The organism is Methanomicrobium mobile BP, assembly GCF_000711215.1.
Taxonomy (GTDB): Archaea; Halobacteriota; Methanomicrobia; order Methanomicrobiales; family Methanomicrobiaceae; genus Methanomicrobium; species Methanomicrobium mobile.
In genome coordinates, this window is the sequence record NZ_JOMF01000007.1 from 1 (window position 1) to 55,621 (window position 55,621).

The following is a 55,621-nucleotide window of genomic DNA, read 5'->3' on the forward strand; positions in this document are numbered from 1 at the left end:
AAGGAGATGAGAAAGATGACAAAAATATTCAATAAAGATGAAGGTTTCACCGGTCTTGAGGCTGCAATTGTCCTGATTGCATTCGTCGTCGTGGCGGCAGTCTTCTCATACGTAGTATTGGGCGCCGGTTTCTTCACAACCCAGAAAGCTCAGGAAGTAGTCTATTCCTCGGTTGATATGGCTTCCTCAAGTATGGAAGTACTTGGAAATGTTTACGGTCACGGAACAATAGTTTTAGCAAATCCTAGTGAGTCTAATATAACCGCATTAAGGTTTGTAGTCGGTTTAACCGCCGGCGGTGCACCTGTTGATCTGGCAAATACCAATCTGGTATTCAGCGGTTCAGGCGGATTAAAAGATTTGATAAGAGATTCAAGCATTAAGGCAACCGAAGAAGACGTTGTTACAGATATTGGCTCTGCAACCGCAGCTGATACCTGGTACATCATTGATATCACAAACGGTGATAAGGGTTCACTGCTTGACAACCAGAAGCAGGTTACCATCTATGCAAACTTACATGAAAAAGCAATCATGCCAAACGATGATTTCTCATTAGAGATTAAGCCGCCTGTCGGAGCAGCATATGCAATCAAGCGTAAGGCACCCGCAGGAATCAAGGAAATAAACATCCTTACATAATTGCTTAACCTTAAACCTCTTTTTTTTAGAAATTTAAAATACCAAAATTGCTTAGTATCACTGTTTTCTTCAGTTGTATAGTTTTCTTGTAAATTGTAACCGCGAGTGAAACTGAATATTAGAGCGATACTCTTATAGTAAAACTGTTCGAATTACTTCAAACAAATATCTCTTCTGAAAACTAACTTGGAAATAATATTTCCACCGCACATGACAATTGTCGAAATCAATCACTTTAAATAAGAATTGACTTATAAATATAAGTATGGCGATTAACCAGTCGCAGGTTGACCATATCATAAGTGCTGCATCTGCCGATGATCCCGAAGTAAAACTGCAAAATCTTCAGGATGAAGTCGATCTCTTAAAAAAATCCGTCAAAAAATTATTGATCGACTTAAGGGAGAGATTGAACGAGACCGAAAATCCGTTCATAGTATCCGCAATGCTTCATAATTCCGCAGATAACGCACCCCAGCTTCCGACAGTGAAGCCCGGAGATGCGAATGCGGCACAAAATTCCGAGACAACGGCGGCGGAACCTGCAAAACAAGAAGATACCAATACCAATACACAATCCGCAACGGCATCAACCGAGGTAGCCGTTCCGGGACAAACCGATTCGCTTCAAAATCCCGACGGTACGGCACAGGGCGGAATGGTGCCTGTCGGCGATAACGGCACGGGTCTGGCAATCTCGGGTGTCGGCGGCGGCAATCTGCCGGCAGATCCGAATCAGGTCATGAATCTCGCGATGCTCAAGAAGCAGATCGCCGATATCGAAAAGAATGCGATGGGTGTGCCCGATTATACCGAGCCGCAGGACAGACCAAAACTTCAGAGACTTCACAGCCTCTTCGAGTGGGTCTCCAGAATGGTGAACAAGTACGGGCATGACAGACTCCTGATAATGATTGACACCTACTGTTACATGCGCTATGTTACGGAAGATGTCAGCAAACAGGTAAAGGAGCTCTCGAAACTCATGCCGGATTCAATCGGCGCCGTTCACGAGATAAGTTCCGAGGAGTTCGTTGCCGAACTTTATGTCCTTAACCGCATTATATCGCCGGAGGACTCGTCGCTGGATCGCGAGATGATTGAGGTATTGATAGATAAGAAAGATCAGAAAGAACCCGGTCTGTTAATCCCGGATATTACCGATCAGCAGTCTGAAGAAGATTGGATTAAGATGCTCGAACGCGTCTGAGAAGATATCGCTTAAAGATATCCTTACAATATCTTCAACAAATCTTGTTTTAATACCGTATTGCTTTAATGAAAGATGGCGAGCGAAACATTCGAGGTAGCAATTTTTATCGTAACGGCAGTCGTTGCCGCCGCCATACTTGTGAGTGCGGTTTTTCCAATAGTAAATGAGGCTACGGGAACGTTTACGCAGACAGCCGCTGATGCCGATTCGAAGGAACGGACTAAGCTTACCATAGTCAATACATACTTGAGCGATTCCGATCTTAAGGTCTGGCTTAAGAATACGGGCACGGGCAGGATATCGGTTGCCGACCTGAACAAAGCGAACTTTTTCGGCGGTTCCGAGATCGTATACACCATATACAGCAGAGTAGATTCTGCGCCGTCGAATAACCAGTGGTCATACAGCATACTCTCGGGTGACACCGCGTATCTTAATCCCGGCGATACTCTTGAGATAACAGCTAAAGGCGGTTTTCCTGAGGCATCGAGCGGCGATTACGCTTACGTGAGCTTTGTTCTGCCAAACGGCGTTCGGGTCTCCGGGACATTTGCGCCTAATGTTTAAATGTCGGAAGTTAGATATTTGAAATTTGTAAATTATTGAATCAGGGAGTGATGCCGGATGTCAAATGAAACGTTCTCAGCCGCAATTTTTATCGTGACATCCATACTGGTCGCTGTCGTACTGGCAAATGCATTATTTCCCGCCGTCGTAAAATCTGTGCAGTCCTCCGAGTTGTCATCGGATTCACTGACGGGTCAGTTGAATACGCAACTGTCTCTGTCCGAGACGGTCTTTTACAACTCCGGCGATGATTCGCATCTGTTCTTCTATCTGAAAAATACGGGCCGGGACGGCATACCCTCGAATGCTTTCAATCTCTCCGAGACCTATATCGGTAATACCGGTGCTATCTTCCCGATAACCGTCAAAGTAGGCGATACGGTATCGGACATTGTCAGTGTATCAACATCCTATTACACAAGTACAGGTTCGAAAACCGGCGACAGACTTGAAAAAGGTGAGATACTGTGCATTCACGTAACGGCTCCGAAGGATCTTGTTAAGGTCAACAGCGGCGATAAGGTCTACTTCTCGATGACGCTTCCAAACCGTTATACCCTCTCGCAGACATTCACGGTGAAGTAAATGTCAAGCGAATCCATTACAACCGCCATCATACTGATAACGGTTCTTATCAGCGCAGGTATCTTTTTCAGTGCGTTTATTCCGGCAATCATGGATTCATCCTCGACTCAGATTGAGTCCGCATCGCTTGAGAGCGAGAGGCTGCTTACCGATATGACCGTTACGATGACGCATGCAAAAGACGGCGAGGGCGTTGCATATATCCGGCTTAAGAACAGCGGCATATTGCGGCTCAGCACTGCATCACTCGAGCAGTCCGATGTCTTTGCGGGCACGGTATCCGATTTCGAGAGGCTTGAATATCAGAAGAGCGGAGAACTCGGTAACGGCAGATGGAGATACGAGATAATATCGCCCGATGCCCCCAACGATTATCTCGACAGAAAAGAGACGCTTCTCATAACGCTGAAGAGCACTAAACTTCCGAATGCCGGCGGCAGCGCATATTTCAGAACGGTGCTCTCAAACGGCTATGAGATAACCAAACTTTTTGAGGTATTGGAAAATGTTTGAGGTACCCTGGAATATTTGAGGGCAGAGAGAGCGGGAGGAGAGAAGAATGGGAAATGCAACTATCGTGGCGGCGGCGTTTGCGCTGATAATCCTTGTAATTATCGCGTATTTCCTTGGCGGCATCATACTCACGACTGGCGAGGTGGTTGATGCGGCAAAGAAGGAGCAGGTCAATTTCATGGAGGAGAAGCAGAGGACGGCCTTAAAGATAACTAATGTAACGCAGGATCTGTTCGGAAGCAGTATTTATGCGATTGTGGAGAATACGGGAGGCATCATTCTCTCGGATTATCCTTATTGGGATGTATATACCCGCGACATTCGTAATAATGCGCCGGTAAGCTACAGATACAATTCATCGGGAGAGCCGCTTGAGAATGAGTGGAGTTATGTATGGATAAAACCCGATATGATCAATCCCGGTCAGCTTAACCCTTCCGAGAGCATGAATATCTCGATACATGTGCCTGCGGGCTCATTCATGCCGAGATGGGTTAAGGTTGTCGTTCCGAACGGAATCGGTGCAGAAACAAACATATAGGCGCTGTAATATTATCTAATATTAAAGATACGGGAGGCTGTAGGGAATGTCAAGTGAAACGATAACGTCCGCAATTTTTCTTATAACGGCAGTGCTTGCGCTTGCAATCCTTGTGAACGCATTCTTTCCCGTAATGCATCAGACCGCTTCCACATTCTCCGATTCCGCGGATTCGGTCGGGGATGCGATAGGCAGCGGGATTAAGGTAACATATGCATATATCTATTCAGCGCAGTCTCAGGGCGAAGCATATGTCTTCATAAAAAATGTCGGGTCGGAGAGGATAAGCAAAAGGTCGCTTGATTCCGCGGAGGTCTTCGTGGAATCTCCCAACGGCGCCGTGAGAGTCCCCCGTGCGGATACGGCATCGTCGAATCAGTGGCAGTATCGTGCATATGACAATTCGGTGATTAATAACTGGCTGTTGCCGGGGGAGACCCTGCGTGTCGTGATTAAATCCGATAATCTTCACGACACCGTCGGAAAGGAGGATACAATCACTTTTGCGCTTCCGAACGGCATAAGCACGAAGATTACCGCATCGGCGGGAGGCTACTGAAATGAGCAGTGCATCGGTTATAGGAACGGCAATATCTCTGGTTCTTCTGACCGTCCTTGCCTATCTCATGATTGGCATAGTCTTTACAACTTCGGAGACGGTCTCGGCAGTGCAGTCCCAGCAGGTTAATGCTCTGGAGGACAGACTCATGACTTCAATAAGTATAGTCAATACATCCCTGTCGCGATACGCCGGAGATTATTCGGAGATATATGCGGAGGTCGAAAATACCGGAAAGACGACGCTTTCGAACTTTAAGGACTGGGATGTGATAGTCAAAGTTGCCTCTCCCATGCTTCAGGTTGAGCCGAAGGTATGTATGTACAATAATAATTCCGCAGCCAACCGCTGGAACTGCGTCATAATACCCGACCTGTTAAGCCCCGGTCAGCTTAATCCCGGGGAGGTCATGAATATGTCCATAAGAATAGAGGATATCGATGCAGACCCGGGTTCGACACGCATGCTTCATATCACGACACCCAACGGAGTCTCGGCATCCGCATATGTCAAAGCACCTTAAATCAAAGTACCTTTCACAAACGTAATTTTTTACGGGTAAAAACGGGTTTTAAATTTTATTTATGATATTTCGCTTTGAAGAGCGCACATTTTTTTTGAAAATCATGCGGGTTAATTTTAACGGCATAACGGTTCCGACCCGACAAAGTATCAAATAACAGTTTTTTTGAGTCGGAAAACCTTAATTTATCGCAGCGTCATATCGTGATGCCGGTTGGTGCAAACTTCTGTAAAGGCGTTATTTTTTGAAAAACACGGTAATACTGCCTTATATGTCGGGGTGTAACCGCCGAAAAACAATCAAATGATAATGTTTTTAAGTCTGCCAAAATAACTATCTGTTGAGGTGAATTTACCTTGAGTTATGGAATAGAATTCGTACCAGGAAATATTTCCGTTAAGGAAGTCGTAAAATACTGTAAACTTGCAGAGAGCAAAGACATTGACTTTGCATGGATTACAAACCACTATAACAACCGCCACTGCTACCCGACACTTGCGGCAATCGCTCAGGCAACTGAGAGCCTCAAGATGGGTCCGGGTATCATGAACACATTCACCGATACACCGGCGGCAATCGCATCATTCATGTGTACACTCAACGAGATTTCGGACGGACGTGCGGCACTCGGTATCGGACCCGGTGACCTTTCAACACTCCCGAAACTCGCAATCAACCCCGTTAAACCCGTTGCCCGCTTAAGAGAAGGTGTCCTCCAGTTCAAGGCACTCACAGCAGGTGAGGAAGTTAAGAAGAACGGCAAGTTCGAGTTCTTCGACTACGACGGCGCAAAACTCACAGGTGTTACACTGCCGGCAAAGAAGAAGCAGATTCCGGTTTACATCGGTGCACAGGGACCCAAGATGCTCGAGCTCGCAGGAGAGATCGGAGAGGGAGCACTTATCAACGCATCCAACCCGAAGGACTACGAGGTCGCAATCCCGACAATCAAAGCGGCATGCGACAAAGTCGACGAGAAGAAGTTCAAGAAGTTCGATGTAGGAGCATACACCGCAACCTCAATCGACCGCGATGAGAAGAAGGCACGCAACGCAGCAAAGATCGTTGCCGCATTCATCGCCGCAGGTTCACCCCCGGCACTTCTCCAGCGCCACGGTCTTGACGAGGCAAACGTTGCAAAGATTAAGGACGCACTTGCACGCTTTGACTTCGGTGCGGTCGGCGGTCTCGTCGGCGACAAAGAGATCGATGCATTCACAATTGCAGGTACACCCGAGATGATCAAAGAGAAGTGCGACAACCTCAAGAAGGCAGGCGTCACTCAGATTATCTTCGGTTCACCACTCGGTCCTGACATGACCAACTCAATCAGACTCCTCGGCAAATACGTCGTATAAGTCTGAAAAATAAAATATTTTTTTCATTTTCTTTTTTCATTCCGGCGCGGACAGCCGTTAGGCAACCGTTATGCTACAGCCGTGCTGTGACTGCGTGATGCGGTCGCTGTTTTCGAAAGCCGTGTCTCCTTTAATGCCGGCAGAGATGCTTACGGAATATTACTTCGGGTAAAATTGATTCGGATATATTTTGATTCGGATAAATGCGGTTATATTGTTAAAAATCAGAAAAGAGGTTATATTATGAATCTGTCTCCGGATTCGTCTTATGAGTAAAGCGTTTCTTATTCGACTGTCATGACTTCGTCTAAAGCATTACTGTTATTATTGATATTATTGGCTGCTTTGATGTCCCTCCCATGTGTGTTTATCGACTCACGACCGGTGCGGCGCGAATGAATTTCATTATATACCGCGTCATATATATCCGAATATTCCATATTATTTTCTTATAACGTATATTTCATAATCTTTCTGGTCGTAGCAACAGACGGGCTCGCGGCTTGATTGTAATTCTATATAAAGTCTACAGTGTGATTAATGATCTGTCGGGGTGATATAAAATGACCTCACCTGAAATCAAAAACAGTGTTGAGAAGTATCTAAAAAAGAATCCGTCGATTAAAAAGGAGATAATTGATAAAATCGAGAAATGTCTCGATGAATATCTGTTCGTAAGTCTGAATACCTGCAATAAACATGAATTAAAAGGGAATTGTAAAGGTTTTTGGCGGTTACATGTTCCGCATGATCATGTTGTGATATATGTTATTGAGGGGCAGCGACCTGACAGATATGCAAGTGTCTTAAAAATAATGACTGAAAAAGAGTATCATAATTGGGTTCAATCATGTTAAAGACCCAATCTTGATTTAACTTCCGGAAGTCTGCTGCCCTTTTCTTTTCGTAACTGTTCCAACTCTTCCCTGATATTGCATTTTTCGACCGGTTTGAGCTCCCTCATTATTGTTTTTGATATTGCCTCACGTCCGATGCGGCGGGAATAGAGTTCGTTATAGACGACATCGGAGACGACTAAAGTTTTCATAGTATCTTCTTATCTTTGAGATCTCATAATCTTTCTGTCCGGAAAAAATCAGAAAAAAATCCGAGACGAAATTCAATACGACAATGCGGCAGGTCTGTCTTATGGAAATGACGGATAATTCGGAAATGCGCTGAAAAACGCCGGAAAAAAAGAAAGTTATAAATTTTATTTATGCCTGCTTGCCCCAGGGCTTGGAGATAAGCTGCTTCTTCTCGACAATTACACCGTCGCCCATGTGAGGCTTTCTGATGACACCGTCGCATCCCTTCTCGATCTCACGTGCTTCATCACAGAGGATCATTGCCGCACGCATCATCTCGTGTGCCGATGCAACGATTGGTGTGTAGTTCTCATGTCCCTTTGTCATGAAACAGCCCTTGACGTTTACGCCGGCAACTGCCTGTGCAATCTCGTATGCTGCACGTGCTTTTGCGTATGCGTAGGGGTTTGTGAACTCTCCCTCAACAGCCTTGTCGGATGTCATGACGATCTTCGGAAGCTCGAGAGCTGCGCCCTTCTTGCCTGCCTTGACCTGGTCGATGACTGCATCGATTGCAAGCTGCATCTTTCTGAATGCACCCGTAACAGTAAGAACTTTTACAAGGTTACCGTTGTAGTCTGCCATCTCAACAGGGTCAAGGAACTCGCGGCGTGCACCGATCATTGAGTCTGCCTTCATGATGATGTATCCGAATGAGGACTCTTTGAGTGCCGCAAAGTCGTCTTTCTTTGTTGTGATATCATCGGTGATTACGATACACGGGATACCTGCAGCCGCAAGTTCCTCGCGTGCACCCTTGGGTCCGGGAAGAACGCCGTTCGGTGAGACAACGATACAGAAGTCGGGTCCCCATGCTTTCATGTTGGAGACAACACGCTCAATATCTTCGGGCTGAAGCTTTGTTCCGCTTGTTGCCATGAATGTCTGCATGTCTTCACGGTCTGCACGCTCATCAAGGAGCAGTTCACCCATAACACCGCTGGCAATGTTACCGAGTTTTGCAATTCCTACTTTAACTACCATATTCTATACCTCTCATTATGAGAACATTTTAAATTCATCCGTGTTACTAATAAACATTTTGAAACTGATTCGAAAGTACGCAATGTCCCGATTACTGTTAAATGAAAATGTTTAAAATTATTCAAAGATATAATACTGTTAATGAAAGAAAACCTCCTGACGGATCGCCAGAAAGAAGTCCTGAGATACCGCAAACAGGGACTTACCCAGCAACAGATAGCCGATCTTATAAATACATCCAAGGCAAACGTCTGCACAATCGAAAAGGCGGCGCAGGAAAACATCAAGAAAGCACGGGATACGCTCGAATTTCTCTATACTCTCGACGCCAATCACCTCTGTACGATAAAGGAGGGGACGGATTTCATAGTCGCCGCAAAGGAAATCTTCAACGAAGCCGAGAAGATGGGGATAAAGGTGCGCTATGATACCATCTCACTCATAAATCGTATGCGCGATTCAAACCCCGAACGTTTCCGCGCACGCTATATCCGCGAGGACATCGAGGTCTACATCAACGGCGACGGCGAGGTATACTTCAACTGATTATTCAAACGTATCTGTATATCTCCTTTTATATCTCCGATTTTTCGTTTTTTTTGTTTTCTATTATGTTTATTTATGTTTTTGCTTCGGCATCTCGGGTATATGCAAAAAGGCGTCAAAGGGTTTTGTTCACTCACCCGCGGCTGAAAACTTCCCATTTTTACGCGGTCAAATATGTATTCTTTATATATGATTAATGCGAATATTTAGAGAACCGTTATAAGAAATACCACTGTCTGCACCTGTAAACGGGACGCATAAGGCGTTCGTTTGACTTGTGTCGGCAGAATTCTTCTTGTAATGTGGTTGCCCGGGATGGCTCGCAACAAAGTTGCGAAGTGCTTTCCGGTGATTGCCGAGATAGTAGGTCACACAAAATTCCGACGGGAATTTACAAGTGTGACGGGCTGACAACGTAGGATCTGATTAATGCGCCCAAGGGTGGACAGATGCGGATGTGCATCGGGCCCTTTCTTAAAGGCACAAGTGTCTTAAAAGAGCGCAAATTACTGGTCAGAATCTGTTTGAGAGACGTGATACAAAGATCGGTCTGCAAAGTTAACATGCAGACGGGTCTTGGGAATATTAATTCCAAGGCAATGCGAGGCAAAGTCAGTTTGGTCTGAATACCAAGTATTGTGCCCTGAAATTACACGGATATTTCAGGTTCGAAAAAAGACCGACGAAGACCGTCTGTTACACCCAAAAATGTCCGAATTATCTTTCGATACCGAAATTCGCATAAATACGGCATGACGCCCTCTGTGATGCGAAAAACAACGGAAAAACGAAACAGGATATTCGGAATCTCGGAAAACGAATCGATGCAAAAGCCCAATGAACGTAAAATCCTTTGAAAAAAGTGATTGTTTAACAAAAACCGTTTACGGCTTATGGCAGAGTAATCGTGAAGAAAATTCATGATTTAATGCAAAAACTATCAGCAAGATTTAGGATTGATTGAAAGATGGTCGAAATAACCAGGCCGCGCAGAGGATCACTTGCATACAGCCCCCGCAAGAGAGCAAAAAGCCAGGTACCTAAGTACAAATCCTGGCCCGAATACGAAGGGGAGCCGAAACTGCAGGGATTTGCCGGATACAAAGCGGGAATGACTCATATCATAATGGTTGATGACAGAAAAACCAGCCCGAGTGTTGGTAAGGACATCACCGTACCGGTAACGGTAATTGAAGTTCCGCCCATGAAGGTAGTTGCAGTGCGTGCATACTGTGCAGACACATACGGAAGCCATGCATTCTCGGAAGTATGGTCAGAAAATGTGGATTCAGCACTTTCTGAGCGCATAACAGCACCCAAGAAGAACAACCCGGAGAGCGTCGAGAAGATTCGTGCAGCAATTGCGGCAGGAACCGTCACCGATATCTTCGCACTTATGTACACACAGCCGGTAATGCTTACGGGCGTACCCAAGAAGGTCCCGGACCTTATGGAAGTGCGCGTTGCAGGCGGCGACATGGCAGCACGCTTTGACTTCGCACTCGGATTATTCGGTGCGGATATCGATATCGAATCAATATCGACACTCGGTCAGTATGTCGACGTTACCGCAGTTACGACTGGTAAAGGAACAAACGGTCCCGTAAAGCTGTGGGGAACGCCGCTGAGAAAGAGCAAGCACTCACGTCAGGGCAAGTTACGTCACATCGGTAACCTCGGTCCGTGGCACCCGCACCATGTCAGGTGGCAGGTTCCGCAGATGGGTCAGATGGGATACCACCAGAGAACCGAGTTCAACAAGCGCATTCTCAAGGTCAGCACATCCCCCGAAGAGATTAACCCCGAAGGCGGTTTCGTAAAATACGGTCTCGTAAGAGGCAAGTACATCGCTATTAAAGGCTCGGTTCCGGGACCCAACAAGCGTCTCATAAGAATCAGACCCGCAATACGCAACAACGAAGCAAACGATCTCGTACCGGTAGTCAGCTACGTCAGTACAAAGAGCAAGCAGGGATGATCTGAGATGAAAGCACAGATTAAATCAGTTGACGGAAAAGTTGCGGGCGAAATTGAACTTCCGGCAGTCTTCAGCGAGACATACCGTCCGGACCTCATTAAGAACGCAGTACTGGCAATTCAGAGCACCCGTTACCAGCCACACGGAACAAACCCGTATGCAGGTATCAGAACATCTGCAAGATCATGGGGTAGCGGTCGCGGCGAAGCCAAAGTCCCAAGAATAGCAAACGGTTCAAGAGCCGCACGCGTACCTCAGGCAGTAGGCGGTCGTGCAGCACATCCTCCCAAAGTAGAGAAGATACTTGTCCGCAAGATGAACAAGAAGGAAATGAGAAAGGCAATCAGGTCGGCAGTAGCCGCGACCACAATGGAAGAGCTTGTTCTCGCACGCGGACACAAATTCGAAGGAACACTTCCGTTCGTCTTCGAAGACAATTTTGAGACACTTACACAGACTAAGGAGATAGTCGCGGCTCTCAAGGCAAACGGTCTTTACGCGGATGTCGAGCGTTCATCCGTATCAAGAAAGATTCGTGCGGGACGCGGAAAGTTACGCGGACGCCGCTACAAGAGCAGAAAGAGTATCCTTATCGTAACCGCGGAAAAGCCGCTTCGTGCAGCCGCAAACCTTGCGGGCGTCGACGTCGTAAGCATCTACGACCTTAACGCAGAGCACCTTGCACCCGGAACACAGGCGGGAAGACTCACAATCTGGACGGTTTCGGCTATCAACAGAATGGAGGAAGTCCAATGATCATAAAATACCCGTATATCTCTGAAAAAGCATCCAGAGGTTTGGAGTTCAACGGCAAACTTCAGTTCATTGTTGACAACAAAGCATCAAAAGCCGAAATTGCCAAGGAAGTCGAGAGAATGTTCGACACAAAAGTCGTCGACGTAAAGACACTCATGACAATGAAGGGCGTCAAGAAGGCAATTGTCTCCTTTAAGGACGAGAAAGCAGGCGAGGAGATCCTCAGCAGACTCGGAGTAATGTAGATCACAGGTGATGAAATATGGGAAAACGAATCATATCACAGAACCGCGGACGCGGCGGACCGACATACCGTGCACCGTCACATCTCTATAAAGCGGAACTTAAACACCCGGGATACGTTACTGAGACTATTCGCGGAAAGATTATCGACATCGAGCACGATCCTGCAAGACACGCGCCTATCGCCAAGGTCGAACTTGAGTCCGGCGAGAAGATTTACATGCTTGTAACCGAAGGCATGGGAGTCGGCGAGGCTGTCGCATGGGGACCCGAGGCCGAGGTCAAGAACGGAAACACCCTTAAAATGAACGATATCCCCATCGGAGCATACGTATGCAATGTCGAGGCAAGACCCAATGACGGCGGAAAATTCATCCGTGCATCGGGTGTTCAGGCACAGATCATAGGCAAGACCGAGGGACGTGTCGGTATCAAGATGCCGAGCGGCAAGAACAAGTGGTTCAGCGGCGACTGTCGTGCAACCGTAGGCATTGTTGCAGGCGGCGGCAGAGGCGAGAAGCCCTTCCTCAAGGCAGGTAAGAAGTACCACAAGATGAAGACCCAGGCAACCAAGTGGCCGAGATCCAAGGCTGTCTGTATGAACGTCATCGACCACCCGTTCGGTGGCGGAGGACACCAGCACTGCGGTCGTCCGAAGACGGTTTCGCGCGGAACATCTCCGGGAAGAAAGGTCGGTTCAATCGCCGCAAGACAGACAGGAAGAAAGTAATAAAGGGGTGCAGGTAAAATGGCAAAAAAACAGCAGAAGAAGTTGCCGAGGCGAAAAGAAGAGTTCACCTATCACGGCTACAAGATTGAAGAACTTCAGCAGATGAATATTACCGAGCTTCTCCCGATCATGCCTTCGAGAGCACGCAGGAAGATTAACCGCGGATTTACGGAAGGACATGAGAAGCTTCTTGCTGAGTTCAGAGCAGGCAATGACCGTATCAGAACCCATCTCCGTGACATGGTAATTCTGCCCGAGATGGTCGGTAAGGAAGTTGAGATCCACAACGGAAAAGAGTTCGTCAAAGTCGAGTTACAGCCCGAGGCTGTATTCATGTACTTCGGCGAGTTCGCACTGACAAGAAAACGCGTCAGCCATGGAAGTGCCGGTATCGGTGCAACCAGGTCCAGTAAATTCGTCCCACTGAAGTGATTTAAATGGCAAGAACAGGTTATTCACTTAAGATGGACGGCGAGAAACTCGCACGTGCAAAGGCAAACGAGCTTCCGTGCTCACCGAAGCATTCCATCGAGATCTGCAGGTTCATCAAAGGCAAGAACACGAAGAAGGCAATCGCTTATCTCGAGGACGTTATTGCTCTTAAGAAGGCAATTCCGTTCAAGAGATTCAACATGGATGTTGCTCACAAGCGCGGTCTCGAAGGCTGGGATGCCGGAAGATATCCGGTAAAGGCATCGGAGTACTTTGTAAAGCTCTTACAGTCCGTTGAGAAGAACGCGGAATACAGCGGTCTTGACACCGAGAAACTCGAGATCGTTGTTGCAAGCGCAAACAGAGGCAGAAGACAGCGCGGTATCTTCCCGCGTGCAATGGGAAGAGCCACTCCGAAATATGCCGAATCGGTAAATGTTGAGATTGTTGTAAGAGAGGCGGATTAAGATGGCAATAGAGAGAAGATTTGTTGAGAACGGCATTCGCAGTGCACGTGTCGAGCAGTATCTTGCAAAGGAACTCAAGAGAGCGGGATACGGCGGCATGGACATGGCACGCACACCTCTCGGAACGCAGGTCACAATCTTTGCGGAGAAGCCGGGTATCGTTATCGGTAAGGGCGGTAAGGTCGTAAGAGACATTACAACGGCTCTTCAGAACGAGTACGGAATCGATGCACCGCAGATTGAGGTTCAGCAGGTTGAGAATCCGGCATTCAACGCACAGATTATGGCGGAGCGCCTTGCAAACTCGCTTGAGCGCGGCTGGTACTTCAGAAAGGCGGGAACGAGCATTCTCCGCCGCGTCATGGAATCCGGCGGTCTCGGATGCGAGGTTATCATCTCGGGTAAACTCACGGGTGCACGTTCGCGTGTTCAGAAGTTCACCGAAGGATACATCAAGCACTCCGGTGAGCCCAGCGAGACCATCGTCGACAGCGGTTATGCAATCGCTATCAAGAAGCTCGGTGTAATCGGCTGTCAGGTCAAGATTGTTCCGCCCGGAGCACAGCTTCCTGACCACTTTGAGATAATCGAGTCTGACAAGAAGGGCGAGAAAGGCGCAAAGCACGCATTTTCCGCAGAAGATCTCTCCGAGGATGCACTCGGCAAGGAGATAGACGCTGAGATGGAAGCGGCAGAGGACGTGCCTGAAGAGGAGGACTTCTGAGATGGCAGTTTTCCGTGCGTCAGAAGTTGCCCAGTTCAGCGATGTTGAACTTAAGGAGCAGCTCGACAAACTCAAGCTCGAACTTATTCAGGATCTCGGCAAGGTCAGCGCCGGCGGTGCGCACGAGAACCCCGGACATATCCGCGAGGTTAAGCGCACAATCGCCCGTATTAAGACCGAGCAGAATAAGAGGAGAAATCAGGCTTGATTACGCCTCGGAATGTATGCAGGCATGAACTGCTGGGGCTGAAGACCTTCGTCTTCTCCTCAACCAATCCTAATCAGGTAGGTATCTGCGGTTTAATCGTCGACGAGACGAAGAACATGCTTGTTATCAGTTCCGAATCAGGTCTTAAGAAAGTGCAGAAGAAGGGCGCGGCATTTGACATCACGCTTCCAGATGAGACTCGGATAAGAGTTGATGGATCAGTGTTGGTTATGCAGCCTGAGAAGAGAATCAGCATGCGAATCAAAAATCTGAGGTAAATATGGCAAGAAACATTGGGTTAAACGTCAAAGTTCCCGAGAAGGAATGCAATGACGTAAACTGTCCATTCCACGGCACTTTACCGGTACGCGGCCAGGTGATTACCGGTAAGGTCGTGAGTGACCGTATGCAGGGATCCGTTGTAGTATCAAGGGATTACCTGCACTACGTGAAGAAATACAAACGTTACGAGAAACGTTCGTCAAAGCTTCACGCACACAACCCCTCATGCATTGGTGCAAAGCTCGGTGACACGGTTAAGATTGCCGAGTGCAGACCAATCTCCAAGACAAAGACATTTGTGGTCATCGAGGTGACTGAGGAATGAAAGCGAAACAGTCACGAACACCGCGAGCATTGCAGACAGGTTCAAGGATGACCTGCGCTGACAACACGGGTGCACGCGTTGTTCAGATTGTGTCGGTCAACATCTATCACGGTGTTCGCCGCCGCCAGCCTAAACTCGGTCTCGGTGACATGGCAATCGTCAGTGTCAAGAAGGGTACTCCCGAGATGCGCCGCAAACTCGAAAAAGCGGTCGTAATCAGGCAGAGAAAAGAAATAAGAAGAATCAGCGGACTCCGTCTTACATTTGAGGACAATGCAATGGTCATTACAAATGAGCGCGGTGAGCCTAAGGGAACAGAGATTAAAGGACCTGTTGCCCGTGAAGTTGCTGAGCGTTTCCCCAAGATCGGCTCAATGGCAACCATCATCGTATGAGGTGTTCTGTAATGGTAAGAATTGCAAGCAGCCAGCCAAGAAAGCAGCGCAAAGCACGCTACAATGCGAGCTTACACGCACGCGGAAAGTTCCTTAACGCACCGCTCTCCAAAGAGCTTCGCGAGAAGTATCACACCCGCCGTGCGGTTCGTGTAGTGGTCGGCGACACGGTAAAAGTCCTTCGCGGCGACAACAGAGGCGACGAGGGTGTCGTTGACGGAGTTAACACGGATAACGGAACACTTCTCGTTCACGGCGTTTCCGTAACAAAGGTGGACGGTTCCGAGGTCCCCAGACCCGTATATGCATCGGCGGTTCAGATTGTGAAACTCAATCTTGACGACAAGCTTCGTGCATCAAGACTGGAGGGTAAGAACTAATGTCAGATCATTTGAAGAGGCTTAATTCACCATCTGGATGGAGAATTGCCAGAAAAACGAAGAAATTTGTTGTTAAGACATCACCCGGACCGCACAACGGCAATGCGATGCCGCTGGGCGTATGGCTGAGAGATCACATGGGTCTTGCTCTTAACTCGAAAGAGGTCAAGAAGATCTTAACCGACCGTTCCGTTATCGTTAACGGTAAGGTCTGCACCAATATGAAACTCGGAATCGGTATCTTCGACATTGTTTCGATTCCGAAGACGGACAAGCACTACCGCATTCTCAGAAACAAGAAGGGCGACTATGTATCCGTCCCGATTTCGGCAGAGGATGCACAGACACAGCTTTGTAAGATCTCCAACAAGACAATCGTCAAGGACGGAAAAGTTCAGCTTAACCTCCGCCACGGAGCCAACATCGTTGTCGATTCACAGGAATACAAGCCTAAAGACTCGATTGTTGTCAAGCTCACCGGCGACGAGCGCTTCAAGATTATCGATCACTTTGCTTTCGCGGAAGGCAACTGTGCAATGGTAACCGGCGGTAAGCACTCGGGTAAGGTAGGACAGATCACAAAGATCGAAGTAATTCCGGCATGCATCGAGAACAGGGTCTTCTTAAAAGACATAAAGAGCGGCGAAGAGTTCGACACGGTCGAGAACTATATCTTCATGGTCGGCAGATCAACGCCTGCGGTAAGCGAGTGGGGAATTGAAGCATGAGCGTAATGCAGCAGGTCTACGTTGACAAGGTTGTCATCCACATGGGTGTCGGCGAAGCAGGTGAGAAGCTTGTAAAAGCCGAGAACATCATGCAGGAGATATCGGGACAGAAACCGGTACGTACGATTGCAAAGAGAACCCAGCCGGCATTCGGTATCAGAAAAGGTCAGCCGATTGGTTGCAAGGTCTCACTCAGAGGCGAGGCTGCAAAGGATTTCGTTGCAACAGCGCTCAACATTCTTGAAAACAAGCTTTTCGCAAGCCAGTTCGACAAGTCAGGAAACGTTGCATTCGGTATCGAGGAACACACCGATTTCCCGGGTCAGAGCTACGATCCTATGATTGGTATCTACGGTATGGATATCAACGTGGTTCTCGAGAAGAAGGGAGTCAGAATCGCAAGAAGAAGCATTCAGACAAAGAAGCTTCCGCTGCATCAGAGAGTTTCCCGTGAAGAAGCCGTCAAATTCATGCAGGATGAGTTTGGCGTGGAGGTACAGTAAATATGGCGCAGAAAAAATCGAAGAACGAGGAAGCACCCGCCAAGATATTCGGCTGCGGTGCAAACAAGTGTCAGATGTGCGGCAGAAAACAGGGTCTTGTACGCAGATACAAGATTATGCTGTGCCGCCAGTGCTTCCGTGACTATGCCTCAAAGATAGGCTTTAAGAAGATGAATTAAGGAGCGTTTCAGAAATGACAAGGTTAAATCCGGTTGCCGATGCAATGTGCACACTCAAAAACGCTTCCGATGTCGGTAAGACAGAATGTATTGTCGAACCTGCGGGAACTCTTCTTGGGGCAATGCTCGGCATTATGAAGGAAGAAGGATATATCGCAAACTTTGAGCTGATTGAAGACGGCAGAGGCAACCAGTACAAGATTTTCCTTAACGGAAACATCAACAAGTGCGGTGCAATTACGCCGCGTTTCTCGGTCAAGGCTGTTGATATTGAGAAATGGGAGAACCAGTATCTCCCGGCGAAGAATTTCGGATTACTTATCGTCAGTACATCGAAGGGTGTAATCTCACACGAGAATGCACGTAAGCTCGGTGTCGGCGGTGAGCTTTTGGGATACGTCTACTAAGGAGTGATTAAGAGATGGTTACAGAGAGAAAGGTAACTGTTCCGGCAGGAGTCACGGCCGAGTTGGACGGTACTGTCCTGAAAGTTTCGGGTAAGAAAGGCAAGCTCGAGAGAGATCTCCACTATCCGGGCATCAATGTCAGGATTGAGGACGGACACCTCATTGTGTCGACCGAATCCACAAGAAAGAAGGTCTATGCAATGACAGGCACGTTCGCTTCGCACGCCGAGAACATGTTCCGCGGCGTTAACGAAGAGTATGTGTATACAATGAAAATTGTCTACAGCCACTTCCCGATTCAGGTAAAGGCTACCCCGCAGCGTCTTGAGATCGCCAACTTCCTCGGCGAGAAACAGACGAGATATGCGGCAATCCCCGAAGGTGTCAAGGTAAAGGTCGCAAACGATCAGGTTACCATTACGGGTATCGACAAGGAGCTTGTCGGTATGACTTCCTCGAGAATTGAGAAAGCAACAAAGGTCCGCGGACGCGATTCACGTGTCTTCCAGGACGGAATATATATTGTTAACAAGGCGTGATTTGAATGGCTGACGATAAGATTAGATTAATCAGGGCAAGAAACGCTCAGCGCGGTTCATTCAAGCGCCAGGGTCTTTCAAGAAAGCTGAGACTCGAAGATACATGGAGAAGACCACGCGGTATTCAGAGCAAGCAGAGAAAGGATTACCGTGCAAAGGGCAGACACCCGCAGTCGGGATTCGGTTCTCCGAAGGCAGTGCGCTACTTCCACCCGTCGGGATTCGAAGAGGTTATGGTCTGCAATGTTGCCGATCTTGAAGGCATCAATGCAGAGACACAGGCAGTCAGAATTTCGGCAAAGGTCGGCGGCAACAAGCGTGCGGCGATTCAGGCAAAGGCCGAGTCACTCAAGATTAAGGTTCTCAATGTAAGAGTTCCCAAGGCAAAGGTCGAGAAGGCCGAGAAGACCGAAAAGGCTACCGAGAAAAAAGAAGAGGTGACCGACGATGAGTGATCTGAGAAATCAGAAACGCCTTGCGGCATCGGTTCTCGGATGCGGAGTCAACCGCGTTCACTTCGACAGCGAGCGCTCTGACGATATCGCAAACGCAATCTCGCGCGAGGATATCAGAGGACTTGTCGAAGAGGGCGTAATTACCGCAAAGCAGGTAAGAGGAAACAGCCGCGGCAGAACACATGCTCTTATGGCGAAGCGTTCATACGGTCACCGCAAGGGTCCGGGACGCAGGAAGGGTGCGGCAGGAGCACGCACACCGTCAAAGGAAGCATGGATTAAGAAGATTCGTGCAATCAGAAGAGAGCTTAAGGCTCTTCGTGAAAACGGCACAATCGATGCGCATGTATACAGAATTATGTACAGGAAAGCAGCAGGCGGTCAGTTCAGAAGTGTTGCACACATGAAGGCACAGCTTGTACAGATTACCGGGAGGATGGAATAATGGCAACAGGACCAAGATACTTCGTCCAGTTCCGCAGGCGCCGTGAGGGTAAAACCGACTACTACAAGCGCTTAAAGCTTATTGTCTCCGACAAACCGAGAATGGTTGTCAGAAAGTCGAACAAGCACATTACATGTCAGCTTGTTGAGGCAAAGCTCGAGGGTGACAATACACTTGTTGCGGCACACTCCAGTGAACTTGCAAAATACGGATATAAAGGCGCAACAGGCAATACACCTGCGGCATATCTTACGGGTATGCTCTTTGCCGTCAAGGCAATCAATGCAGGTTACGGTGACGCTATCTTAGATATCGGTTTACACCGCCCGAGACAGGGTGCAAAGGTATTTGCCGCGCTTAAAGGCGCAGTTGCGGCAGGTCTCGATGTCCCGCACAGCGAGGACATTCTTCCGGCGGACGAGAGAGTAAAGGGCAATGTTATTGCCGAGTATGCACCGGACAGAGCAGGCGACCTTGTTGCAAATGTCGAAGCATGTGAAGATGCAATTATGAAGGAGCTGAAATAATGGCCTTTGAACAGGATGTTTGGATTCCTCTCACCGGTCTCGGAAAAGAGGTTGCCGCAGGTAAAATAAAGAGCATCGACGATGTTCTCGAGAGCGGCAGACCAATCAAAGAGCCGCAGATTGTCGATTACTTCATACCCGACCTTGAGGATGAGGTTCTTGACATTAACATGGTTCAGAGAATGACTGACAGCGGAAGACGTGTTAAGTTCAGATGCGCGGTCGTTGTAGGTAACCGCAACGGATACATCGGATTCGGTCAGGGCAAGGATGCTCAGGTCGGAAATGCCATCAAGAAGGCAATCGACGATGCAAAACTCAATATCATCAAGATTAAGAGAGGTTGCGGCAGTTGGGAATGCGCATGCGGCGAGGCACACTCGATTCCGATGCGTGTTACGGGCAGAGCAGGCAGTGTAAGAGTTACGCTTATCCCCGCACCGCAGGGTATCGGCCTTGTAACCGGTGATATCGGTAAGAAGGTTCTCCAGCTTGCGGGTGTTCACGATGTCTGGACAACTTCCAGCGGAAATACCCGTACGACCATCAACTACGCAAGAGCAACCTACAATGCGCTTCAGCAGGCAAACCTTGTCAGAAAGGGAGGTCAGAACTGATGTATTTCGTTGTTCAGGTCAGAGGTGTTGTAAACACGAGAAGAGAGATTAAGGATACCTTAAAGATGCTTCGTTTACACCACATCAACCACTGTGTATTAATCCCCGAGACTCCGGCATACATGGGTATGATCAGGAAAGTAAAGGATTATGTTGCTTACGGCGTTGCCGAGGCAGATGTTCTGGCAACCGTCCTTGAGTCACGCGGACGTCTGACTGCGGACGAGAAGCTTACCGATGCATACGTGAAAGAGAACTCACAGTATGCCGATATCGAGTCATTCGCAAAGGCTATCTGCGCAGGCGAGGCAGAGATCACCGATTTACCGGGCTTAAAGCCGGTCTTAAGACTCCACCCGCCCAGAAAGGGATACAAGTCAATCAAACGCACATACCAGCAGGGCGGCGCACTCGGAAACTACGGTGCCGAGATTAACGGTCTTGTCTACAGGATGAGGTGAAGAGGGATGCCAGTAAACAAACGCACTAAATACCGCGGGTCACGTACATGCGGCGGCGGTACACACAAGAATCGCCGCGGCGCAGGTAACCGCGGCGGTAGAGGAAGAGCGGGACACCGCGATCACCGCTTAAGCCACTACCTTGTCCGTGGACTCTTCCATGAGGGTAAACACGGATTTGTCAACAAGAACGGCTATAAGGACAAGACTCTCGATGTCGGCGAGCTTGATCAGATTCTTGACAGGCTTGTCGAATGCGGACTTGCATCCGTCGAGGGTGATGTCTTCACGGTCGATGCGGAACAAATAGGAATTAATAAAATACTTGGCAGCGGTAAAGTTACTCATAAGATTAATGTAACTGCCGAGGCATTTTCGGAATCTGCCAAAGCAAAGATTGAAGAGATGGGTGGCCAGGCACTGACCGCCTAACTCATTTTTTGGTGAACTTATGGGAGCAATGCTGGATCGAATGGAACCTCTGTTAGCCGCAATGCCGGCTGTCAGACCTCCTGAAGGGCATGTCCATTTCAAGAACAAACTCTTGTGGACAGTTGCCGTTCTGATATTGTATTTTCTGCTGACTAATGTCCAGGTCTTCGGTCTGAGTGCCGATTCCTCCGACTGGCTCGGAATGTACCGTGCAATTCTTGCAGGTGCAAGCGGATCTATTGTCCACTTGGGTATCGGACCGATCGTTACTGCATCTATCGTTCTCCAGCTCTTAAACGGTGCCGATCTTTTGGGTATCAATACCCGCGAACCCCGTGGACAGGTTATGTACATGGGTCTTCAGAAACTCCTCATACTGGTTATGATCGTTCTTGAGGCAGCTCCGAACGTTATCGGAGGTTTCCTTCAGCCCGACGCAAATATTGCGCTGACGCTTTTCGGCGGCAGTCTGGCGACCGTATCATTCCTGATATTCCTTCAGTTGTGTATCGGAGGTCTTATCATCTTCCTTATGGATGAGGTCGTTACCAAATGGGGTGTGGGCTCGGGTGTCGGTCTTTTCATCGTGGCAGGCGTGTCGCAGGGTCTTATCAACGGTTTCCTTAACTGGGCGGCCGTTCAGGATGCGTATCCTGTGGGTTTCTTCCCGCGTCTGTTTGCAATAATTGCCGACGGCGCCAATTTGATGGAGTATTTCAGTCTGGATATTCTTGCTTTGATTACGACCGTGTTTATCTTCGGTCTTGTCGTTTATGCGGAGTCCACAAGGATTGAGATACCGCTTGCCCATGCGACCGTTCGCGGTGCAAGAGGCAGATTCCCCGTCAAACTCATATATGCAAGTGTCCTTCCGATGATTCTTGTCCGTGTTCTTCAGGCAAACTGGCAGATGTTCGGTCTTTTCCTGAACAATATCGGCATTACCTTCCTCGGTAAGTTCGAGGGACAGACTCCGGTTAACGGAATCATGTATGTTACGGCGCCTATCAATTCGCCCAACGACTGGATGTGGTGGCTCACCGATCTCGGTCATCCCGTATGGGAGGTTCTTCTGAGAATGGGTATCGATCTGATTGTCATGGTCGTGGGCGGTGCTATCTTTGCGCTGTTCTGGGTCAAGACTGCGGGTCTTGATTCGTCGCATGTTGCAAGGCAGATTCAGAGAAGCGGTATGAGTATTCCGGGTTACCGCAGAAACGAGCAGGTTCTCGAGAGATATCTTGATCGTTACATTCCGCGTGTTACCGTCATCGGCGGTGTTGCAGTCGGTGTTTTGTCCGTTCTTGCAAACTACCTCGGTGTTATCGGTGCGGTCGGAGGTACCGGACTTTTACTTACGGTAAGTATTATCTATCGTCTTTACGAAGAGATTGCAAATGAACAGATCATGGAGATGTATCCGTTCATGAGGAGCTTCTTCGGAAAGGAGTGATTTAAATGCCACAGAAATGCAAGAAAGTTGTTATTACTGGTGTTCCGGGTGTCGGAAAGACAACGGTTATCAACGGATCGATGGAGGCTTTGAAGGAGCTTGGTGTTCCTTACACCTCCATCAATTTCGGTACGTGTATGTTTGAGGTTGCTTGCGATCAGAATCTTGTGAGCGACCGCGATGAGATGCGCAAGCTGGATCAGGATGTTCAGAGGAACCTTCAGAAGACGGCTGCGCAGGTCATTGCAAAGATACAGGATAATGTCATTATCGATACTCACTGTACGGTCAGTACGCCTTCGGGTTTCCTTCCGGGTCTGCCGGCATGGGTGCTTGAGGAGCTTAAGCCGGATATCGTTGTTCTTGTCGAGAGCAACGAGGATCAGATCTTAAAGCGCCGTCTGTCGGATACCACGCGTACAAGGGATGTCGAGGGGTATCAGTCGATCAAGGATCATCAGAATTACAACCGCTATATGGCTGCGGCGTATTCGATGCTTACCGGATGTACGGTAAAGAGCATTAAAAATCAGGACTTCTTACTTGAGAATGCCATCAATGAGATGGTTACACTCCTGAAATAAGAGGGTTTATGGTCTCGAAGAGCGCTAAGCCCGCATCGCCTGCGGGCGGAGGGGGTATGTTTACCTTCCTCTTAATTATGCTTCTTGTGATGGTAGTTTACAGTGTGCCTTTCCTCAGGACGGGTATTGCTGATGCCGCCGGAATTGTTTTGAATCCGTTGCACAATGTTCTTGCCGTTTCATGGCCGATTCTTATTCTGGTTCTGTCCGCAATTACGGGCTGTTATTCATCTCTTCTTCAGAAGTATACGATTGATTACGAGAAGATGAAGCGTGTTCAGGAGAAGATGCGTGTTTTTCAGAAGGAGTTCAGAGAGGCTCAGCTTGCCGCCGACGAGAAGAAGATCCGCAAGCTGAACGAGAAACGCGATAAGGTGATGCAGGAGCAGCTTGAGGTTTCTCAGGAGCAGTTTAAGCCGCTCGGCTGGATTATGATTATCACGATTCCGATCTTTCTGTGGCTTTTGCAGATGGCACCCACGATGGGAACGATTTCGTTTCCGTTTATGGGTACGGTTGGCTTAAGCGATCCGACGTTCCTGTTTCTGCCGGCATGGATCATCTGGTATATGCTCTGTTCGATTACGATTTCGCAGGTCATCAGAAAGACTCTTGATATAGGCGGTGTCTGAGATGAGGATTACCGTAAGCGGTCCGCCCGGAAGCGGGACTACTTCTCTTGCGAAGGCGATTGCGGAGAAATACGGAATAAGACTTGTTTCCGCCGGCGATGTCTTCAGACAGAATGCGGCGGAGAGGAATATGGATCTGCTTTCGTTCAGTAAGCTCTGCGAGTCCGATCCGAGTGTCGATAAGAAGATTGATGCGGATCAGAAGAAGATCGGCGAGGAGAACTCCGATATTATCATTGAGGGCAGACTTGCGGGTCACATGGTAAGTAATGCGGATCTGAGGATCTGGGTTTTGGCTTCCGCGGATTGCCGTGCGCACAGGATTTCCGATCGCGAGGAGATCTCTTACGAGATTGCCAGACACGATACGGATATCCGCGAGAAGTCGGAATGTGACCGTTACATGAAGTATTACGGTATCGATATCCGTGATCTTTCCATCTATGATCTTGTCATCAGTTCGGAGAAGTGGGGCAAGGAAGAGCTTGCACAGGTTGTTGATTTTGCCATCGGCAGGATCAACAGGTAATTTTTTTGTTTTTTCAGTTTAGTTTTTCAGCTTGTTTTTCAGTTTTCAGCGTTACCCGTTTCGGCGTGTATGATGATTTAAGGCGCGGTTTTGGCGGTAAAAAAAGTAAATGTATGTGTTTGTTATTCTCTTCGAGTTTGTTCGATATATGTCTGTTCAGTCGAGTTTGGGTTTTTATCTATAATGATTCCTGATCTTTCATGATTGATGCCCCTGTCTCAAGGTGTGAGATAATGAGTTATTTGTCGTGTGATAATATATATTTCACTGTCTTTCAGTCTTGAGAGAATAAAGTTATTTTGCCGTAATTCACAGTTATTATTAGCGTGTTTGTGAACGCGGTCGGGTTGCGGCGCCGCGGCTGCGCCACGGATGCCCCGCAACGGTGCGGCGGACAAAGGTTTTCGGATTGCGGTATTCGCGACTCTGAAGCGACTGTGATCGGATAAGTGCAACTGCGCTGTGCAAAAACAGGTTGTAATACAGGGATAAAACAGGAAATCCAGAGAAATAAGGGGGATAACAGCGTGTATAAACAGTTCATCAATTTTTCAGGCTATTCATTTGATCTTGAGAAGTTCAACGGTGATTGGGGAGAGTTTCGAAAGTTCCTCGCGGTATATGACCTTGACGGTGCGGAGATGCTCCTCGATTTCGGGGCGCTCGACGGCAGCGTTCCGAAGGATGTCGTCGGCGCCGTCCACTTCCCGTCTTTCATGGGCTGGTACAGACTCTGGACGGATAAGGATTTCACGGTGCCGGCGGAGATTGACAGGAGTATGGTGAAGTATTTCTACGGCGGCGAAGACCGCGAAGAACTCATCTCAAACTTCACCGCATGCATAGCGGATAACGCCAAATTAGCGCCGGCATACGGCGTCTTTCATGCGGGTTACATGGAGGCGGAGCATACCTTCATGAAGAAGATGCCGATACCCGACAATGCCGTTCTTGACGCAACTGCAGAGTTCCTCAATACCTGCGCAGGAAACTTCGCCGGCGGCGAGATGCCGTTTCCGATTGCCGTCGAAAACCTCTGGTGGTCGGGGCTGACCTTCCTTGACCCTGCGGCAACGTCGCGGTTTATGAACCGCCTTGAGTTTGAGAACTTCTTCTTCCTTCTGGATACGGGGCATCTCATGAATGCCGGCGGGGTCACATTCTCCGAGTCCGACGGAATCGATTTCGTCCTTGACACCCTAAGCCGCCTTAGCGCCGATGCCGTTGAGAAAATCCGCGCCGTGCACCTCCACTTCAGCGCTTCCGGCGAGTATCAAAAGACCATGAAAGCGCCGGAAAACTTTAACGAACTCGGCTTCAATGATCAGAGCGCCGCCATCATGGCGCATCTCAAGAAGTTCGACGAGCACCGTCCTTTTTCTCTTCCCGAATGCAAAAAGATACTCGATTTTGTCAAACCCGATTATGTGACGCACGAGTTCATGGGCACGAGAGACGAGCTTGAAGCGGCAGTCACAAAGCAGTTGCGGGCGCTGAAGTAATTAAACAAAAGTGATTCCGCAAAAGTAATCAGCAAAAAAGGGAATTACAGAACACATGATTTCAGTGCTCTGCTCATGATTACATGATTAGGGTGACAATGTGCTTATGAATGTCTTTTCCGTTTGTGAAAGTTTTGAATAGGTAACAAGTTTAAAAAAACGGATGGATGAGTATCCGTTTTTTTAATTTCAACTGTTATCAGTTTAGTTTACTGTAACAGTCTGTGATGAAATCTGCTTTCCGCTGTTCTTGTCGAGTACTGTTATTACAACCATGTCGCCTTTATTTGGTTCAAATCCGACAAATTTGTTTCCTTGTTTTGTTGTTAAGAAAACGTCATCCCAATCAATTGATAACATATCGCCTGACTGGAAAGAATCACTACTAATAGATCCACCTGTTCTGAGTAATTTAGCATTTGTAAGATTTACATTGGAAACCATGTCTACATAGGATCCAGATGTAATTTTGGTTTTAACGTCAAGAGATGAGCCTACGATTGAATCACCACCGTGATGTGTTAATACTAATGGGTTTCCAACGGAAAGAGCACCCGTGATACTTGCCTGTGGTGTAGGTGCAGTTGTACTGACAAGTCCTCCGCCGAATGCTGAGACTACTCCTGCGATGATTAAGGTTACAACGAGCATGAGCATGACGCCGACTACGGGCGATACTGCTTCTTTATTTTCAATGAATCTCATATTTTATGCCTCCACTACATAGATGTCTTTGTCAAAGATAATCTGTCCAGTTGGAATATCTATAATTTTGACATTTACTACATCTCTGTCCGTTAACCATTCAGCATTATTAATTACTGAATAATCTTTATATCCATAAACGCTATATGACCACGATTTTGAGGGATCTGGATCTACATAGTTATAGCTACTCAGTGAAGCTTGTGCTTTCATGACATCTCCTGGGCGCAGAATGTAGTTACCGAACCATAAACTTGAATCTGAACTGGGGAATTTTTTAGGAATTACTAAATATGGGTCTTGGAATTTACAGGTAGTCTCGTTAGCGTTAGCTTTTTCTAATGATAAGTTGACATATCCTCCATAATCATTGAATGCCTGTGGCTCTTTACTGGCAGGCAGTGCTGTTGTTTCTCTATAATAGATTTCTTTAGATGTCCTGTTTGTCCATGATGTGACAATCTTTGTGCGGGCTGTATCAATCGGGTCGCCACCGAGGTGGGTAATCGTCATTGTCGGTTCAATGACTGCCCCCATACCCCACGATGGAACTGAGTGAACAATCTTTACATCAAAAGCTGCCTGAGGAGCTTTATCAGCTGTGCCGACAAGACCGCCGGCAAAGGCACTGACCGTTGCCGCGATGATAATCGTTACTACGAGCATCAGCATTACGCCAACCACAGGCGATACTGCGCTCTCGCGCTCTTTTGCTTCGAAAAGAGCATTGTTGAAGATTTTACTCATTAATAATCCTCCAATACAAACACAAACACCTATGCGTTATCGGGTCTCGGATAATAATGAATGTTCATTACTATGCGAAACCAAACTCAACAGTTCAGTAACCACAACTAAACTATTTTTTAGTTAACACATATTTGTTTGATACTCTTTAATTAGCGACATTGAAATATATAAGACTTATTTCGAAATTGTTAATGCCGTTAACAAAAAAAGTGTCAAAAATCGATCATATCGGGTATTTTCGGGTCACGGTATTATGCGCGCAGGGAAAATCGGGTGAGGGAGTTTTTCATGAAGCGGTTTTCATGTGAAAACGGGTTAAAGATCCGATCTGCTTTTGTTTTTGAGGCGGCGCACGGAAATTTCGGGTTTTAGATCGTCCGAAACGTCCCGTGTTTATTGAAACATAAACAATATGTACTATCAAGTATTATCTTATTGAACATAAGTATTACAAATGTGGTGCTTTACGGCAATTTATGGTATTTTCGGGGCATCCGGCAATCGGGGTTGAGAGTTGCATCTCAATGCTCTGATCAAGTGCGGTTGATTTGGACGGCATGATTAACGCAAAAAAATCTGATATAATGAAAGTAATAAATAATTATATAATAAATAAAAATATGTGTATATATTTGTGAGTTTTCCGCGGCATGAACGAAAAATTCGGATTCGACCGTGAAGAAATACAGATACGGCACTGCTGTAATATATATTTATTATCAATCAAGCAAGACATGTAATGAAGAGTGAGTAACACTAAAGAAATTCCTGTAAACCCGCGGCATTAATCATTAACTTCAACGGCGCAGGTATCGGTGTGGTGTGTTCCGGCACTGCCGCCGAATCATTGAAAATCGAAAATATATAAAAAACAAATCGGCAAAAACAAATCGGAATTAAATCGAAGGTTACTCAAAAGTTACTCGTAAAAATAGGGGGACTGAATAATCAGTATTTACGAAAATGGCAGGCGCAAAAACATTTGATACCGATAAACTGGTCAGACTGATGGGGGTGGCAGTCGTAATCGTCATTGTCCTCATCGCCGTGGCTGTCGGAATGGTTGTTCTCAAAGACGTTTCAAATTTCATACCGGGCACGGGATCATCAGCGGTTCCCGATCAGACCGGCAGTCAGAATATCCCGGGCAACCCCGCCGTCGGACAGACTACCGTTCCCGCTAACGATCCGTCATACGATCCCGTAGCCGAGGCACGCGAAGCTTACATAAGGGCATTGCAGGAAGCCGCCGCCAAAGAAAACAAAACCGACAAAAGTGTGGACGATTCGGTAACGGAGATACCCGTTTACGGCTCCGAGAAAGCCAACACACTCTCAGCCAACAGCCCGAAATCGGACGGCAATATCTCAATCGGATACTATCAGGTAATCTTCGAGAAAAAATATGATTACAGGAAAACCCTTGGCAACAGCAGTCTCCTCGTTGACGTCAACCGCGGTCCGCTCATCGTTCACTATGAGATCTCGAACCCGACGGTCACAATCGGAAGCGGAACGGGAAGCACTAAAAACAAAAAATATACCGATGATTCCGGTCGCGAAATCAAGGATCTGCCAACCGAAAACCCCACATACTGCTATGCCGAGATAAACATCATAGACAACAAAACAGGCAAGACAGTAGCCACCGGCGGATTCGGCAGAACGGACTCCTCATCGACGAAGAAAGACATATCGGTCTACAGTGCCGGCGAATACCTGATATACTGCACGGGCACGGGACTCGATATCGACGTAAAGGTAATCACCGGCGCAACCGAAGATAACCCCAACGCAATCGCCGTGGACACCGGCGCAAAAGACGCATTCTCATCACTGACGCGGTCGGGCACAAAGACCGTAAAAACCGGTTCCGGTTCGACGACATCATCCAATAACGTCGACGACGAGAGCATACCCCCGTGGGAAAGGTGGTAATGTTGGATCTGTTAAAGACGCTCGATATCGGCTCAATCGCCAAGAAGGCACATCTCCTTAAGAAGAAGGATGAGGTTGCCCCAGAAAACGGCGACGGTACCGAAATCGGGGACTTTAACGGTACCGCCAACCGCAGCGCGGACGGTGAAATCTTAATCCCCTACGACGATGCGCAGAAAAATCCCGACGAGATCCAGAAGCAACTGAACTCAGAGAAGAACAAACCAGGCGCAATCGAGAAAGGCAGAGAATTTTTTAACTCGATAGTAGACGGCATTATCGGCACCAAACCCGTCGACGAATCGGTATACACCCCCGAACCCCCGGAAACGTCCGCACTGCCGGAAGTCTCCAAGAGCCTCCTCGAAGAAGGGGTAACCATACTTGATACCTACTGGTTGCTTGCACCCTACTCCTATGTCGCAATAGTGGAGGATAAGGAACAGAACAAGAGTTACCGCGTATTCGAACCGCTCATCACCGAGAAAGAAAAACTCATACTCGAGGAGACCGACGCCGAACTCCGCTCGGTAATGCTCTATGACGCCACAAAACTGAATGAAGAGATAAAATTCGACTATGCGACGGTTCATCGTATAATCAGCAAACTCGACCCGTCAATCGACATAAGGCGCACGGGAATCATCTGCTACTATCTCGAGAGAAACTTCCACGGATACGGAAGACTCGATCCGCTGATGCACGACGAAAACATCGAAGATATCACGTGCAACGGTCCCGGTATACCCCTCTTCATATATCACCGCAAATATGCAAACCTGCCCGTAAACATCGTCTTCAACGGCGAAGACCTCAACCGCTACGTCCTTAAAATAGCTCAGAAAGCCGACAAACAGCTCTCGCTCACAAGCCCGCTCGTCGATGCCGCACTCCCCGGCGGCGCACGTGCGCAGATAACCTATACGGACGTAGTCTCCTCGAAAGGCAGTTCGTTTACAATCCGTAAATTCAAATCCGACCCGATGACGCCTATTGACCTCATCGACTACGGCACATACGACGCCGAGATAATGGCATTCCTCTGGCTCTGCGTCGAAAACCGCAAGAGCGCCATCGTCGTCGGCGGAACGGCATCCGGAAAGACATCCATGATGAATGCATTCTCGCTCTTCATCCCGCAGTTTGCAAAGATCGTATCCATCGAAGATACCCGTGAAATTCAGATGCCGCATAAAAACTGGCTCCCCATGAAGACACGTGAGAGCACGGCGGAATCCGGAAAAGGAAACGTCGACATGTTCTCGCTCCTCAAAGCCGCACTCCGTCAGCGCCCCGAATACATCATTGTCGGCGAGGTCAGAGGCAGCGAAGCCCAGACACTCTTCCAGGCAATGAACACAGGACACACCACATACTCCACACTCCATGCCGGAGGAATCGAGCAGGCAATCAACCGCCTCACCACAAACCCCATAAACGTCCCCCCCTCGATGTTCGGCGCACTCAACCTGATGATAATTCAGCAGCTCCAGTACGTGAACAAAAGAATGGCAAGACGCTGCATCTTTATTGCCGAAACCTTCGTCAAGAAGAACTACATCGACTACAACATCCTCTACAAGTGGCAGCCCTCAACAGACACTTTCGAGAAGATCTACAGAGATTCCAGGGTCCTCAAAGAGATTGCCTACAGTCAGGGCTGGACCGACGCACAGGTAAGAGAAGAGATAGACAAGAGGAAAGAGATCCTTATGGGTCTTCTGCAGCACAGAATCAGAGATTCCGATCACATCACCACGGTCTTTGACGAATTCAGCAAGAACGGTCACTATGAATTTGACTAACAACCCCCTCATGAATTCACTCAACAACGATGAATTCAAGAAATCTCTCAAATCGGCGCACATCCCGATAACCTCCGAGGATTATCTCCTTCTGGTTATTTTCGGGACCGTTCTTGTCGGATTGGTCCTGATTCTCCTAATACTCTTAAACTTCCTTCTCAACATCAACCTAAACCCCATACCCTTTCTCGACCCCGTAATCTCAATGGCAATCTTATTTCTTGTCATAGTCGGCACCGTATTCACGCTTGCCTATACCTATCCGCAGATGGAATGTTCGGGACGAAAGACAAGAATCGAGTTTGATCTGCCCTATGCCGTCACCTACATGCAGGCTCTCTCCACAACAATGACGCTCTTCTCCATCTTCAAGAGCGTTGCCGAAAACTACGATCTATACGGCGAAGTCTCGGAAGAATGCGCCATGATAGTAAGAGATGTCGAGTATTTCGGCGATGACCTCATGGTGGCAATGAGGAACGTCCAGAGCATAACGCCGTCGGAAAATTTCAGCGAACTCCTAAACGATCTCGCAATGGTCTTCAAGACCGGCGGCAGCATGACGGACTTCTTCGCTTCAAAGTCCGAACATTACCGCGAGACCGCACTTCAGGAACTTGACAACACCTTAAAGACCATGGAGATCATGGCTGAGATATACGTAACGGCATTCGTTGCGGGACCAATCGCCATAATGATAATGATAGTCGCCCAGAATCTCTCGGGTCAGTCTACGGTCGACTTTCTGGCGCCGCTCATGTATATCGGTCTGCCCATCGGCGCAACCGCTATGGTCTTCCTGCTCTATATCATGATGCCGCCCGACACTCTCACCATCAGCAGAAAAGCCCTGCCTCAGGCGGAATACTCCGATACCAACATCGATCCCGGAAGCATGATGCTGGTCGATGAAAAATTCATGAAAAATTTCGAGAGTCACAGAAATCTCCTGAGAATCCGTGAGATACTCCGAAACCCGATGAAATACTATGTCTCGGACTACCAGTACGGAGCGGTCTTCGGTGTGATTTTAGCCTGTATCGTAGCCCTGCTGTTTTTTAACGGAACGCTTGCGAAGTTAATTCCGACATACACATTGGAAGCATTCATCTCACTCTTTGTGATCATGTTCATGCTGCCTGTCGCGGTTGCCTATGAAGCAAGGAATCACTATCTGAAAAAGTTCGAATCACAGCTTCCCGCCTTCCTCCGCGAGATCTCGGATATGAAAGATATGGGTATGACGCTTCAGAGTGCCATTCACATAATTGCGAACTCCAAGATAGGCGTCCTCACAAGAGAGGTAAAGATAACATCCACCGAGATAAAGATGGGAACAAGCGTATCGCTTGCGCTTTACAAACTTGAAGAGAGAATCGGACTTGTCTCGGTAAAGCGTGCAATATCGCTGGTCATAAAGGCAAGCGAGATAACCGACCATCTCCACGAGATCCTTGCCATAGCCATAGGTGACCTTGAACATTTCCTTAAGATGAAGAACGAGCGTTTCGGAGTTTCGTTTGTCTACGTCGCCATTATTTACCTCTCACTCGGTATCTTCCTCTATTCGGCGTATCAGCTGAACGTGACCTTTATCGAGAGTTTCTCAGAGTTCAATCTCAACTTCAACGTCTCCTCGAATGTCGGTGAGATGTTCCATATCTCTATAATTCTGGCGCTATTCTCGGGTCTGATGGCGGGACAGCTGAGTGCGAACAACATTCTTGCGGGACTCAAGCACAGCATTATCTTTCTTCTGGCGACCGGCGTCCTGTTCATTTATATTATTTGAGGTTGTAATTATGAAAACACGAGATTTCGGGGAGATAATTATGGGGAATAATGTTGGGAAATTTAGTGGAAACATTGTGGGGAAATTTATGAGAAATATTGCGGGAAATACCGGGGGGAATAATACGGGGAATAATACGATGTTGCCGCATGTGATGCCGCAGACGTTGCCGCGGAATTCTTTGGATAACCGTGCCATATCTCCCGTGGTCGGCGAGATGCTCATGCTCACGGTTGTCCTTATACTGGTGGCTCTTTTTGCCGCATCTTCGAGCAGTTTTATTCCGAGTGACCGGGAACCCTCGGTGAATATACTGGTCGGCGACGTTGACCCGTCCAATCATGACGTGACTCTCTGGCATAAGGGCGGAGATGTCGTATCGCTCTCTAACATGAAGGTGATTATCGGAAACGGCAATGAAAGAAATACCTTTACCGAGGATAACTTTGTCATAAACGGCGATGACGAACTGAAGAACTTCAAACCCGGCGATTACATGACCGTACACGCGGGTTATGACATCAGGGGAGAGGACATAACCGTAGTTGTGGGAAGTACGGTAGTAATGTACGGGAGAATCCGCGAATGAGAGCCAAAACCGATAAAAAATCCGATGCGACCGCATTCAATGCGAAAATTACTGTAAAAACCGCCGACCGCGAAAACGCGGTAGCGCCGGTTGTCGCCGTTCTTCTTATACTTGCGGTATTAATGACAATAATCTCGCTCTATTCCGCCATATACGTCCCCGCTCTTAAGGAACAGTCGGAGATAGAGCATCTCGCGGGCGTCGAAGAGGCATTTCTCAGGTTCTCTTCCGACATCGAGAGTGCCATACTCACCAAATCCGAAGGCACGGTAACGCGCAATGTCGAACTCGGCGGCGGCAGTGTCGTATTATCGCCGCTGAAATCCGGCGGCATAATGGAGGTCAAGAATGAGACTCCGACGTGGACTTACAAGATTTATAAGGACGGATATGCCGCACAGGAAAATCTTATCGCACAATCCCTGCTTGTCAACTTCTCTTATGAGGCGGTCGGCAATTTCTGGATGGATAACGGATATCTCTGGGACTACGGAATTGTCTCCTTAAAGACGCCTTATTCGAGCGCAACGCCGATTCAGTATACGACATATGAAGCCGCGGCTGATGACATAAAAGCGAACGGCGGAATATTCAGGTCAATGTTCGATCTGGATTATCTCTCGAATGTCGTTTTCGAGAAGGACGGAGAAGGTAAGCTGACCGGCAATACGTATCTGAACTGCTCGGAGATTATAATTACCGCCGTAACCTTTGAGAAAGGCGCAAGCGACTACACAAGCGGAAGCGGACATGCGACATTAAAGATGGATTCGAAAATGGAGTATCAGACAATATCAACGGGAGATTTGGTAATCACCATGAATCCCGATCTGTTCCCGCCGGTGAATACGGATAATCTTCCCAATTCGGCGGGTGATGTTCTCGAGTATAACATAGGTAAGGAATTGGATAACCTCAGAAATCAGGGATTCGCCAATATCGGAACCTTTACCTATGACCCCGATCACGTATTCCGTGTGCACTTTAATGCCCCCGTTAAAGTAACGGTAAGAAATCTGATACTGACGATAAGCGTATAATTGTACCGGCATACCGGTATGGAGCGGTTTGAAGACAAAATAACCAAAATTAAACAACCATAAGTTAACTTTATTTGTATCTGCTCCCATATTCTTTATGCAAAATCGCACCCTTTTCATTTTTTCGGCTCTGCTTCTCGTAATCTGCGCCTGTATATGCGGATGTACGGGAACCGTAGGCACGAATACCACACCCGTTCCCACCGCCGCGGTTACGGAGACACCTGCGGCAGCAACGGCAACACCGACCGCAACGGCGACAGCAGCCGCAGCAACAAACGCGACCGGTAACGGAATTACAATAGTCGACGATACGGGCACGAGCGTCTATGTCCCCGCAGGCGTCGAGCGCATTGTCTCGCTGGCGCCGAGCATCACCGAACTTTATTTCGCAATGACCGACGACAACTCTACGACGAAGCTTGTCGGCAGAACATCATACGACAACTACCCCGAAGAAGCCCTGCTTGTCGACTCAATCGGCGGAATGACAACCGGCGCAAGCATCGAGTCAATAATCTCAAAGGACCCCGACCTCATAATGTCGACGACAATGGTTGACATGAACATGATAAACCAGCTTCGCGCCAACGGCTATCCCGTCCTCGTCTTTGAGATCGACAAACTGGAAGACATCTTCGAAAATATCAGAGTAATGGGAAAAGTCCTCAACGAAGAGAAGAATGCCGAGTCACTCATAACGAAGATAAACGGCGAAATCTCCGAGATTGAGGCAAGACCGCATGAGACGCCTCTGCCAAAGACAATGTATGCGGTAGCCGCCGATCCCATGTATGTCGCCGGAAGCGAGACCTATCTTGACGAACTGATAACGCTTGCGGGAGGAATCAACTGTTACAGTGATATGTCCGGATACGGCATCGTAACAACCGAATCCATAATCGAGCGTCAGCCCGAGGTCATAATTGTAATTAAGGGACCCATGGACTCTGGACTCAACATGCGTGAACAGATACTGAATAACAAGGAACTTGCGAACGTGCCCGCGGTAAAGACCGGCAGGATTTACACGGTCGACGATGACATAGTATCACGCCCGGGACCCAGAGTAGGACAGGCACTGGAGATCCTCTATTCATGTATCAGCGAAAACGCACAGTAATCATCACCGGAGGTCTCTTCCTCCTCACACTTTTTGTAATGACCGTCTCCGTCGGCATCGGAGAATCGGGGATAGCGCCCCAGAAGGTCTTTGATATACTTACGGCAGGCATCTTCGGTACGACACCCTACTGGAGCGTCGGCGAAGAAACCATAGTACTCGGTATCCGACTGCCGCGTGTGATCCTCGGCGCTCTCGTGGGCGCATCTCTCGCACTTGCGGGTGCGGCACTTCAGAGTCTTTTCAGAAACCCGATGGCGGATCCGTTCATCCTGGGTATATCGAGCGGAGCCGCACTCGGAGCCTCGCTCGTCTTCGTATACGGACTCAGTGTGGCGTTTACAATCTACAGCATCCCCGTAATGGCTTTCATATTCGGACTCGGCACTCTCTTCCTTGTCTACAACGTTGCCCGCGTCGGAAACATGATTCCGATAAACACACTCCTTCTCTCCGGTGTCGCCATATCGGCGCTTTTCAGCGCCTGCAACTCCTTTGTCATGTTCACGGCGGGTCACAACCTCAACGCCATCATGTTCTGGACCATGGGAAGCCTCTCGGGGCGCGGCTGGGACTATGTCTGGGTAATGCTGCCGTTCACGCTCGCGGGCATAATAATCATGATAACCCTGACGCGCCATCTCAACGCCATGATGTTCGGCGAAGAATCGGCGCAGTATCTCGGAATAAATGTCGAGCGCCTAAAGAAGATTCTGCTCATAGTGACCGCCGTCATAACAAGCGCCGCCGTATCGGTAAGCGGAATAATCGGCTTTGTAGGTCTTATCATCCCGCATATAGTGCGGCTTGTAACCGGACCCGATCACAGGGTTGTCGTGCCCGTCTGCGTCTTTACGGGCGCACTCTTCATAGTCCTTGCCGATATGTTTGCGCGTGTCATCATAGCGCCGAGCGAACTTCCTTTGGGCATTCTGACGGCACTGTGCGGTGCGCCCTTCTTCCTTTACCTGCTAAGAAGCAAGAGAGGTGAGCTCTGATGCCGATTGAAGTCAGGAATGTGGCATTCAGCTATAACCATAACCCGTCAAAGCGCGACGCCGATATAGGACTTAAGGAGAACGCCGTCTTAAAGGACATGACCTTCACATGCCGCGACAACCGTGTTACGGGCATTGTCGGACCCAACGGTTGCGGCAAGACAACAATTCTGAAAGTTATCGCAGGATTTTACAAAGCGCAGTCGGGAACAATAAGCTATGACGGGAAGAATACCGGAAACATGCATGCCGCCGAACTTGCAAGACTGCGTGCGGTCGTGGAACAGACGGTATATACGCCGTTTGCCTTCCCCGTCTACGACTATGTGATGCTCGGACGCACCCCCTATCACGGCAACTTCTCCGCCGATACCGAGGAGGACAATGAGATCGTCCTCAATGCGATGAAAGATACGAATGTCCTTCAGTTTAAGGACAGAAAGATAAACGAGCTCTCCGGCGGCGAACTTCAGAGGGTAATGATTGCAAGGTCGCTCGCGCAGGAGCCGAAATATCTGATGCTTGACGAGCCGACATCCCACCTCGATATCAGGCAGCAGCTTGAGGTCATGAAACTTCTGAGGACGATATCGTCGGATACGACCGTCATGTGCATTATCCACGAGATAAATCAGGCGGCGGCATACTGCGACGATGTTGTCATGACCGCGGGCGGCTACGTCGTCGGCGAAGGCAAAGCCGAGGATATCTTAAACTACGACAATCTCAACGAGGTCTTCGGCGTCCTCTCGATACAGACGAATCAGCCCGAGAGCGGCAAGAAACAGTTCCTCTTCTCTCTGCAACCCGATACGCATACCGAGCGGATAAAGCACGTGCATGTGATAAGCGGCGAAGGACGCGGAGGGCGCATACTTCTTACCCTCAAACATGCGGGATTCCGTGTTACCGCGGGCATTCTTAGCAGAAACGACGGTGATTATCTCGTATGCCGTTCGGCAGGCATTGAGACCGTATCCGTGCCCTCGTTCTCGATGTATTCCGACGAAGCGATAATGGAACAGAAGAAACTCTGCGACGAAGCCGATGCCGTGGTGCTTGTCGCCACCGATGTCGGCAGCTGCAATCTCGGAAATCTGGAAACGGCATACTCTTACCTGAATTCGGGAAAGGTGGTCTGTTTCGTGGACCACAATCTGAAGGAGTACAAATACGACAATACCGCGGATAAGCGGGCGACACGTATCTATGATGAAATGCTTAAGGGTGCAAAAGCGTTCTCAAGTGCCGACGAACTCCTCACCGAGCTCATGAACTGACGAATTGTATGAACTGACTAACTGACTAACTGTATGAACTGACGAACTGACGAACTGACGAGTTTATGAACTGACCGAAAGTATGACAAAAGTATAAAAGTATAAGAGTATCCGCGGGCGGTATCGATACGCAACGCTTAAGGGAATGAAACTGTGAGAAAAATAACTATATGAAATGAACTAAACAGAATTAATTAAAAACGGGTAATTGACGGAGTTAAAAATGAGTGAAAAATACGGATATGTTCAGATAAACACGGGAAACGGCAAAGGAAAGACGACGGCGGCGTTCGGAACGTCGCTGAGGATGCTCATCAGAGGAGAGAGTGTATTCTTCGGTCAGTTCATCAAGGGAACCGATACCGCCGAACTTGCAATGCCGAAATACTTCCCGGAATTTACGATAAAGCAGTTCGGAAAGGGCTGTTTTATCATGCGAAAACCCGATGAGGAGGATATTCGCATGGCGCACGAAGGACTGAAGGTTGCCGCGGAAGCGCTCAAATCGGGACGATACGGTCTGGTCGTTCTCGATGAGGTAAACGTCGCCGTATCCGTAGGTCTTCTGACCGCCGCGGAAGTCCTTGACGCCGTTAAAAACCGCGCCGAAGGCACGGAAGTCATAATGACGGGACGCGATGCGCCGTCCGAGTTCATCGAATATGCCGACCTCGTAACCGAGATGAAGAAGGTCAAGCATTACTTTGACGAAGGCATATCCGCAAGAAAAGGCATTGAATATTAAATTTCAATGCGTTTTTCAATGAATTAATATCTTATTTTTGATTAGTTTCCTATTATTTTGCGGCATCCGTGACCGTTCTCAGATCATGCCCGTGATTATTGCCGCTGCCGCGATTGCCGCAACGGCGACAAAGAGAAGCATTACGTAGTCATATACGGAATACTCGCTCTCGGTGAGCGGCGTTCTCTTCATCGTGCGCAGACCGCGCAGATCGATTGTAAGTCCGAGAACGTTTGCCTTTCCGAGAGCGTTTGATACCAGCGGGATTATAATCGGCGTAAGCGACTTCAGTTTGCCGACAAGACCCTCTCCCGGGTAGTATGCCCTTGCCAGCTGTGCCTCCTGAATCCTCTTTCCTTCGAGCTGAAGGGACGGAATGAATCTGATTGCAATCAGAAGCATGAGCGTATAGTCCACGGGCAGGTGCAGTTTCTGAAGAGCGTGCACCATATCGCGCGGCTGTGTGGATATGATCAGAATCTGGAATGCAAAGAGCATTGCAAAGAACCTGAGCGAAAGTATCAGCGCAAAGTTCAGCGCACCCGCGGTAATCGGGATATTGCCGCCGATATACGGTATGAACGACGGAATCAGGTATCCCATGACATCGCCGGACTGCATGGTAAGAACCGTAAGCAGTATCAGACCGATGGAGAGGAAGACAAGCATCGGTATCTGTCTGATAAGTTCGCGCGAGAACCTGCCGACAACCGAGAGCGCGAAGAGGATAATCGCCGTCGCCGCTATGATATCCGGTCTTGTCGAGACGATTGCTATGAGGATAACGACTACGAGGAAGATAATCTTCGTAAGCGCGTTCATCCTGTGGAATATGCCGTCAATCCGTTTATACTGTAAAATTTCCGCCATTTCAGTTCACCTTCACGCGAATATCCTCGACGATTCTGCCGTCCGCCATCTTAATTATCCTCTGTGCGTAATTCCTGACAATCTTCATGTCATGGCTGACCATAATAACGGTATGACCCTGCCTGCTCAGTTTTGTAAGAATGCCCATGATGCGTCTTGCCTCAATCGGATCAAGTCCCGTCGTAGGCTCGTCGAGTATGATGATCTCGGGGCGCATCGCGGTAACGCAGGCGATTGCAAGGCGCTGACGTTCTCCGCGGCTCATCGAACGCGGGAAGACCTTTCTTTTATCCGAAAGACCGACCTCCGCGAGGATGCCGTCGATAATCCCGTTGCATTCCTCCTCTTTCTTTCCGATATTTTTGAGACCGAAGAGAATCTCCTTCTCGACCGTCTCCTCAAAGAGCATGGTATCGGGGTTCTGGAAGACAAGACCGGCATGATTCGCAAGCTCGGTCACGGTGGCTTCTTTTGTGTTCATGCCGGCAACGATTACATCGCCCGATGTCGGTTTCAGAAGTCCGTTGAGATGCTTTGAGAGCGTCGTCTTTCCCGACCCGTTCTCGCCTATGACCGCGACGAGTTCGCCGTGCTTAATCTCCACGGAAACCCCGTCTATACCGCGGTTTTCTCCGTATTTGTGAACCAGATCGGTTATCTTTATCGCCGTTTCCCTGCGGTCGAACTCCGCTTCCTGCGTGCCGTTGCCGTTACCGTCGCCGTCGCTCGCGGAGTCCGAATCTCCGCATTTCAAATCCGCGATGTCTTCATCGTCACGGTAGTTATCGAAGAACTCTCCGGCGCTGACAACGCCCGAGATATGTCCCTTCTCTATCATGACGACGCGGTCGGTAATCTCCGCCATCTCGCGCGGTTTCTGCTCGACGACGATTATTGTCTTCTTCTGCGCTTTCAGTTCCTTGAGTATGGAGATGATGACGCCGGTCGCATGCGTGTCGAGTTCGGCAGTGGCTTCATCGAGTATGATGCAGTCCGTTCCCGACGCAAGTGTCGCGGCAAGGGCAACTCTCTGTTTCTGTCCGCCGGAGAGTGTATGCGGCGGGCGGTAACGTATCTTCCCGATATCGGTAAGTTTCAGGATCTTCTCGAGGCGCTCTTTTACATCGGCGCTGCTTAATCCGCGGTTCTCGAGACCCGAGAGAACTTCTTCTTCTACCGTGGTAAATATCAGCTGTGCATCCGCGTCATCGAAGACAACTCCGATTTTCTTGCCGATATCGCCCATATTTTGATAATCGCGGACGTCTTTGCCGAATATGGTGATTGTTCCCTCGGAACTGCCTTCGTATTCGTGCGTGAGGATACCTGCCGCGGCAAGGCAGAAAGTAGTCTTTCCCGCGCCCGTGGTTCCGTTTACGAGGATACATTCGCCTTTCTTAATGTCGAGGTCAATTCCGGTGAGCGCGGGGTGACTGCCGGACGGATATGTGTATGAGAAGTTCTCGAATTTTATCGCTGAGACATCTGGTTCATCTTCGGCGGCGTCTTTTGTTGCGGCATCGACAGTCACCGCACGGATATCGGCGCTGATATCGGCGGGTTCCCGTGTCTCGGCAGTTTCGGCACCTGTTGCCGTATCCGCATCCGCATCAGCGTTTTCGACCGCGTCTTCAACGACCGCGCCCGCGCCCGACTTCTTCCCGCTTCCCCGCATAAGAATCTTTGAGGACGGTATGAAGAGTATCTGTGTAATTATTGAGTTTGCAAACGCCGTCAGGATAATAATCGGCGAGAGGAGCAGGACGTAAGCGCCGATTGTAAACGTCTCCATAGGTTCGGGGATTACGCCGGCGAGGATGACGACCAGACAGATTGCAAGGAATGTAAATCCGCTTACGAGCGTTGATATAAAGGTCGCAACTCCGGCTGAGAGCGGAATCTTATTTCTGAGTATTGTGTATGCCGCCATACACACGACCGCGCCCAGCGGCTCCGAGATGAGGTTTGCGGGCGGCAGTATTGAGTGACTAATCAGTGCCGATATGATACCTGCGACAATTCCTATGCTGATTACGTCTTTTAATCTCGGCATTATGAGGATGATTGCCAGACAGTATAATGCGATAATCGGATTGGCTACTATTGCCCCGGGCACTATATTCGAGAGATATCTCAGTATGGCGCCGATTGCAAGCAGAATTCCTACTATGGCGATGTCTCGTGATTTCATGATATTTACCTGATCCGTATTTGTTACACTTTGATGTATATAATTATACATTGAAGTATTAAATCGTATCTATGTGACATTGATTTCCGGCATCCTTCTCATCCGTTTTGCATGGCGTAATGTGACGGAGAATGGAGTGATTGATGGATTGAGGCAACTGTGGGAAGTGTGTTGAAATGAGAAAAATTGCTGGAAAATGAAAGGATAGTGAAAGAGGAAGAATGAATGAAAAAAATGTTGGTAGTGGTAATGTTGGTGGTTATTGTTTGTGTCTGTATCGATGGATGTATGATTACGGTTCCGTTATTTCGTCTTCAATGAATTCCGGTGTCTGTGGTTTAATTATGTGAGTTCTTATGTCCTATGAGGTGTTTATGCGGTGATTCTCTTTGCCGGTATGTAAAGTATCTGCGTTACTATACAGTTGAATGCCGCCGTTATTATGACAATCGGCGCAACCGCGGCGAAGAAACCTGCCATGGTTCCGGTCGGCACCGCGATGACGGATGCGAACATGACTGCCATGCAGATGAAGATGAACGAGAAGCCGCTGACGAGGGTCGTGATGAAGGTCGTGATTGCGGGCGCGACAGGTGCCAGCTTTGTGGGTTCGCGGCTCTTGTCCTTGTTTCCGGCAAGCAGTGCGAAGAGGATCACACATACAATTGCGCCGAGCGGCTCCGAGATGAGGTTTGCCGGCGGGAATATCGAATGACTGATAAGCATTGAGACGACCGCGGCTACAAGACCTATGCCTATTGCCTCTTTAAGTGCGGGTCTTACAAGTATCAGCGCCAGACAGTACAACGCGATGACAGGATTTCCTACGATTGCTCCCGGAAACATGTTTGCGACAAAACGAAGTATTGCTCCTGCCGCAAGACAGATTCCGACTATTGCGATATCTTTAGATCTCATTTTGATTCTCCGGTGTTAATCATAATTCAGAGCTTGATTGTTGCTGTGCTCTATTGAACATATTTGTGCATTGATGTATATATAGTTATTTTATTTGTGCGGACGGAAATTATGTGAGGCAGCGCAAAGTATGGGCACGGATTGCAGAACAAATTCGTGGTTAAAGGCAGTTTAAAGCAATATCGGGCACTTTTTTTGGCATCGCATTCCATGATCCGCGAGACCCGCAACCGCAAAAGTGCCTCCTCGGAAATATGGCGCGCATAGAAAGTATGGGGCAGTATGAACGGGAAAGCGCACGCAAAAAGGAAAAAAGATATGGGGTATGTTTCAGTTAATCAGCAGAATCGGAATATCGGTAATCTTTGCAATATCCGCATAGAACGAGCCTACCGAATGATTCGAGCGTTTACCGTATGCACCCATAAGAATAAGCGAATAATTGCCGGATTTCAACTCCTTCTCCGTCTCGAGAAGCCTGTTGCCGTCCACGGTCTTTGACGAGCACTTCACGCCCTCGCAGCACATCTGACGGGAAATATCCTCGAAATCCGCGGTTATCGAGGCTTTCTGATCCTCATACATCTTCTTCTCGTGATCGCTTATCGCATAACACATCCCGCTGTTGCTGCACATGTAGAATGCCGATGAACGAATCTCATCCCTATCCAGCACGGAGAAGAGCACAACCTCGACATCTCCCGCACGGTCTTTCTTTGCAAGAGACATGGCGTGCATCGCCGCCTTGTGACCCCACTTGGAGCCGTCCGATAATGCAAGTATCTTCATTTTATCACCTCAGAACATGATGTAGAGCATTCCCAGACCGATTGCGACCGTCACAAACAGCACAAGCAGACCGATCTTGAGGAAGTCAAAGAAAGTTATCTTAATACCTTCGCGGTCGCTGATACCCAGAACAACGACATTAGCGGACGCCGCTATGGCGGTACCGTTACCGCCGAGACATGCGCCCAGTGAGAGCGCCCACCAGAGCGGATAGATGTTGATTGTCGAGGATTCGGCACCGATATCCTGAATAAGCGGGATAAGCGCGGCGGTAAGCGGAATATTATCGACTATCGCCGACGCAATAGCCGAGAACCATGCGATGATGAACATCGCTTCGCCGGTCGTGTGCACGTAATTCAGAATGAAAAGCGAGATATCGGTAATGACTCCCGTATTGATAAGACCGCCGACGAGCACGAAGAGACCGCCGAAGAAGAACAGCGCAGTCCACTCAATCTTCTCGAATATCTTATCCGGCTGAACCCTCGACCATATAAGGATAAGACCCGCACCTATGAGCGCAACCTCCGCGGGCTCAAGCGTCATCGAGGAATCGATAAACGGCAGGATAACATGCAGATACTCTCCGATATTGCTGTGGATAAAGAAGAGACAGACCACGATAATTAATGTGGCAATCGCCTTATTGAAGAGTTTCCTGTCCTTGACGGCATTATTCTCGTCGAGCTGATCGATGGTCTTTTTGATGTTCGCCTGCTCGGAGGGCTCGACCTTCATGATTTTGCCGTAGATCAAAATGAACATGATCAGAACTACGGCAAGGTCAACCGCGGCAATCGGCGCCATTGTAAACAGGAACTCGTTGAATGTGAGGTTAGCCGCGGATGCGATCATAATGTTTGGGGGATCGCCGATGAGTGTCGCCATGCCGCCGATGTTCGATGCCATAATCTCGGCGATAAGATAGGGAACGGGATTTACCTTCATCACCTTTGCAATGTAAAGGAGCATGGGCGTAAGCAGAAGGACGGTCGTCACATTGTCAAGGAAAGCGCTGGTAACCGCGGTAACGAGCGCGAAGAGTATCAGTACGCGAACGGGGCTTCCGTGCGCCGCTTTTGCCGTTCGTATGGCAAGATACTCGAAAAGACCGCTCTGACTTGCGACATTGACGATAATCATCATGCCCATGAGGAGGAATATCGTGCCGAAATCGATATGCTCAAGCACGCTGTCCCACGGGACGATTCCTACAAAGACAAGCACTCCCGCGCCCGCCATCGCCGCAACGGAACGGTGTATTCTTTCGTCTATAATCAGTGCATAGGTTATCAGAAAGATACCCACCGCAATCATAGTCTCAATTGTAATCATCGGTTATGCCTCTAAATACCTCTAAAACCTGATATTATGATTTAATAAATAAGAGCCGCCGTCTTCATATTGTGAACAAGTCTCTGAGACAGAGGGCTCATCTCGTTCCCGCGGCACCTGCCGCCGCCGTATGACTTCGAGACCGCGATAAGATCGTAATCCTTCGCGATATTTTCGACGGTCTGACTGATGTCGCCGGTAATCATTCTGGCGGCGGCTTTGAGATCTCTCTCGGAAAGTTCATGAGATATCTTATCAAGCAGTTCTCTGCCGTAACTCTCCCTGTTCTCGAGGAAAGAGTTCATGGCACATTCGCCCAGAGTATCCTTAATCTGCCCGGCAATATCGCTGTCCGTGACATATATCAGAGTAATCTCCGCTTTGTACAATTTCAGCAGAGAATACACCTCGTCGGGAACAGACCTGACAAAGTAATCGAGCGGGAAGAGGACGGTTCTTATCTCTCTGACCTCCTCGTCTTCGGCGATAAGAAAGTCGGCGTATTCCTTTTGAATACCCGCATAGCGATCTTCGCCGTAGCCCCTGTATTTCCTGTTCAGTAGTGAAGAAAGGTATCCCATTTTATTCATCCTGCGCTTGAATTTCGCTGTTTTCGGTCGTCATCATCCTTAATGCCTGCCTGTTACCGCGATTACCGCGGTTGCCTGCGGCAGTAATTTCCGTCAGCGGATAATAATCTGCACAAATTACCTGAATAAATAATTGGTATTTGATTCCTTTAATTGTTCTTGAAGTCTTATTGAACCTCTTGAAGTTTTCTGAAGTTCTCATTAAGTTCCAATCTTCGAATCCGAAAAGGGAACAACTAAAAAATCTGCAAAAAAGTATTGATATCGGTTTACGATATCGTAGGTATTATGCTTCTTTATGCTTCTACAACAGGTGCAGTCTCTGCATCTTTTGCCGGCTTCTTGAAGGTCTCTTTCATCACAATCTCTTCGATGCCGTCGATTGTGTCGAAGATCTGGAATGTTGCCATGCCCTTACCCATCATCCAGCGCTGGTCGTAGGTGATTCCGGGCGGCAGCACGATTGTGAGGGTGCCGTTGTTAAGCTCCATCTCGAAGTCTTTTGCCATAAAGAGCTTGAATACTGCCTTTGCCTGCTCGACCTTGTCCTCGACTACGCCCTCAATCGTGTATTTGTAGTTGAGTGCCTTTCCTGCAAGCATGTGGTTGAAATCGATGACTGCGCGCTTGCCGACGATGTTAACGACAACACCTGTGCGGCCGTCTGCCGAAACACGTGTTCCTACGGTCGGCTTCTCCTTGAACTCCTTTGTCGATACCGACTTGTAGAGTGAATTGTCGCGCGGACCGTATGCCTTGTCCTCGGGAATATCGATTGTGTATTCCTTACCGATCTCGTTTCCTTCGAGGGCTTCGTCGAGTCCGGGGATTACCTGTCCGGCGCCGATGCAGATTACGATAGGCTCGTATTTTTTGCCGTCGGCATGTGTTCCGTTCTCTTTTGCCACTGCTTCGCTTGTGGTATCAAAGATGATACCGTCTGCCGATCCTGTATAGTTAAGCTTTATAAAGTCGCCTTTTTTAACAGCCATTAATTACACCTGTCTATATTACTTGGTTAAATCTACCTATATATGTGATCTTTCTTAACGGGCAGGAAGGTATTGAGGTAAGATGCGGGTGAACGGATATGCCCTATTGTGTTAAGATCAGGTGACCGGATATATCGGGATTGAGTTATGAATTGAGGCAGAGGTAAGATGAAGGTGAACGGATATGCTTGAGATTGAGGCAAAGATAAAGATTGATTCGACAGAAGAAGTCGAAAAGCGGCTTAAAAGTGCGGGCGCCGTCTTTCTGGGCACGCAGAAACAGAACGATTCGTACTATAATGCGCCGCACCGTGACTTCGCCGTGACCGACGAGGCACTGCGCATACGTGTGACCGGCGACAAAACCGAACTGACCTACAAGGGCGCAAAAATCAGGGACGGCAGCGCAAAGACGGATGCAAAAGCGCGTGAGGAGTTCAACATCGGCATCGAATCGGCGGAGACCATGGAATCGATTCTCTTAAGGCTCGGATTTCGGAAGAGCAGTGCCGTGTTCAAGACGCGGAGCGAGTATTCTTTTGCGGGCACGACGGTTGCCCTTGACGAAGTCGCGGGTCTTGGCAGTTTCGTCGAGATAGAGGTCATAAGCGAGGATAAAGACAGCGCACTTCGGACAATCGCGGACGTAAAGAAAAGGCTTGAGATCGCCGGCGAACATATTCAGGTATCGTACCTTGAGATGATCCTTGAAAAAGAATCATTAAAAAAATAAGGATTTTGAGTTAATTAAATTCAAACTTTTAAAATCAGACTTTTAAAATCAGACTTTCAGGAGTTCCACTTCGATATCTTTGTATTCGTCGCCGAGTGTGATAAGGGCGCAACAGCCCTGCGAAGCGGGACCCGGATTGACTACTTTTGTGCCGTCAACCTCGATTGACCCGATTGCCTCGTGTATATGACCGCAGCAGACAAGCGAGTATTTCTTCATATGCTCGCGCAGTGTCGTGCTTCCCACATGCACGTTATCGCCGATGACATCCAGCGTCTCGAAAGGCGGCGCATGACAGAGGAGTATATTGTGAACATTTTGGGTTGCATGTGCTTCCGCGGCGGAAAGAACCTTCTCAATCTCTTCTTCTTTAAGTTCGAACGGTGTTTTGAACGGCGTCGGATTCGATCCGCCCACACCCGTAATCGTGACATTGCCGATGGTCATGGACGCACCGTGAAGGCATATCGCATCCGAATCTTCGAGCGTATCCACTATCTCTTTCGGATCGCAGTTGCCCGGGATTGCAAAGCAGGGGACATTAAACTCTTCAAGGAATTCTTTAACGGGTTCGCAGGGTCCCATATCCGTGAGATCGCCGGCAATAAACGCCAGATCGGGTTCCAGTTCAAGGAAGGATCCCAGTTTGCCGTACTGACCGTGAAGATCAGTGAGAAGCAGAATTTTCATCATTATCTATTTGATTGTGCTTGTTTCGTAAAAATCTTAACTCAGCATCCACCCACGCGCCCGTAACGCGCCCCGACAGCGCGAGTTTTCCGAGCGTCTTCCTGACTTCGGGTATCAGTTCCGCGGGTTTTGTCAGATAGAGTTCCGTTCCCGCGAGCGGCAGGAAATAATGTGCGTGCACCTTGCCGAACCGTGACAGCCATTTTATCTGCTCTACGGTCTGCATCTGTTCATCCGCGGTCTCCCCGGGAAGTCCCAGGATATAGTCGACGACGGGTGTCATCCCGTTGTCGCGGCAGAGCTCCGCGGCATTGATCACGTCTCCGGTCGTGTGCCCGCGGTGTATCCGCTTTAAGACATTGTCGCTTCCCGATTGGGCGCCGAAGTGAATCTTCGTATTCGAGCAGTAGGTCTTAATCAGATCGACCGCCTCCTGCGTTATGAACTCGGGGCGGCACTCGCTCGGGAAAGTGCCTAGGTAGAGGTTCTTTGAGCTGTCGAATGCCGTGAGAAGTTTTTCGAGTTTGTCGTAAGCCGGCATTACCCCGTTGGAGCCGTACGAGAGAGCATTAGGCGTCAGAAACCGCAGATCGTTATAGGCTTTGGAGGCTCTGACAAGCGAATCTATGGAACGGTGGCGCATTCTGCCGCCGAACAGCCGCGGAGTCTGGCAGTATGCGCAGCGGAACGGGCAGCCGCGCGAGAGTTCCATATATCCCTTAAACTTTGTAAACGGCTCGAAAGCGTCCAGATAAACGCAGGTATCGCATTCTTTGTAGCCGTATCTTGTGGCAACGCCTTTCGGAGTATTCTCGGGGTCGAGTATAACCGCTTTGCCGTCTGTCTTCTCAAACGGCGACAGACCGCGGCTCTTCCTCTCGATACTCTGCTTCTCGATTGCCTTCAGGAGCCGCGGCAGGGTGAACTCGCCTTCGCCGACTATGGCATAATCCGCGTATTCGAGGACTTCATTGTAGAGTGCCGAAGGGTGAGGTCCGCCGACAACCGTGATGCAGTCGGCATTCTTTATCTCGTCGATATACTGCGGCGCGTTTATGGAATTGAGGCTGTAAAGAGTAACATCCGCCTCGGGTTCGTCGACCGGCTCAAGTATGATGCCGTTCTTTTCGCACGCGGCATATAGCGCCGCGAATGAATTTCGTGAGGCAGTGATATAGCGCCAGTTGACCTGCATTGTTTTTAAATCCGATTTGAAGAATTATTTTTTTATCGGTGCTTCCGTGTTTTCAGAGACTCAAGGATATAAAATTAGGGAATAAATCAAGGAATAATCTCGCAGCCGTTGTATTTGACGTGATCGAACTGCCCGACCGTTATTTTTCCGTCGGCAATAAGGCGTTTTACACGCGGCAACTGAACTTCCATCGCGGTCTTGAGATTTTTGACGGACTCATATACAAGTCTGCGCCCTTCCTTTGACCACGGCATAGTGATGTTCGAATAGAGGCATCTGCCGCCGCAGAAATCGCGGATATCGCATTCGTTGCATTCGCCGCCGATATCTATCTTCCGCAGGTTCTTTGGGTCTGAAGTCGCAATATCGCCGCAGTAGTAATCCTTCATCCCCGCCATGCACGGGCAGGGTGCTATATGTCCGTCCTGGACGATACTGTAGTTCTCAAACCCGCTGCCGCAGCGCAGAGGAGAATGGGTGCGCCCGAGAAGCATGTCCTGCATGGTATCGATAAAGGGATACCACATCATGACAATGCCGTCGGACTCCATCCTGTCTACCCAGTATTTCGCCAGACGGCGAATGCCGGGGTTGTAGTTCTCCGTAACCCATCTGACATAATCGGGTCTGAGTTCGAAATCTTCCCAGAAATTAGAGTCCATCTGCCAGTGTATTGCGCCGAAGGAAAAGTCGTCGTTCTCCGAGAGGTATCTGACCGATTCGTATATGTCGCAGACCTCGGAGACCGTCATTCTGGCTATAAGTTCGCCGCGGTATCCGTTTTTGACCGCGTTTTTCAGGTTTGCGATGACCTTGTCGTAGACGCCTTCGCCGCGGTTGGCATCCGTCGTCTTCCTGTCGCCGTCTATCGAGGCAAAAATCGATTTGAATCTGTTTACATACCGGGGTTCGAGGCGATCAAGAAGCACGGCATTTGTCTGGATGATGTACTCTTTTACCGGCGCATTGTCCATGATCTTCCGGATAAGGTCGTCGCGTATGAGGGGCTCGCCGCCGTAGAAGGTAAGAATGGCATCCTCATCCTGTCTCAGAAAGTTATAGAGCGTCTCCAGCGGCGGCTCAAAATCGCAGGGCAGGTTCTCGTCTATGTTAACGGTGTTAACAGTGCAGGATTCGCAATCCGGATCAGACTCCGGATCACATTTTGAGTCGGATTTCAAATCACATCCCGAATCTGATTCCGATTCCGCTCTGCACACGTATTCGTGATCAATGCAGGAATCTATCGTGAATATCTTTCCGCGGCAGTATTCGCAGCAGAGATTGCATTCATCGGTTAAAAGAATAAAATAGTGCAATTCGAGTCTTCTCCAAAAAAATGAATGATTATGTCGGCGGGTTTATTCGACCGTGACCGTGCCCGAGTCGGCATCGACCGTTACAACGGTGCCGTCGGCAACATCGTCAAGGCTCTGACTCAGTGAATCCACCAGAGGAATATCCCCGATAATGGCTCCCGTGGCAATGATGGTCTCGGCGGTATCGTTTATGATGGCACTCGGCGCCGCATTGTTGCGCCTTAAGGCATACATGATATACGATCCGACAGTCGAGCCTTTACCGTAAGGGAATGCAAGGACTTTTCCGGCGATGCATTGGTTCTCAAGCGGATGACCCTTCTCTATGACCACTCCCGTGTCGGGATTCACTCCCGATAAAAAGGATATAGGTTCGCGGCTTTTCAAAAGCGCACCCGTTCCTGCGCCCTTTGAGATACCTCTGCCCTGAATTGTAAAAGACATACCTAATAAATGTGTAAGATTAGATAATAAAGTAACATGGATGAGATCATATACGATAGTTCGGAAGAGATTCCAAACAGCCCCCCGCCCGTGAATCCCGCGGGCAATCCCAACTTAAAAAACGATCCCCGCATTGAAGAGATCTTCTCGCAGGTCGAGCAGCTCAGCGTTAAGATAGACAATCTCAACCGTGAAAACATTCGACTCAACGGGGAAAAGATGCAGCTGGAATCCGAGGTTGCGCAGTTGCGCAGGGAGAACGCCCAGCTCAAGCGCCCGCCCCTTTTTGTAGCGGCAATAATCGATATTCTCCCCAACGGAGAGGTCTATCTGCGCCAGCAGGGCAACAATCAGGAATATATCACGCTGCCGTCGGACATGGTTGCAGGCACGCTGAAACCCGGCATGAAGGTCGCAGTAAACAATGCGCTCTCAATCGTAAAGACCGTGGACAATACCTTTGATACCCGCGTGCGCGTCATGGAGCTTGAGGAGTCGCCGAATGTCACGTTCACTCAGATCGGCGGTCTTAAAGACGAGATTGAGGAGGTGCGCGAGGCTGTGGAGTATCCGCTCACAAGACCGGAGGTCTTTGCAAAGATAGGTGTCGAACCGCCTAAGGGCATCCTGCTCTACGGACCCCCGGGCACGGGAAAGACCCTTATAGCTAAGGCGGTCGCAAATCAGGCAAAAGCGACGTTCATAAGGATGTCGGGCAGCGAACTGGTTCACAAGTTCATAGGCGAAGGCGCCCAGATGGTAAGGGAACTCTTCGACCTTGCACGCGAGAAGAGTCCATCGATTGTCTTCATCGACGAAATCGACGCCGTGGGAAGCATGAGGACATCGGACGGCACATCCGGCTCCGCCGAGGTTCAGCGCACGCTCATGCAGCTTCTTGCCGAGATGGACGGCTTCGACAACCGCGGCAATGTAAGGATAATGGCGGCAACAAACCGCGTCGACATGCTTGATCATGCCCTCCTGCGCCCCGGCAGATTCGACAGAATTCTGGAGATTCCGCTCCCCGACGCCGACTCGCGCCGCGAGATCCTGAAGATTCACTCGGGCAAGCTCTCTCTTGCCGCGGATCTCGACATGGAGACCGTTCTCGGGATGACCAAAGGCTGCACGGGTGCGGAGATACAGGCAATCTGCCGCGAGGCGGGTATGTTTGCCGTCCGCAAGAGCGCCGAGAGCGTGGAAATGTCCGATTTCCTTGACGCCGTCGCAAAAGTCAAGAAAGAAGGCAAGACCGTAAAGTCCGAAGACATAATGTATTACTGATATCCCGCGGCTGAGATCCCGAGGGTATCGTCGGGAACGTGCCTGCAGGAAAATCTCATCCGAAAACTTATTTTTTCCTGCGGAATATATTCTTTAATCGTAAAATCACCCGTATTCTTTCAGGATCATGAATCTGATACTCATACAGAAGTCCGGAGTTGATCTCTATTCAATTCTGTATACGTCCGAGACAAGCCGCGGTATACTGAAGTTTTACCGCCCCGTTAGGCTTGACTATGGCGTTTTAATCGAAAATATGACGCTCGGAAACTCGCTCTCCCTGATTTCGGAGATAAGCTGGTATGTAAAGCGCTATATGACCGAAGTTCTTCTCGAACTCTCGCCCGACCTCTTCTGCTCGCATGCCTTCTCGACCGATATCTACACCCGCAACAGCAAACTGAAGGAGACATGGGAATATGCGAAACTAATCGGCATAAAAAACGGCGAAGTTCTCGACGAACTCTGGATATCACCGCATTCGTCAATCGAGGACTATCCGAAGTTCTGCGAAGCGATGGATACCGTCCTTGAGGTCTGGTGCAGCGAAAGCGAGTGGAAAGCCGCGGAAAATGACGGTCTTATAGCAATTCCGGATGAGATGAAACCGTCCGAAGCGGAATTCAATGCGGAATTCGATGCGGAATCGGAAGAGAACGTCTCGGAAGACGGAGAATCATCGGGTACAGGATCATCCGATACGGAATTGTCGGATACGGATTAAAAAAAAATAAAATATATTTTTAATTTATTTTCGCTGTTTTCAGACAGATCAGGCAAACATTGCGCCGTCGTTGATCTCTTTCAGGTTCTGCTTGTTCCTGTGCTCGACTCCGACCTTTGCTATTGCCTTGAGGAAATCCGAGTACGTGACCGTGGAACGTTCCTCCCTTATTGCGAACATTCCCGCCTCCGTGCATATCGACGAGAGATCCGCGCCTTTCATACCCTCGGTAAGATTGGCTACATCGCCGAGATTCACGTCCTCCGAAAGATTCATCCTGCGTGTATGAATCTTCAGAATCGACTCTCTGCCGTCTCGGTCGGGCTCGGGAATCTCGATGATTCTGTCGAACCTTCCCGGGCGGAGAAGTGCGGGGTCAAGTATATCAATCCTGTTCGTGGCGCCGATTATCTTGACATCGCCCCTCTCCTTAAAGCCGTCGAGATCGGCTAAGAGCTGCATGAGGGTTCTCTGAACCTCTCTGTCGCCGGAGGTAAGGCTCTCGCTCCTGTGTGCGCCGATGGCGTCAATCTCGTCTATGAAGATTATCGACGGCGCCTCCTTCTTTGCATGCTCGAAGAGCTCACGCACGAGGCGTGCGCCCTCACCGATATATTTCTGGACGAGTTCGGAGCCTACCACTCTCATGAACTTGGCATTGGTCTCGTGAGCCACGGCTCTTGCAAGCAGGGTCTTACCCGTACCCGGCGGACCGTAGAGAAGCACTCCTTTCGGCGGCGAGATGCCGACCTTCTCGAATAACTCCGGCTTCGTAAGCGGAAGCTCGACCGCCTCCTTTATCTCGGTAATCTGCTCGTCGAGACCGCCGATATCGGAGTATGTCTCAACGGGTATATCTTCAACTTCCATACCGTAAATCTGTGAATCATAGGTCTGCGGAAGAACGTCTACTATAGTAAGGGACTGCTGATTGAGTGTGCATCTGGCGCCGGGTTTCAGATCGGCAGCCTCGATAAATCCCGATGCACGAACCATGAATTTAGGTCCGGCGCTGGACTGCACGACGACGCGGTTGTCGCCGGCAACATCGGTAATGGTGCCGATGATGAGCGGAGGACTTCTCAATTTATCGACTTCACTCTTTAGTTTTCGGATCTCTCTTTCGTATCTTACTTTTTGACTCTCGATAAAACGTTTTTCGGATTCGACCTGTCTGATTTCCTCACGCAATTCCAGATTGCGTGTTTCCAAACCCGAGATTCTTTCGAGAAGATATTTGGTTATATCCTCATCGGGATGCGAATCGGGTGTCGTTCTGTGAGCATCGGACATTTTGGTCTCTCAAATAGTTATATAGGTTTTGGTAAATAAATAGATATTTACGATAATATGGCAGAATGTGAAGTTTGCGGAGATGTAATCCGCGGAAAGCCGATACTGGTATCTATAGACGGCACAAAAATGTCCGTTTGCCAGAAATGCTCCAAGCTTGGAGTACCCGTTGAAACCCCGGGAAGTGAGCTGAGAAATCAGCCCGCAGGCAAAATCAGGACGGTTCCCGCAGGCAGAACCGTACAGGCGGCTCCGAAGAAGCGTACGCGCGATGTCTACGATATGATGGAAGGCGAGCTTGTCGAGGATTTCGGCGAGAGGATACGTGCCGCACGTGTGGCAAAAGGACTCTCACAGAAGGATCTGGCTCTTGAGCTTAAAGAGAAGGAAGGTCTTATCAAGAAGATTGAGACCGGTCTGATTCCCGAAGATGCCGTCCGCAAAAAGATCGAGACTTTCCTTGAGATAAGCCTCATAGACGCGATGGAGACGACGGAAAAGGCGGATAAATCGGGAAGCATCACCCCGACTCTCGGCGACGTCATGAAGATAAAGAAGACAAAGTGAAGACGTAAACCTTAGGGACGTAAAAATCGGATAAGGAGTACATCATATGCCGGATGAATTTCCAAAGATAATCATCAATTTCAAGACATATACCGAGGGCTACGGCGGATATGCGCATAATATTGCGGGCGCTGCCGAAGAAGTCTCGGAAGAGAGCGGTGTTTTAATCGGAGTAGCGCCGGGCTACATGGATATGCACCCCATCTCACACCATTATGAGATTCCCGTCTATGCGCAGCATGTCGATGCGATAACTGCCGGCGCACACACGGGACATATTCTTGCCGAGGCAGTCCGTTCCGCAGGTGCGACGGGAACCCTCATAAACCATTCCGAGCGGCGTCTTACGCTGGCGGACGTATCCGGCAGTGTCGCGGCGGCGAAACGTGCGCACCTTCAGACCGTTGTCTGCACAAACGACATCTCCACGAGTGCGGCGGCGGCAACCTTCGCACCCGACTTTGTGGCAATCGAGCCGCCGGAGTTAATCGGCAGCGGCATCTCGGTAGCAACCGCCGACCCCGCCATCATAGAAAACTCCGTGAATGCGGTAAAGAACGTAAATAAAGACGTGAGAGTCCTTGCGGGCGCGGGTATCAGCACCGGCGACTGCGTAAAAAGAGCCCTCGAGCTCGGCGCCGACGGCGTTCTTCTGGCATCCGGTGTCGTAAAAGCGAAGTTTCCCAAGGAAGTTCTGAGGGATCTCGTATCTAAGATCTGAAAAACCTATTTTTTAATATTATTTTAAAATCGTGCCTCTGATATTCATTTTATTGTATCCAATTATTCATATCCTTTGAATCATATCCTTCATGGGACACCTTTTTCCCGAAATCATAAATCATTCCCATTTTTTGCCGCATTTTGCCGATTCGAATAGTATA

The 55,621-nt window shown here is 48.9% G+C and carries 70 protein-coding genes; 53 read left to right on the top strand and 17 right to left on the bottom strand.

Features of this window, described 5'->3' with window-relative positions; genetic code table 11:
* The 10 genes from T502_RS05690 to T502_RS05735 form a co-directional block, all read left to right on the top strand.
* Positions 1–642: archaellin/type IV pilin N-terminal domain-containing protein (locus tag T502_RS05690; protein ID WP_342665749.1), on the top strand; the 642-nt coding region annotated here is incomplete at its 5' end.
* A gap of 265 nt (positions 643–907) precedes the next feature.
* Positions 908–1,852 (top strand): hypothetical protein, encoded by a 945-nt coding sequence (locus T502_RS05695; RefSeq protein WP_042706228.1) that lies wholly within the window; start codon positions 908–910, stop codon positions 1,850–1,852.
* 75 nt (positions 1,853–1,927) lie between these two features.
* Positions 1,928–2,422 (top strand): hypothetical protein, encoded by a 495-nt coding sequence (locus T502_RS05700; protein WP_042706229.1) that lies wholly within the window; start codon positions 1,928–1,930, stop codon positions 2,420–2,422.
* A 57-nt stretch (positions 2,423–2,479) separates the two neighbouring features.
* Complete coding sequence (locus tag T502_RS05705; protein ID WP_042706230.1) at positions 2,480–3,007, top strand: hypothetical protein; 528 nt, start codon at positions 2,480–2,482, stop codon at positions 3,005–3,007.
* Entirely contained in the window at positions 3,008–3,520 is a 513-nt protein-coding gene (locus T502_RS05710) for a hypothetical protein (RefSeq protein WP_052359203.1), read from the top strand.
* Positions 3,521–3,566: 46 nt separating this feature from the next.
* Complete coding sequence (locus T502_RS05715) at positions 3,567–4,061, top strand: hypothetical protein (RefSeq protein WP_042706231.1); 495 nt, start codon at positions 3,567–3,569, stop codon at positions 4,059–4,061.
* 46 nt (positions 4,062–4,107) lie between these two features.
* A complete protein-coding gene (locus T502_RS05720; protein WP_042706232.1) occupies positions 4,108–4,620 on the top strand; it encodes a hypothetical protein in 513 nt (170 codons plus the stop codon).
* Between the two features lies 1 nt (position 4,621).
* On the top strand, positions 4,622–5,143 hold the full coding sequence (locus tag T502_RS08620; RefSeq protein WP_052359204.1) for a hypothetical protein: 522 nt from the start codon (positions 4,622–4,624) through the stop codon (positions 5,141–5,143).
* 356 nt (positions 5,144–5,499) lie between these two features.
* Positions 5,500–6,501, top strand: a complete 1,002-nt coding sequence (locus T502_RS05730; protein WP_042706233.1) for a 5,10-methylenetetrahydromethanopterin reductase — start codon at positions 5,500–5,502, stop codon at positions 6,499–6,501.
* 563 nt (positions 6,502–7,064) lie between these two features.
* Entirely contained in the window at positions 7,065–7,358 is a 294-nt protein-coding gene (locus T502_RS05735) for a type II toxin-antitoxin system RelE family toxin (protein ID WP_042706235.1), read from the top strand.
* On the opposite strand, the gene T502_RS05740 is transcribed toward T502_RS05735, so the two are convergent.
* Positions 7,355–7,549 carry a hypothetical protein gene (locus T502_RS05740; RefSeq protein ID WP_042706236.1) on the bottom strand — a complete coding sequence of 65 codons (195 nt, stop codon included), beginning with the start codon at positions 7,547–7,549 and terminating at the stop codon, positions 7,355–7,357. The two genes, T502_RS05735 and T502_RS05740, sit on opposite strands and share 4 nt — an antisense overlap.
* A gap of 169 nt (positions 7,550–7,718) precedes the next feature.
* Positions 7,719–8,573: a F420-dependent methylenetetrahydromethanopterin dehydrogenase gene (locus tag T502_RS05745; protein WP_042706237.1), complete on the bottom strand. Its 855-nt coding sequence runs from the start codon at positions 8,571–8,573 to the stop codon at positions 7,719–7,721.
* 141 nt (positions 8,574–8,714) lie between these two features.
* Between T502_RS05745 and T502_RS05750 the strand changes: the two genes are divergently transcribed.
* The 29 genes from T502_RS05750 to T502_RS05890 all read left to right on the top strand — a co-directional run bounded on the left by T502_RS05750 (position 8,715) and on the right by T502_RS05890 (position 26,032).
* Entirely contained in the window at positions 8,715–9,119 is a 405-nt protein-coding gene (locus T502_RS05750; RefSeq protein WP_042706238.1) for a Tfx family DNA-binding protein, read from the top strand.
* Between the two features lie 967 nt (positions 9,120–10,086).
* A complete protein-coding gene (locus T502_RS05755) occupies positions 10,087–11,097 on the top strand; it encodes a 50S ribosomal protein L3 (RefSeq protein WP_042706239.1) in 1,011 nt (336 codons plus the stop codon).
* A 6-nt stretch (positions 11,098–11,103) separates the two neighbouring features.
* Entirely contained in the window at positions 11,104–11,853 is a 750-nt protein-coding gene (gene rpl4p / locus T502_RS05760) for a 50S ribosomal protein L4 (protein WP_042706240.1), read from the top strand.
* Entirely contained in the window at positions 11,850–12,098 is a 249-nt protein-coding gene (locus T502_RS05765) for a 50S ribosomal protein L23 (protein ID WP_042706242.1), read from the top strand. Before rpl4p ends, T502_RS05765 begins: the two co-directional genes overlap by 4 nt.
* 17 nt (positions 12,099–12,115) lie before the next feature.
* Positions 12,116–12,826, top strand: coding sequence for a 50S ribosomal protein L2 (locus T502_RS05770; protein WP_042706243.1), 711 nt, complete (start codon positions 12,116–12,118; stop codon positions 12,824–12,826).
* Between the two features lie 18 nt (positions 12,827–12,844).
* Complete coding sequence (locus T502_RS05775) at positions 12,845–13,258, top strand: 30S ribosomal protein S19 (protein WP_042706244.1); 414 nt, start codon at positions 12,845–12,847, stop codon at positions 13,256–13,258.
* A 5-nt stretch (positions 13,259–13,263) separates the two neighbouring features.
* A complete protein-coding gene (locus T502_RS05780) occupies positions 13,264–13,725 on the top strand; it encodes a 50S ribosomal protein L22 (protein WP_042706246.1) in 462 nt (153 codons plus the stop codon).
* Between the two features lies 1 nt (position 13,726).
* Entirely contained in the window at positions 13,727–14,449 is a 723-nt protein-coding gene (locus T502_RS05785; protein ID WP_042706247.1) for a 30S ribosomal protein S3, read from the top strand.
* A gap of 1 nt (position 14,450) precedes the next feature.
* Complete coding sequence (gene rpmC / locus T502_RS05790; RefSeq protein WP_042706248.1) at positions 14,451–14,657, top strand: 50S ribosomal protein L29; 207 nt, start codon at positions 14,451–14,453, stop codon at positions 14,655–14,657.
* Complete coding sequence (locus T502_RS05795; protein ID WP_042706249.1) at positions 14,654–14,935, top strand: ribonuclease P protein component 1; 282 nt, start codon at positions 14,654–14,656, stop codon at positions 14,933–14,935. Before rpmC ends, T502_RS05795 begins: the two co-directional genes overlap by 4 nt.
* Before the next feature lie 2 nt (positions 14,936–14,937).
* Positions 14,938–15,264: a 30S ribosomal protein S17 gene (locus tag T502_RS05800; protein WP_042706250.1), complete on the top strand. Its 327-nt coding sequence runs from the start codon at positions 14,938–14,940 to the stop codon at positions 15,262–15,264.
* A complete protein-coding gene (locus T502_RS05805; RefSeq protein WP_042706251.1) occupies positions 15,261–15,659 on the top strand; it encodes a 50S ribosomal protein L14 in 399 nt (132 codons plus the stop codon). Before T502_RS05800 ends, T502_RS05805 begins: the two co-directional genes overlap by 4 nt.
* 11 nt (positions 15,660–15,670) lie before the next feature.
* A complete protein-coding gene (gene rplX, locus T502_RS05810) occupies positions 15,671–16,039 on the top strand; it encodes a 50S ribosomal protein L24 (protein ID WP_042706252.1) in 369 nt (122 codons plus the stop codon).
* Complete coding sequence (locus tag T502_RS05815; protein WP_042706253.1) at positions 16,039–16,767, top strand: 30S ribosomal protein S4e; 729 nt, start codon at positions 16,039–16,041, stop codon at positions 16,765–16,767. The genes rplX and T502_RS05815 overlap by 1 nt, the downstream gene beginning before the upstream one ends.
* Positions 16,764–17,270: a 50S ribosomal protein L5 gene (locus T502_RS05820; protein WP_042706254.1), complete on the top strand. Its 507-nt coding sequence runs from the start codon at positions 16,764–16,766 to the stop codon at positions 17,268–17,270. The genes T502_RS05815 and T502_RS05820 overlap by 4 nt, the downstream gene beginning before the upstream one ends.
* Before the next feature lie 2 nt (positions 17,271–17,272).
* Complete coding sequence (locus tag T502_RS05825) at positions 17,273–17,449, top strand: 30S ribosomal protein S14 (RefSeq protein ID WP_042706255.1); 177 nt, start codon at positions 17,273–17,275, stop codon at positions 17,447–17,449.
* A gap of 14 nt (positions 17,450–17,463) precedes the next feature.
* Complete coding sequence (locus tag T502_RS05830; protein ID WP_042706256.1) at positions 17,464–17,856, top strand: 30S ribosomal protein S8; 393 nt, start codon at positions 17,464–17,466, stop codon at positions 17,854–17,856.
* A gap of 14 nt (positions 17,857–17,870) precedes the next feature.
* On the top strand, positions 17,871–18,395 hold the full coding sequence (locus tag T502_RS05835; RefSeq protein WP_042706257.1) for a 50S ribosomal protein L6: 525 nt from the start codon (positions 17,871–17,873) through the stop codon (positions 18,393–18,395).
* 5 nt (positions 18,396–18,400) lie between these two features.
* Positions 18,401–18,850 carry a 50S ribosomal protein L32e gene (locus T502_RS05840; protein WP_042706258.1) on the top strand — a complete coding sequence of 150 codons (450 nt, stop codon included), beginning with the start codon at positions 18,401–18,403 and terminating at the stop codon, positions 18,848–18,850.
* Positions 18,843–19,295 (top strand): 50S ribosomal protein L19e, encoded by a 453-nt coding sequence (locus tag T502_RS05845; protein ID WP_042706260.1) that lies wholly within the window; start codon positions 18,843–18,845, stop codon positions 19,293–19,295. The genes T502_RS05840 and T502_RS05845 overlap by 8 nt, the downstream gene beginning before the upstream one ends.
* The gene (locus T502_RS05850; protein WP_042706261.1) at positions 19,295–19,822 is read left to right on the top strand and encodes a 50S ribosomal protein L18; all 528 of its coding nucleotides are present in this window, start codon (positions 19,295–19,297) and stop codon (positions 19,820–19,822) included. The genes T502_RS05845 and T502_RS05850 overlap by 1 nt, the downstream gene beginning before the upstream one ends.
* A complete protein-coding gene (locus tag T502_RS05855) occupies positions 19,822–20,439 on the top strand; it encodes a 30S ribosomal protein S5 (RefSeq protein ID WP_042706262.1) in 618 nt (205 codons plus the stop codon). Before T502_RS05850 ends, T502_RS05855 begins: the two co-directional genes overlap by 1 nt.
* Positions 20,439–20,900, top strand: coding sequence for a 50S ribosomal protein L30 (locus tag T502_RS05860; RefSeq protein WP_042706263.1), 462 nt, complete (start codon positions 20,439–20,441; stop codon positions 20,898–20,900). The genes T502_RS05855 and T502_RS05860 overlap by 1 nt, the downstream gene beginning before the upstream one ends.
* A 6-nt stretch (positions 20,901–20,906) precedes the next feature.
* Complete coding sequence (locus tag T502_RS05865; protein WP_042706264.1) at positions 20,907–21,332, top strand: uL15m family ribosomal protein; 426 nt, start codon at positions 20,907–20,909, stop codon at positions 21,330–21,332.
* Between the two features lie 19 nt (positions 21,333–21,351).
* Positions 21,352–22,785 carry a preprotein translocase subunit SecY gene (gene secY / locus T502_RS05870; RefSeq protein ID WP_042706265.1) on the top strand — a complete coding sequence of 478 codons (1,434 nt, stop codon included), beginning with the start codon at positions 21,352–21,354 and terminating at the stop codon, positions 22,783–22,785.
* Positions 22,786–22,790: 5 nt separating this feature from the next.
* Positions 22,791–23,369 (top strand): adenylate kinase, encoded by a 579-nt coding sequence (locus T502_RS05875; protein WP_042706266.1) that lies wholly within the window; start codon positions 22,791–22,793, stop codon positions 23,367–23,369.
* A gap of 8 nt (positions 23,370–23,377) precedes the next feature.
* Positions 23,378–24,001, top strand: coding sequence for a DUF106 domain-containing protein (locus T502_RS05880; protein WP_084173086.1), 624 nt, complete (start codon positions 23,378–23,380; stop codon positions 23,999–24,001).
* Position 24,002: 1 nt separating this feature from the next.
* A complete protein-coding gene (cmk, locus tag T502_RS05885; protein ID WP_042706267.1) occupies positions 24,003–24,530 on the top strand; it encodes a (d)CMP kinase in 528 nt (175 codons plus the stop codon).
* Between the two features lie 527 nt (positions 24,531–25,057).
* Entirely contained in the window at positions 25,058–26,032 is a 975-nt protein-coding gene (locus tag T502_RS05890) for a TIM barrel protein (protein WP_042706268.1), read from the top strand.
* Positions 26,033–26,236: 204 nt separating this feature from the next.
* On the opposite strand, the gene T502_RS09040 is transcribed toward T502_RS05890, so the two are convergent.
* Both T502_RS09040 and T502_RS05900 read right to left on the bottom strand, forming a co-directional pair.
* Entirely contained in the window at positions 26,237–26,737 is a 501-nt protein-coding gene (locus T502_RS09040) for a type IV pilin N-terminal domain-containing protein (RefSeq protein ID WP_084173088.1), read from the bottom strand.
* A 3-nt stretch (positions 26,738–26,740) separates the two neighbouring features.
* On the bottom strand, positions 26,741–27,484 hold the full coding sequence (locus T502_RS05900; protein ID WP_042706270.1) for a type IV pilin N-terminal domain-containing protein: 744 nt from the start codon (positions 27,482–27,484) through the stop codon (positions 26,741–26,743).
* 966 nt (positions 27,485–28,450) lie between these two features.
* Between T502_RS05900 and T502_RS05905 the strand changes: the two genes are divergently transcribed.
* The 9 genes from T502_RS05905 (at position 28,451) to cobO (ending at position 38,797) form a co-directional block, all read left to right on the top strand.
* A complete protein-coding gene (locus T502_RS05905) occupies positions 28,451–29,425 on the top strand; it encodes a hypothetical protein (RefSeq protein ID WP_042706271.1) in 975 nt (324 codons plus the stop codon).
* Positions 29,425–31,230, top strand: a complete 1,806-nt coding sequence (locus tag T502_RS05910) for a type II/IV secretion system ATPase subunit (RefSeq protein ID WP_052359205.1) — start codon at positions 29,425–29,427, stop codon at positions 31,228–31,230. Before T502_RS05905 ends, T502_RS05910 begins: the two co-directional genes overlap by 1 nt.
* The gene (locus tag T502_RS05915) at positions 31,217–33,022 is read left to right on the top strand and encodes a type II secretion system F family protein (protein ID WP_042706272.1); all 1,806 of its coding nucleotides are present in this window, start codon (positions 31,217–31,219) and stop codon (positions 33,020–33,022) included. The genes T502_RS05910 and T502_RS05915 overlap by 14 nt, the downstream gene beginning before the upstream one ends.
* A 154-nt stretch (positions 33,023–33,176) precedes the next feature.
* Positions 33,177–33,611: a type IV pilin N-terminal domain-containing protein gene (locus T502_RS05920; RefSeq protein WP_052359206.1), complete on the top strand. Its 435-nt coding sequence runs from the start codon at positions 33,177–33,179 to the stop codon at positions 33,609–33,611.
* A complete protein-coding gene (locus tag T502_RS05925; protein WP_052359207.1) occupies positions 33,608–34,651 on the top strand; it encodes a hypothetical protein in 1,044 nt (347 codons plus the stop codon). Before T502_RS05920 ends, T502_RS05925 begins: the two co-directional genes overlap by 4 nt.
* A 97-nt stretch (positions 34,652–34,748) precedes the next feature.
* Positions 34,749–35,774, top strand: a complete 1,026-nt coding sequence (locus T502_RS05930; protein ID WP_042706273.1) for an ABC transporter substrate-binding protein — start codon at positions 34,749–34,751, stop codon at positions 35,772–35,774.
* On the top strand, positions 35,750–36,772 hold the full coding sequence (locus T502_RS05935; RefSeq protein ID WP_052359208.1) for a FecCD family ABC transporter permease: 1,023 nt from the start codon (positions 35,750–35,752) through the stop codon (positions 36,770–36,772). The genes T502_RS05930 and T502_RS05935 overlap by 25 nt, the downstream gene beginning before the upstream one ends.
* Positions 36,772–38,052, top strand: a complete 1,281-nt coding sequence (locus T502_RS05940) for an ABC transporter ATP-binding protein (RefSeq protein WP_042706274.1) — start codon at positions 36,772–36,774, stop codon at positions 38,050–38,052. The genes T502_RS05935 and T502_RS05940 overlap by 1 nt, the downstream gene beginning before the upstream one ends.
* A gap of 223 nt (positions 38,053–38,275) precedes the next feature.
* Positions 38,276–38,797, top strand: a complete 522-nt coding sequence (gene cobO, locus T502_RS05945) for a cob(I)yrinic acid a,c-diamide adenosyltransferase (RefSeq protein WP_042706275.1) — start codon at positions 38,276–38,278, stop codon at positions 38,795–38,797.
* A 78-nt stretch (positions 38,798–38,875) separates the two neighbouring features.
* On the opposite strand, the gene T502_RS05950 is transcribed toward cobO, so the two are convergent.
* From T502_RS05950 to T502_RS05985, 8 genes are all read right to left on the bottom strand, one after another.
* A complete protein-coding gene (locus T502_RS05950) occupies positions 38,876–39,667 on the bottom strand; it encodes an energy-coupling factor transporter transmembrane component T family protein (RefSeq protein ID WP_042706276.1) in 792 nt (263 codons plus the stop codon).
* A 1-nt stretch (position 39,668) separates the two neighbouring features.
* Positions 39,669–41,858, bottom strand: a complete 2,190-nt coding sequence (locus T502_RS05955; RefSeq protein WP_052359209.1) for an energy-coupling factor transporter ATPase — start codon at positions 41,856–41,858, stop codon at positions 39,669–39,671.
* 372 nt (positions 41,859–42,230) lie between these two features.
* Positions 42,231–42,776, bottom strand: a complete 546-nt coding sequence (locus tag T502_RS05960) for a hypothetical protein (protein WP_042706277.1) — start codon at positions 42,774–42,776, stop codon at positions 42,231–42,233.
* A 330-nt stretch (positions 42,777–43,106) separates the two neighbouring features.
* On the bottom strand, positions 43,107–43,565 hold the full coding sequence (locus T502_RS05965; RefSeq protein ID WP_042706278.1) for a universal stress protein: 459 nt from the start codon (positions 43,563–43,565) through the stop codon (positions 43,107–43,109).
* A 9-nt stretch (positions 43,566–43,574) separates the two neighbouring features.
* Complete coding sequence (locus T502_RS05970; RefSeq protein ID WP_042706279.1) at positions 43,575–44,903, bottom strand: ArsB/NhaD family transporter; 1,329 nt, start codon at positions 44,901–44,903, stop codon at positions 43,575–43,577.
* A gap of 41 nt (positions 44,904–44,944) precedes the next feature.
* A complete protein-coding gene (locus T502_RS05975; protein WP_042706280.1) occupies positions 44,945–45,484 on the bottom strand; it encodes a universal stress protein in 540 nt (179 codons plus the stop codon).
* Position 45,485: 1 nt separating this feature from the next.
* A complete protein-coding gene (locus T502_RS05980; protein WP_042706281.1) occupies positions 45,486–45,695 on the bottom strand; it encodes a hypothetical protein in 210 nt (69 codons plus the stop codon).
* Between the two features lie 94 nt (positions 45,696–45,789).
* Positions 45,790–46,485: an FKBP-type peptidyl-prolyl cis-trans isomerase gene (locus T502_RS05985; protein WP_042706282.1), complete on the bottom strand. Its 696-nt coding sequence runs from the start codon at positions 46,483–46,485 to the stop codon at positions 45,790–45,792.
* Positions 46,486–46,669: 184 nt separating this feature from the next.
* Here T502_RS05985 and cyaB point away from each other — a divergent pair, with 184 nt between their 5' ends.
* Positions 46,670–47,218: a class IV adenylate cyclase gene (gene cyaB / locus T502_RS05990; protein ID WP_042706283.1), complete on the top strand. Its 549-nt coding sequence runs from the start codon at positions 46,670–46,672 to the stop codon at positions 47,216–47,218.
* Positions 47,219–47,266: 48 nt separating this feature from the next.
* Here cyaB and T502_RS05995 read toward each other — a convergent pair whose 3' ends face one another.
* The 4 genes from T502_RS05995 to T502_RS06010 form a co-directional block, all read right to left on the bottom strand.
* Positions 47,267–47,911, bottom strand: a complete 645-nt coding sequence (locus T502_RS05995) for a metallophosphoesterase family protein (protein WP_042706284.1) — start codon at positions 47,909–47,911, stop codon at positions 47,267–47,269.
* Positions 47,886–49,103, bottom strand: coding sequence for a TIGR04013 family B12-binding domain/radical SAM domain-containing protein (locus T502_RS06000; RefSeq protein ID WP_052359210.1), 1,218 nt, complete (start codon positions 49,101–49,103; stop codon positions 47,886–47,888). Before T502_RS06000 ends, T502_RS05995 begins: the two co-directional genes overlap by 26 nt.
* Before the next feature lie 86 nt (positions 49,104–49,189).
* Entirely contained in the window at positions 49,190–50,284 is a 1,095-nt protein-coding gene (locus T502_RS06005) for a TIGR04084 family radical SAM/SPASM domain-containing protein (RefSeq protein ID WP_245597773.1), read from the bottom strand.
* Positions 50,285–50,464: 180 nt separating this feature from the next.
* Positions 50,465–50,866 carry a DUF126 domain-containing protein gene (locus tag T502_RS06010; protein ID WP_042706286.1) on the bottom strand — a complete coding sequence of 134 codons (402 nt, stop codon included), beginning with the start codon at positions 50,864–50,866 and terminating at the stop codon, positions 50,465–50,467.
* A 36-nt stretch (positions 50,867–50,902) separates the two neighbouring features.
* Here T502_RS06010 and T502_RS06015 point away from each other — a divergent pair, with 36 nt between their 5' ends.
* Positions 50,903–52,153 carry a proteasome-activating nucleotidase gene (locus tag T502_RS06015; protein WP_084173092.1) on the top strand — a complete coding sequence of 417 codons (1,251 nt, stop codon included), beginning with the start codon at positions 50,903–50,905 and terminating at the stop codon, positions 52,151–52,153.
* A 127-nt stretch (positions 52,154–52,280) separates the two neighbouring features.
* Complete coding sequence (locus T502_RS06020) at positions 52,281–52,877, top strand: DUF5804 family protein (protein ID WP_211248148.1); 597 nt, start codon at positions 52,281–52,283, stop codon at positions 52,875–52,877.
* 48 nt (positions 52,878–52,925) lie between these two features.
* On the opposite strand, the gene T502_RS06025 is transcribed toward T502_RS06020, so the two are convergent.
* Positions 52,926–54,170, bottom strand: coding sequence for a proteasome-activating nucleotidase (locus T502_RS06025; protein ID WP_042706287.1), 1,245 nt, complete (start codon positions 54,168–54,170; stop codon positions 52,926–52,928).
* Between the two features lie 57 nt (positions 54,171–54,227).
* Between T502_RS06025 and T502_RS06030 the strand changes: the two genes are divergently transcribed.
* Complete coding sequence (locus tag T502_RS06030; RefSeq protein ID WP_042706288.1) at positions 54,228–54,737, top strand: multiprotein bridging factor aMBF1; 510 nt, start codon at positions 54,228–54,230, stop codon at positions 54,735–54,737.
* A gap of 46 nt (positions 54,738–54,783) precedes the next feature.
* On the top strand, positions 54,784–55,458 hold the full coding sequence (gene tpiA, locus T502_RS06035) for a triose-phosphate isomerase (protein ID WP_042706289.1): 675 nt from the start codon (positions 54,784–54,786) through the stop codon (positions 55,456–55,458).
* The last annotated feature ends 163 nt before the right edge of the window (positions 55,459–55,621 follow it).

Bases quoted from the DNA above. Each gene is read 5' to 3' on its own strand.
- T502_RS05695 (WP_042706228.1), top strand. From the start codon at position 908: ATGGCGATTAACCAGTCGCAGGTTGACCATATCATAAGTGCTGCATCT.
- T502_RS05700 (WP_042706229.1), top strand. From the start codon at position 1,928: ATGGCGAGCGAAACATTCGAGGTAGCAATTTTTATCGTAACGGCAGTC.
- T502_RS05705 (WP_042706230.1), top strand. From the start codon at position 2,480: ATGTCAAATGAAACGTTCTCAGCCGCAATTTTTATCGTGACATCCATA.
- T502_RS05710 (WP_052359203.1), top strand. From the start codon at position 3,008: ATGTCAAGCGAATCCATTACAACCGCCATCATACTGATAACGGTTCTT.
- T502_RS05715 (WP_042706231.1), top strand. From the start codon at position 3,567: ATGGGAAATGCAACTATCGTGGCGGCGGCGTTTGCGCTGATAATCCTT.
- T502_RS05720 (WP_042706232.1), top strand. From the start codon at position 4,108: ATGTCAAGTGAAACGATAACGTCCGCAATTTTTCTTATAACGGCAGTG.
- T502_RS08620 (WP_052359204.1), top strand. From the start codon at position 4,622: ATGAGCAGTGCATCGGTTATAGGAACGGCAATATCTCTGGTTCTTCTG.
- T502_RS05735 (WP_042706235.1), top strand. From the start codon at position 7,065: ATGACCTCACCTGAAATCAAAAACAGTGTTGAGAAGTATCTAAAAAAG.
- T502_RS05740 (WP_042706236.1), bottom strand. From the start codon at position 7,549: ATGAAAACTTTAGTCGTCTCCGATGTCGTCTATAACGAACTCTATTCC.
- T502_RS05745 (WP_042706237.1), bottom strand. From the start codon at position 8,573: ATGGTAGTTAAAGTAGGAATTGCAAAACTCGGTAACATTGCCAGCGGT.
- T502_RS05750 (WP_042706238.1), top strand. From the start codon at position 8,715: ATGAAAGAAAACCTCCTGACGGATCGCCAGAAAGAAGTCCTGAGATAC.
- T502_RS05755 (WP_042706239.1), top strand. From the start codon at position 10,087: ATGGTCGAAATAACCAGGCCGCGCAGAGGATCACTTGCATACAGCCCC.
- rpl4p (WP_042706240.1), top strand. From the start codon at position 11,104: ATGAAAGCACAGATTAAATCAGTTGACGGAAAAGTTGCGGGCGAAATT.
- T502_RS05765 (WP_042706242.1), top strand. From the start codon at position 11,850: ATGATCATAAAATACCCGTATATCTCTGAAAAAGCATCCAGAGGTTTG.
- T502_RS05770 (WP_042706243.1), top strand. From the start codon at position 12,116: ATGGGAAAACGAATCATATCACAGAACCGCGGACGCGGCGGACCGACA.
- T502_RS05775 (WP_042706244.1), top strand. From the start codon at position 12,845: ATGGCAAAAAAACAGCAGAAGAAGTTGCCGAGGCGAAAAGAAGAGTTC.
- T502_RS05780 (WP_042706246.1), top strand. From the start codon at position 13,264: ATGGCAAGAACAGGTTATTCACTTAAGATGGACGGCGAGAAACTCGCA.
- T502_RS05785 (WP_042706247.1), top strand. From the start codon at position 13,727: ATGGCAATAGAGAGAAGATTTGTTGAGAACGGCATTCGCAGTGCACGT.
- rpmC (WP_042706248.1), top strand. From the start codon at position 14,451: ATGGCAGTTTTCCGTGCGTCAGAAGTTGCCCAGTTCAGCGATGTTGAA.
- T502_RS05800 (WP_042706250.1), top strand. From the start codon at position 14,938: ATGGCAAGAAACATTGGGTTAAACGTCAAAGTTCCCGAGAAGGAATGC.
- T502_RS05805 (WP_042706251.1), top strand. From the start codon at position 15,261: ATGAAAGCGAAACAGTCACGAACACCGCGAGCATTGCAGACAGGTTCA.
- rplX (WP_042706252.1), top strand. From the start codon at position 15,671: ATGGTAAGAATTGCAAGCAGCCAGCCAAGAAAGCAGCGCAAAGCACGC.
- T502_RS05815 (WP_042706253.1), top strand. From the start codon at position 16,039: ATGTCAGATCATTTGAAGAGGCTTAATTCACCATCTGGATGGAGAATT.
- T502_RS05820 (WP_042706254.1), top strand. From the start codon at position 16,764: ATGAGCGTAATGCAGCAGGTCTACGTTGACAAGGTTGTCATCCACATG.
- T502_RS05825 (WP_042706255.1), top strand. From the start codon at position 17,273: ATGGCGCAGAAAAAATCGAAGAACGAGGAAGCACCCGCCAAGATATTC.
- T502_RS05830 (WP_042706256.1), top strand. From the start codon at position 17,464: ATGACAAGGTTAAATCCGGTTGCCGATGCAATGTGCACACTCAAAAAC.
- T502_RS05835 (WP_042706257.1), top strand. From the start codon at position 17,871: ATGGTTACAGAGAGAAAGGTAACTGTTCCGGCAGGAGTCACGGCCGAG.
- T502_RS05840 (WP_042706258.1), top strand. From the start codon at position 18,401: ATGGCTGACGATAAGATTAGATTAATCAGGGCAAGAAACGCTCAGCGC.
- T502_RS05845 (WP_042706260.1), top strand. From the start codon at position 18,843: ATGAGTGATCTGAGAAATCAGAAACGCCTTGCGGCATCGGTTCTCGGA.
- T502_RS05850 (WP_042706261.1), top strand. From the start codon at position 19,295: ATGGCAACAGGACCAAGATACTTCGTCCAGTTCCGCAGGCGCCGTGAG.
- T502_RS05855 (WP_042706262.1), top strand. From the start codon at position 19,822: ATGGCCTTTGAACAGGATGTTTGGATTCCTCTCACCGGTCTCGGAAAA.
- T502_RS05860 (WP_042706263.1), top strand. From the start codon at position 20,439: ATGTATTTCGTTGTTCAGGTCAGAGGTGTTGTAAACACGAGAAGAGAG.
- T502_RS05865 (WP_042706264.1), top strand. From the start codon at position 20,907: ATGCCAGTAAACAAACGCACTAAATACCGCGGGTCACGTACATGCGGC.
- secY (WP_042706265.1), top strand. From the start codon at position 21,352: ATGGGAGCAATGCTGGATCGAATGGAACCTCTGTTAGCCGCAATGCCG.
- T502_RS05875 (WP_042706266.1), top strand. From the start codon at position 22,791: ATGCCACAGAAATGCAAGAAAGTTGTTATTACTGGTGTTCCGGGTGTC.
- T502_RS05880 (WP_084173086.1), top strand. From the start codon at position 23,378: ATGGTCTCGAAGAGCGCTAAGCCCGCATCGCCTGCGGGCGGAGGGGGT.
- cmk (WP_042706267.1), top strand. From the start codon at position 24,003: ATGAGGATTACCGTAAGCGGTCCGCCCGGAAGCGGGACTACTTCTCTT.
- T502_RS09040 (WP_084173088.1), bottom strand. From the start codon at position 26,737: ATGAGATTCATTGAAAATAAAGAAGCAGTATCGCCCGTAGTCGGCGTC.
- T502_RS05900 (WP_042706270.1), bottom strand. From the start codon at position 27,484: ATGAGTAAAATCTTCAACAATGCTCTTTTCGAAGCAAAAGAGCGCGAG.
- T502_RS05905 (WP_042706271.1), top strand. From the start codon at position 28,451: ATGGCAGGCGCAAAAACATTTGATACCGATAAACTGGTCAGACTGATG.
- T502_RS05910 (WP_052359205.1), top strand. From the start codon at position 29,425: ATGTTGGATCTGTTAAAGACGCTCGATATCGGCTCAATCGCCAAGAAG.
- T502_RS05915 (WP_042706272.1), top strand. From the start codon at position 31,217: ATGAATTTGACTAACAACCCCCTCATGAATTCACTCAACAACGATGAA.
- T502_RS05920 (WP_052359206.1), top strand. From the start codon at position 33,177: ATGCCGCAGACGTTGCCGCGGAATTCTTTGGATAACCGTGCCATATCT.
- T502_RS05925 (WP_052359207.1), top strand. From the start codon at position 33,608: ATGAGAGCCAAAACCGATAAAAAATCCGATGCGACCGCATTCAATGCG.
- T502_RS05930 (WP_042706273.1), top strand. From the start codon at position 34,749: ATGCAAAATCGCACCCTTTTCATTTTTTCGGCTCTGCTTCTCGTAATC.
- T502_RS05935 (WP_052359208.1), top strand. From the start codon at position 35,750: ATGTATCAGCGAAAACGCACAGTAATCATCACCGGAGGTCTCTTCCTC.
- T502_RS05940 (WP_042706274.1), top strand. From the start codon at position 36,772: ATGCCGATTGAAGTCAGGAATGTGGCATTCAGCTATAACCATAACCCG.
- cobO (WP_042706275.1), top strand. From the start codon at position 38,276: ATGAGTGAAAAATACGGATATGTTCAGATAAACACGGGAAACGGCAAA.
- T502_RS05950 (WP_042706276.1), bottom strand. From the start codon at position 39,667: ATGGCGGAAATTTTACAGTATAAACGGATTGACGGCATATTCCACAGG.
- T502_RS05955 (WP_052359209.1), bottom strand. From the start codon at position 41,858: ATGAAATCACGAGACATCGCCATAGTAGGAATTCTGCTTGCAATCGGC.
- T502_RS05960 (WP_042706277.1), bottom strand. From the start codon at position 42,776: ATGAGATCTAAAGATATCGCAATAGTCGGAATCTGTCTTGCGGCAGGA.
- T502_RS05965 (WP_042706278.1), bottom strand. From the start codon at position 43,565: ATGAAGATACTTGCATTATCGGACGGCTCCAAGTGGGGTCACAAGGCG.
- T502_RS05970 (WP_042706279.1), bottom strand. From the start codon at position 44,903: ATGATTACAATTGAGACTATGATTGCGGTGGGTATCTTTCTGATAACC.
- T502_RS05975 (WP_042706280.1), bottom strand. From the start codon at position 45,484: ATGGGATACCTTTCTTCACTACTGAACAGGAAATACAGGGGCTACGGC.
- T502_RS05980 (WP_042706281.1), bottom strand. From the start codon at position 45,695: ATGAGAACTTCAGAAAACTTCAAGAGGTTCAATAAGACTTCAAGAACA.
- T502_RS05985 (WP_042706282.1), bottom strand. From the start codon at position 46,485: ATGGCTGTTAAAAAAGGCGACTTTATAAAGCTTAACTATACAGGATCG.
- cyaB (WP_042706283.1), top strand. From the start codon at position 46,670: ATGCTTGAGATTGAGGCAAAGATAAAGATTGATTCGACAGAAGAAGTC.
- T502_RS05995 (WP_042706284.1), bottom strand. From the start codon at position 47,911: ATGATGAAAATTCTGCTTCTCACTGATCTTCACGGTCAGTACGGCAAA.
- T502_RS06000 (WP_052359210.1), bottom strand. From the start codon at position 49,103: ATGCAGGTCAACTGGCGCTATATCACTGCCTCACGAAATTCATTCGCG.
- T502_RS06010 (WP_042706286.1), bottom strand. From the start codon at position 50,866: ATGTCTTTTACAATTCAGGGCAGAGGTATCTCAAAGGGCGCAGGAACG.
- T502_RS06015 (WP_084173092.1), top strand. From the start codon at position 50,903: ATGGATGAGATCATATACGATAGTTCGGAAGAGATTCCAAACAGCCCC.
- T502_RS06020 (WP_211248148.1), top strand. From the start codon at position 52,281: ATGAATCTGATACTCATACAGAAGTCCGGAGTTGATCTCTATTCAATT.
- T502_RS06025 (WP_042706287.1), bottom strand. From the start codon at position 54,170: ATGTCCGATGCTCACAGAACGACACCCGATTCGCATCCCGATGAGGAT.
- T502_RS06030 (WP_042706288.1), top strand. From the start codon at position 54,228: ATGGCAGAATGTGAAGTTTGCGGAGATGTAATCCGCGGAAAGCCGATA.
- tpiA (WP_042706289.1), top strand. From the start codon at position 54,784: ATGCCGGATGAATTTCCAAAGATAATCATCAATTTCAAGACATATACC.